This window comes from Actinomycetota bacterium (genome assembly GCA_030776725.1).
GTDB lineage: Bacteria > Actinomycetota > Nitriliruptoria > Nitriliruptorales > JAHWKO01 > JAHWKW01.
This window is the reverse complement of the sequence record JALYHG010000142.1, coordinates 1-48351: the sequence shown is the minus strand read 5'-3', so window position 1 is coordinate 48351 and position 48351 is coordinate 1. Positions and strand designations below refer to the sequence as shown.

The window sequence follows — 48351 nt, the reverse complement described above, 5'->3', positions numbered from 1 at the left end:
GACGGGCGGGGCGCCGCTCGGTGACTTGGTCGGCGACGAGAGAGGGCCGGTGGTCGGCTTGCGCCTCGCCGCAGGCTCCGGCCGCTCGTGGGCCGGTTCCGTGGTGACTTGCGGTGGGACAGGGGTTGCGCCACGCGCCTGGCCGTCGCACCGCGGCTCGTTGAGCAGCGCCGGAGTCGGTCGGGGCGACAGTGAGATGGACTGTTGCACCGCGCTCGCGGCACGGGGCGGCATGGGCGCCTCCGACGTCTCGTGGTGCGGGACGGAGACAGCGGGCGTGCCCGGTGTCAGCGACGTCCGGGGCGACGTCCGGTGTGCTCCCTCGCGCCGGCGCTTCAGCGGACCTCCGCAGGGTGCGCTCGGCCATAGGGGAGGCTACCAGCCGGACCTCCCCGATGCCGGGCAGTGGCACGAGCGGCCGAAGGCACGTTCGGGGGCGAGGACCCTCAGAAGCGACGCATGTGGACGTTGAGCAAGAGCCCCACCAGCAGGAACGAGCTGATCAGCGACGTTCCGCCGTAGCTGACGAACGGCAGCGGGATCCCCGTCACCGGCGTGATCCCGATCGTCATACCGACGTTGACGAACATCTGGATGGACAGCACCGCGACCGCACCGGCCGCCGCAAGACGACCGAACGTGTCCTTGGCCAGAGCGGTGATCCGCACGCCACGCCACAGCAGGATGGCGAACAGGCCGAGGACCACTGTGGCGCCGAGGAACCCGAACTCCTCGCCGACCACGGTGAAGATGAAGTCGTTGTGGTTCTCGGGGACGTAGGACAGGTTGGTCTGGGTGCCCTTGAGGAAGCCCCGCCCGGCGAAGCCCCCCGACCCGACCGCGATCATCGACTGGTTGGTGTTGTACAGCGTGGTCCTGGCCAGCTCGCTGTTGCCGACGTCCAGGAAGGAGGTCAGCCGCGCGATCTGGTAGTCGGCCAGCATCCCGGCCTTGAGGACCAGGGCCACCCCCAGCGCCGCAGTGACCAGCAGCCCAACCAGGTACCGCGCTCGGGTCCCGACGACCAGGAGGATGATGAACGCGATCCATGGGAACACCAGGGCGGTCCCGAAGTCCGGCTGCAGCAGGATCAGTCCCGTGGGGACCGCGACCAGGCCGACGGCCGCCAGGATCGCCGCGAGGTCGGGCTCGGCCTTGCGTTCGTGTAGCAGCGCAGCCAACGCGACGACGAGCGCCACCTTGGCCAACTCGGACGGCTGCAGCTGGAACCCTCCGAGGTCGAGCCAACTCTGGGATCCGTGCACGGCCTTGCCCAACGGCGTCAGGACGACCAACAGGAGGAAGATCGCACCGGCGTACAGCAACGGTGCGTACGCCCGCACGTAGCGGTAGTCGAAGACTGCCGTGGCGATCATCACCGCGACGGCGATCCCCAGCGCCACGGCCTGCTTGTTCGCCAGTGACGCCGGCGGCAGCCCCGCCAACTCCAGCCGGTGGTACGTCGCGCTGTAGATCATCGCGATGCCGATGCTGCTGAGCAGCATCGCCGCCAGGACGAGCACCGCGTCGAGATGGCGGGCCGGGGAGTAGGCGTCCATCCAGCTCGCCTGGATGCGCTCACGCACCAGCCGCTCGTTGCGGTCGGCGCCGTAGTAGCCGACGTCCATCAGGCGAGATCCTCCTCGGGTCCAGCGGCGTCAGCGGCCGTGAACCCAGCTTCGTGTGCGGCGTCGTGACCCACGTGTCAGTCCGTCGCGACGCCAGCGCGGAAGGGGGTCACCGGCAGATCGAAGGCGGCTTCGAGGATGCGTCGGGCGATCGGAGCGGCCGTCTGTGACCCCCCACCGCCCTCCTCGACCGCCACGACGACCACGTACCGGGGGGCGTTGGCCGGTGCGTAGGCGACGAACCACGCCGACGGCAGCTTCCCCCCGACCTCGGCGGTGCCGGTCTTCCCGGCCACGGGGATCTGATCGAGGGGGAACGGGTTGCCGCCGCTGCGGAACGCGTAGTTGGCGGTACCGCGCGGTTCTCGCACGACCATCTCGAGACCTCTCCGGATCGCCTGCAGGTGCCCCGGTGCGAAGGCGACCTCGGACACCGTCTCCGGCTCGTACCGCCACAGCGTCTCTTTCCCGTCGGGCGAGCGGACCTCCAGGCCCAGGTGCGGGCGCCACACCTTCCCACCGTTGGCGACCGCCCCGAACGCGGTGGCGAGCTGCAGCGGGGTGGTCAGCACGTCGCCCTGCCCGATCGACATGTTGACGGCGTCGCCACCGCGCCAGATGTTCCCCTCCTTGCACAGTTCGGAGTACAAGCGGTGCGCGTACTCCCCGGGGGGCAACTCCTGCGCTTTGCGGCAGTAGGTGTCGCGCATCTCCTCCCAGTAACTCTGCTTCCACTCCCGCCCCGGGACCCGACCGGGACGTTCGCCGGGCAGGTCGATGCCGACCCGGTCCCCGAAGCCGAACTGCCGGGCCGTGGCCTGGTAGCGCTCGTCGACGGGTTGACCGGCTTTCTTCTGCTGTTCCTCCGCGCGCCACTGGTCGTACGACAGTTCGTAGAAGAACGTGTCGCAGGAGCGCATCAGCGCCCGGGCGACGTCCATCGTCCCATCGTGCCGCGGGTACCAGTTGCGCTTGCCCCATCCCCACCTCGGTGGGCACGGCAGCGTGGACTGGGGGGTGATCTGACCCGCCTGGAGTGCCGCCTCCGCCGAGACGATCTTCCACGTCGACCCTGGCGGGTACTCGCCCTGGATCGCACGGTTCAGGATCGGCAGGCCGTTGTCCTTGTCGTGGAGACGGTCGAACGCCTGCGCGTCGATCCCGCCGACGAACAGGCCGGGGTCGTACGTCGGCCACGACGCCATGGCGATGACCTCGCCGTTGCGCGGATCGAGGACGACCGCTGACCCGGCGACCGACTTCAGGTGCTGGCCGCTCTGGCGGTGCATCTGAGCGCGGCTCGCAACGATCCCCTCCTCGAGCACGCGCTCGACCTCACGTTGCAGCTCGAGGTCCAGGGTGGTGACCAGCTCGTTACCGGGGATGGGAGCGCGCTGCGCCAGCGTCCCCAGCGTGACCCCTCGCGCGTTCACCTCGAGTTGCTGCAGTCCCTCCACCCCGCGGAGGTGCTCCTCGTAGGCCGCCTCCACGCCCGACTTGCCCACGAGATCACCCAGTCGGTACCCGCTGAAGCGCTCCGCCGCCAGCTGCTCCTCGCTGATCTCGCCCAGGTAGCCCACCACGTGCGCCGCCGTGGTCGCCTGCGGGTACACCCGCACGGGGAGGGTCTCGGCGTCCACCCCCGCGAAGTGCTCCTGGCGCTCCTTGATCTGGAAGATGACTTCCGGGGCGACGTCCTTCTTGATCGGGGTCGGGCGGAACGGCGAGTACTTCCGGTTGGTGATGGCCTCGACGATCTCGTCGGGCGTCATATCCAGCAGGGCGCTCAGGCGTGAGATCACGAGCTCGGCTTCGTGGTCGCGCGGCTCTCCGTCGCCGTCCACGAGTCGGTTGCGGTTGGCGCTGACGGTCAGAGCAGGACGGTTCTTCACCAGAGGCTCGCCATCGCGGTCGAGGACGCGACCGCGCGGCGCAGCGGTGATCACCCAGCGCACCCGGTTACTGTCGGCCAGTTCGACGTAGCGGTCGCCAGCGAGCACCTGCAGGAACCACAGCCGCGAGAACAGCGCCGCGAACATCCCCGCAACCACGAGGGTCAGCAGGGTCAGACGGAGGGTCGCCGACGACGACTCGTGCTGGGCCATGGTGGCTCTTCGGACGGGGCGTCGCGTCACAGAGATCGGTGGAACGCTACCACCGCTCCCCGCCGGCGGCGCCGCACAGCCTCGGGTCGCCGGTCAAAGTGCCACGCGCTCGCGTGGGAAGCGGCTCGACAACGCGCTCACCACCGCCACGACGGGCGGGGTCAACATCGTGTTGTACAGCCCGACCAGCAGCGAGGCCTGCGCGACCAGCGCCACGGTGTAGTGCGGATCGCCGAGGAGCCGCGACAGCAGGCCGTACCCGGCGGTGGCCACGATCGCACTGACGAACGCCACCGCCAGGGGAGCGGTGATCGAGGCCGGCGCCAGGTAGGGCCGGACGACGCCGACCGCGTACCCGACCCCGGTGAACACGACGGCGGACAGGCCCAGTGCCGACTGCACGAGCAGCAGGTCGTTGAGCAGCCCGGCGGCGAAACCGAGGACCACACCGGTGACCGGGCCGTCGCGGAAGGCGAACAGCGCGGTGACCAGCAGCAGCAGGTCCGGGCGGTAGCCGGCGATCGACAGATGCGGCAGGACGGTCGTCTGCAGCAGTGCCGCGGAGAACAGCAGCAGGCCGGTCACGGCGACGCGGATCACGCGGTTGACCCTCCCAGGCGGCCGATCAGGCGGATCACGGTGTGGGCCCCTGGGTCGGGTCGAGCGTGGGCGTTTCGGTCGGCGTGGCCATGGGCGTGGGAGGGCTGGTGGACTGGGTTCCGGGGGTCGGCACGGGCAGCGGGTCGGGCGGTGGCGCTCGCAGGATCACCAGCACCGTGGTCAGGCGGGTGAAGTCCACGTACGGCGTCACGTCGACGGTGAGGGTCAGTGCCGGGATCTCCGGCGGCTCGGACGACACGGCACCGATCACGATGCCGTCCGGGAACGTCGCGTTGCTGTAGCTGGACGTGACGACCTCGTGGCCGACCTCCACCTCGGCCTCGGGGTTGAGCAGCTCCAGCTTCATCGGCTCGGTGTCCCTGCCCTCGACCAACCCGTGCTCCCCGGTGGCTGCGATACGCGCGGCGGCGGAGAAGTTCTGGTCGATCGCCAGCAGGACGCGGGACGCGCTCGGAGCCACCTGCACGACCCGACCGACCAGTCCGTCACCGTTGATGACGGTCATGTCACGGGTGATCCCGTCCCGGCTGCCCACGTCGATCGTGATGGTCCACTCGGCGATGTTCGACGGTGCCAGGGCGATGACCCGGGCGGCGGCGAACCGGAACTCGTCGCTATGAGCCGTCAGCCGGTCGCGCATGTCGAGCAGGTCCTGAAGGGCGCGGTTCTCGCGCGCGACGTCGTCGTACGCCCCGCGCCGGTCACGCAGCTGCTCGACCTCGGCCCGCAGGCGGGCGTTCTCCTGCCGCAGTTCCAGCAGGTCACCGACCCCGGCGACCACTCCGCCGATCGGGCGGACGACGGTCGCCAGTCCATCCTGGACCGGTGCGAACACCGCCGCGAGCCCGTCGCGCACGTGCGCCAGCGGCCCGCTCTGGCCCGCGCGCTCGTCGACCGTGATGAGCACGAGCGAGACGAGCGTCAGGACCGCGAGTAGGATGCGGGCGCGGTGACGATCGAACATTCGAAGGGTCCTACAGGAGTCGGACCACCGGACGGGTCAGTGACGGGAGCTGGAGATCAGGACCTTCTTCAGCGCCTCGAACTCCTCCAGGCACTTCCCGGAGCCGATCGCCACGGACGTGAGCGGGTTGTCGGTGACGTGGATCGGCATGCCGGTCTCGTGCTTGAGCCGCTCGTCGAGGCCCTTCAGCAGCGCGCCGCCGCCCGTCAGCACGATCCCCTTGTCCATGATGTCGGCAGCGAGTTCGGGCGGGGTGCGGTCGAGGGTGTTCTTGACCGCGTCGATCACGGCGTTGACCGGCTCCTCGATGGCCTTCCGGATCTCCTCGGCGGACACGATGATCGTCTTCGGCAGGCCGGACACCAGATCGCGGCCGCGGATCTCGGCATGCGGCTCGTCCGACAGGGGGAAGGCCGAACCGATCGCCATCTTGATCTCCTCGGCGGTCCGCTCGCCGAGCATCAGGGAGTACTCCTTCTTGATGTAGGAGATGATCGCGTCGTCCAGCTCGTCGCCGCCGATGCGGATCGACTGGCTGGTCACGATGCCCCCCAGGGAGATGACCGCCACCTCGCTCGTCCCGCCGCCGATGTCCACCACCATGTTCCCCGCGGGTTCGTGGACGGGGAGCCCAGCCCCGATGGCCGCGGCCATCGGCTCCTCGATGATGTACGCCGAGCGGGCGCCGGCCTGGATGGTGGCCTCCTCCACGGCGCGCTGCTCCACCCCCGTGATACCGGACGGGACGCAGACCACCACCCGTGGCTTGGCGAGGAAACGGCGGCGGTGCACCGCCTGGATGAAGTAACGCAGCATCTTCTCGGTGACGTCGAAGTCGGCGATCACCCCGTCCTTCAGCGGCCGGATCGCCACGATGTGACCGGGCGTGCGGCCGATCATCCGCTTGGCCTCGGAACCCACGGCCAGGATCGCGCCGTTCTTGGTATTGATCGCCACCACCGACGGCTCGTCGAGGACGATGCCGCGCGCGCGGACGTACACCAGCGTGTTGGCGGTCCCCAGATCGACGGCCATGTCACGTCCGAGGACCTGCAAGCTCTGCGGGATGTTGGCCACGGCGGTACCTGAGGGTCGCTGGGATGGACGCCACCGACGGGCGCCACCGACGGGCGCCACCCACCGTCGGCGGGCGGAGCCTACCAGCGACACCGCTGCGCCACCGAACGGTACTCGATGCGGCCGGCGTCGCGGTACGGTCTCGTCGTGGATACCGACCCGACGACCCGGGGGCTGGCCTACCTCGAGCACCTCACGGCACGGGACCTGGCGCTCCTCGCTGCCGCAGCGCCGGGCACGGACGCCAGCGACCTGCGCCGGCGACCCCAGCAGGTCGAGGACCTGCTGGCAAGCGAGCCGGTGTTCGAAGCGGTCCTCGCCCAGCCTGCCGACCCGGTCGACGACGTGCTCCGCGCGTCACCGTTCCTGGTGTTCGGGGTGGCGGTGGCGCGAGCGTGGCGCGACATGGCGACCGTGCGCTACGTCCAGGAGTGGGTCGGCCCGCGGCAACGGCTCCCGGTGTTCGCCAGCGACGAGCTGCGCGCGCTCCTCGACCGCCCCGGGATGCGGCTGTTCCTCACCGAGCTGCTGGCGTCCTACACCCACGTCGCCAGCGGCGCGCTGACCGTCCGCACCCGTCACGGCCTGCGCCGACGCCGGTACAACGAGCTCGACCCGGTGAGGTTGGCGGGACTGCTGGACGTCCTACCCGACGAGACCCACGTGGGGGTGTACCGCAGGCTCGGCGATGTCGCGCTGTTCCTGACCGGGGTGTTCCCCGACCACACCGCGCGCCGCGGCCTGGCCCCGCTGGACATCGAACGACTCGCCCGCTCCGTCGGCCCGACCGGTGACCCCGCGCAGGCCGCTGAGCGGCTGTTCACGGCGCTCGCGGCCCGGGGCGCCGTCGGGCTACTGGAGGACCTCGGCGCGCGCTGGTACCGGCAGGCGGTGCGGACAGCGAGGTCGGCGTCCGCGGCCGTCGCGCTGCTCGAGACGGCCGCTGAACACTTCGGGGACGCTCGTCGCGTCCTCAACCACGTCACCGACCACTACCTGTTCCCGCTTCGCACCCGGTGGTTCCCGTCGGCCAGCTGAGCCCCGATCAGTCACAGCAGCCCCCGCCGCGCCAGGCTGACCCAACGAGCGCCGCCCACCACCAGGTGGTCGAGCACGTCGATCCCGACCACCTCGCCGGCCCGCACGATCCGGCGGGTGACCAGCTCGTCATCACGGCTCGGCTCAGGGTCGCCGGACGGGTGGTTGTGAGCGAGGACCAGGGCGGCAGCGTTGGCCAGGAGCGCGTCGCGCAGGATCTCCCTCGGTCGCATGAAGGTGTGGTCGACGCTGCCGACGCTGACGGTCACGACCGACAGGATCCGGTGCTTGGTGTCCAGCAGCGTCGCGACGCAGTGCTCACGGTCGCGACCGGCCAGCTCGCCGAGGACGATCCGGGCGGCATCCTCGGGTGACGTGACCTGGGTCCGCTCGTCGATATCGGCGAGTCGTGCATGCCGAGACGCCTCCGCCGCGCAACGGAGGCAGTCGCCGTTCGCAGCTGGTCGATCGTCGGCGAGCCTCAGCATCCCGGCGTCGGGCCCGGTGGTCCACGTCATCGAGCGCGGTCTCAGCGAGGTGCTCCTTCCCGGCGTCGCACCGTCGCGGTCGGCTCGGGCCCCGGCAACAGCGGCGGGGGTGACCTGTGGAAACCGCGGGCGGTCCGGCGATGCGACGACCACAGCGTTGGCTGCGCTGTCAGTCGTCAGACGACTCGGGGAAGAACAGAGCCAGCTCGCGTTCTGCGCTCTGCGCCGCGTCCGACCCGTGGACGATGTTCTCCCCGATGCTGGTGGCGAAGTCGCCCCGGATCGATCCGGGTGCCGCCTCCAGGGGGTGTGTCGCGCCCATCAACTGACGCAGCCCCCGGACGGCGTCCTCGCCCTCGACGCACATGGCGACGAGCGGCCCGGACGTGATGAAGGTCACCAGCTCGGAGAAGAACGGCTTGTCGGCATGCTCGGCGTAGTGCTCCTCGGCGGTTCCCCGATCGAGGATGCGCAGCTGCAGCGCCCGGATCGTGTACCCCTTGGCCTCGATCCGGCGTATCACCTCACCGATCAGCCCCCGCTGGACGCCGTCGGGCTTGATCAGGACCAGCGTCTGCTCCACCACGCATGTTTCCTCGTGCCGGCCACCGTTGTGGGGAGGTTCGCAGGCGAGGCCGCTGGGGGCAACCTCGAGCGGGCGTGCGCCGTGTCCGTGGCCGGGCGCGGCCACCGCGCGAGGCACCGACGGTTCCGTCGCTCGGTTCGGTGACCTTGCTACGGTCCCGCGCTCGCGACGCGAAGATGACCGCAGCGACCGGCGCATCGACGCGTCGGACGGTCCGATACGGAGAGCCACTGCTGGCGCTCGCCACGCCCCGCCCGGTGCGTGGCCTGGCCCGAACGGTCGCACTACTCTCCGCGATGCTGGCCCTACTCGTCGGCGTTCCCGCCCCGGCGGTCGCTGACCTCGACGCCGGCGCCGAGGGTGACTTCGTCGGGCGGGTCAACGCCGAGCGCAGCCGGCGGGGGCTGCCTGCGCTGGCGGTCCGTGGGGACCTACGCGACGTGGCCCGCCGACACAGCAAGCGCATGGCTGATCAGGGCAAGGCTTCACACAACGGCGCGATCAGCAGCCAGGTCTGCTGCTGGCGATCCCTGGGCGAGAACGTCGGGCGTGGACCGGACGTGGGCACCGTCCACAACGCCTTCATGGCGTCGTCGAGCCACCGCGCGAACATCCTGTCTCGGGCGTTCCTCGAGGTCGGCGTCGGCGTGGAAAGTCGTGGCGGGACCTTGTGGGTGACGCAGGTCTTCCGCGAGCCCGACAGCGCGCCACCACCACGCGAGACCGCCCCACCGCCACCACCGCGCGAGACCGCTCCACCGCCGCCTCCGCCTCCGCCTCCGCCGCCACCGCCAGCACCACCGCCTCCGCCACCGCCACCGCCCCCTCCAGATGGCAACCTCCAACGACAGCCGGCGACGCAGGCGTCGAAGCCGAAGCCGAAGCCGGCCACCCGGGCTCCCGCTCGGCAGGCCGCGCAGACAGCCCCGTCGCGACCACACACGCCGGCTCCGGAGCAGGCGGTGCCGCGTGCCCACCCGCCTCCGCCTGCGCCTGAACCGCCGTGTCCGGACAGGGCCAGCGTCCACTTGGCGCTGCTACAGGCCCACGTGACCGAAGAGCCGTTCGGGGATGTCCTGAGCAGCTTCTGCGCCGGTCAGACAACGAGCCCGTAGGCGTCGACGCGCGCAGCGCAGTTCAGTCGGCGTCGGCGGGGACGTAGACGTCACGAGCAGCACCGACCAGGTACAGCGAGCCGGTCACCAACACCGCATCGTCGGGGCCGGCCACGCCGGTGGCCTTCTCGAGCGCTCGCACGAGGGTGCCGCCCGTCTCCACTGCGACGGATGTGTCAGCCCACACCGCCTCCGCGGCGGCCACCAGGTCGGCCATCGGGGTGGCCCGGTCAGACGGCGGCGGCGTCACCACCACGTGGCTGGCCAGGCCACGGAACGGGCGCAGGATGCCGTGGGCGTCCTTGTCGCTCAGGCACCCGACCACGAGGATCACGTCTCGGAACGCGAACGCCTCAACGACGGCTTCGGCGGCACGGGCCGCGCCGGCTGGGTTGTGCGCTCCGTCGAGCAGGACGGTGGGCTGTCGGTGCACGATCTCCAGGCGGCCAGGCACCTCCACGGCAGTGAGCGCCTCGCGCACCACGTCGTCGCCGACCGCCTCCAGGTCACCGAGCAGGGCGTGGACCGCGCCCAGCGCCAGCGCTGCGTTGTCGGCCTGGTGCGCACCGTGCAGCGGCAGCATGACGTCGGCGTACCGGCGACTGGGCGTGCGCAGATCCAGGCTCTGTCCCCCCACAGCGCGGCGTCGGTCGTCCACCGCCACGTCCGTGCCGGCCAGCAACAGGCGGGCGTCGTGCTGCTCGGCGGCTCGCCGGATCACGTCGAACACGGCCGGGTCCTGCTCACCGACGACCACCGTGGCGCCCGACTTGATGATCCCGGCCTTCTCCTGGGCGATCTCCGGGAGGGTCTGACCGAGGATGGGATGGTCGTGGTCGATCGGGGTGATCACCGCGACGTCGCCCCTGATCAGGTTGGTGGCGTCCCAGCTGCCACCCATCCCGACCTCGAACACGCCGACGTCGACCGGGTGATCAGCGAACCACCAGTACGCCATGGCCGTCAGCAGCTCGAAGTAGGTGACCCGTCCGGTCTCACGTGCGTCGACCAGCTCGACCAGTGGGGCGATCGCGTGGTGGACGTGGGCGAAGTCGTCCTTGCTGATCGGTTGGCCCCCCACTCGGATGCGTTCACGGATCGTCTGCAGGTGCGGTGAGGTGTACGTCCCGGCTTGGATGCCCAGCGCCCCCAACAGGGCCGTGACCATGCGCGCGGTCGAGGTCTTGCCGTTGGTGCCGGTGATGTGGATCGACGGGTAGGTGGCTTGCGGATCGCCCAGCAGCTCCGCCAGCGCCGTGATCCGGTCCACGTCGGGGACCATGCGGGTGGGCACCCGCTCCTGGAGGTCGCGGAGTGCGTCCTCGTAGCTCACCGTCCGGCTTCGCTCCCCGCGACGGTCTCCAGCTCGCCGATCTCCGCCTCGACCTGGCCCACGACCCGCAGCCAGTCCTCGAGCTTGGTCCGTTCCCGCTCGACCACCTCGCCCGGGGCCCGTTGCACGAACTGCTCGTTGTCGAGCTTGCGCTGCGCGCGTGCCACCTCTCCGCGGGCGTTGTCGAGCTCCCGGCGTAGCCGCGCGAGTTCCCCGTCCACGTCGATCACACCCGCCAGCGGGATGTACGCCTCTCCGGCCGGGAACACCACACGGGTCGTCCCGGCCGTGTCGCCGGGTTCGGCGGTGACCTCGACGTGTGACAGGCCCGCCAGCGACGAGATCAGCGGTGCCAGGAGCGTCAGCAGCTGTGCCTGGTCGGTGGCCACGGTGGCCGGGAACCGTCGGCTGGGCGGGATGTGGTGATCGGAGCGGAACCGCCGCAGCTCGCTGACCACGTCCTGCAGCACGGCGAACCGCTCCTCGGCGGCGAGGTCGCGCGTCATGCGGGGCGCCGGCCACGACGCGACCATCAGCGACTGCCGGCCACCGGCCGCCCCGGTCAGCGATCGCCACAGCGCCTCGGTCACGAACGGCATGAACGGGTGCAGCAACCGCAACAGGTCATCGAGCACGGCAGCCAGGACCTGCTGGGCGGTGCGTCGCGCGTCGCGATCATCGCCGTAGAGACGGACCTTGCTGGCTTCCAGGTACCAGTCGGCGAGTTCGTCCCAAGCGAACGAGTACAGCCGCTGGGCGGCGCGGGACCACTCGAAGGTTCCCACCGCAGTGGCTGCGTCCACCGTGTTCCTGCAGTGTTCGAGGCGGGACAGGATCCAGCGGTCCTCGAGTGCCAGACGATCGCCGGACGGCAGCTCGCCGGGGATGACATCACCGCCGCCCGGCCGGTCCACGTCGATCGTCTGCAGCGCGAAGCGGGCGGCGTTCCACAGCTTGTTGGAGAACCGGCGGGCGCCCTCCACCCACTCCTCGGCGAGCGGGACGTCCTGCCCGGGGGAGCAGTGCTGGAACAGCGCGAAGCGGAGCGCGTCGGCGCCGTAGCGGTCGATGAAGTCGAGTGGGTCGATGACGTTCCCGAACGACTTCGACATCTTCTTGCCGTGCTCGTCGCGGACCATGCCGTGGTTGTGCACGATGTGGAACGGCACCCGCTCGAGGAAGTGCACGCCCATCATCAGCATCCGGCTGACCCAGAACGTGTTGATGTCGTAACCGGTGACCAGGACCGACGTCGGGTACCAGGTGGCGAGCTCGGGCGTGTCGTCCGGCCATCCGAAGACGGTGAACGGCCACAGCGCTGACGAGAACCACGTGTCGAGGACGTCCTGGTCCTGCACGAGGTTGCCCGCCCCGCAGTGCACGCAGGCGTCGGGGTCGTCGCGGGAGACGGTGACGTGCCCGGCCGGGCAGTACCACGCGGGGATGCGGTGACCCCACCAGATCTGTCGGCTGATGCACCAGTCGTGCAGGTTGCGGAGCCACTCCAGGAAGGGCTTCGTGAACCGCCCGGGGACGAACCTGACCTGCCCGTCGTGAACCGCCGCGATCGCGTCGTCCGCCAGTGGCCCCACCTGCACGAACCACTGCAGCGACAGGCGCGGCTCGACGATCGTTGCGCAGCGTGAGCAGTGACCGACGGCGTGCTCGTGACGTTCCAAGCCAACCAGGAGGCCCTCCCGGTCGAGAGCTTCCTTGACGGCCCGGCGCGCCTCGAAGCGGTCGAGCCCGGCGAACGGCCCGCCCGCCGGCGAGATGCGGCCGTCGTCGGTCATGATGTCGATCATGTCGAGGTCGTGGCGCTCGCCGATCTCGAAGTCGGTCGGGTCGTGCGCCGGGGTGACCTTCACGGCGCCGGTGCCGAACTCGGGATCGACGGCGTCGTCGGCGATGACCGCCAGCTCGCGGTCGAGGAACGGGTGGGTCAGCGTCGTGCCGACCAGGTCGCGGTAACGCTCGTCGTCGGGGTGGACCGCCACGCCCGTGTCGCCGAGCATCGTCTCCGCCCGGGTGGTCGCGACGACGACGCCGGGCCCTCCGTCGCTCGCCGGGTAACGCAGGTGAGCGAGCTCACCCTCGACGTCCTCGTGCTCGACCTCGATGTCCGACAGGGCCGTCAGGCACCGGGGACACCAGTTGATCAGGCGGTCCCCCCGGTAGATCAGCCCCTCCTCGTACAGCCTGACGAAGACCTCCCGGACGGCCTTGGAGCGCGGCTCGTCGAAGGTGAACGCCTCACGATCCCAGTCGCAGGACGCTCCCAGCTGACGGAGCTGGCGCAGGATCACCCCGCCCGACTCCTCGCGCCACTCCCAGACCTGCGCGACGAAGGCGTCGCGTCCGACGTCGTGGCGGGTGAGACCCTCGTCCTCCAGCTGCCGCTCGACGACGTTCTGCGTGGCGATACCGGCGTGGTCGGTGCCGGGCATCCACACGGCGTTGGCGCCCTCCATCCGCTTGCGGCGGATGATCGCGTCCTGGATGGTGTTGTCCAGGGCGTGGCCGATGTGCAGCGAACCGGTCACGTTGGGAGGCGGGATCACGATCGAGAACGGCTCGCCGGGGTCGCCTGGTTCAGCATGGAACAGGCCAGCCCGCTCCCAGTCCTCGTACACGGCCGCCTCGACCTCGGCGGGTGCGTAGGCGCGGCTCGCCGTGACGTCTACAGGCGCAGGGGCGGGGCGGTCGCCGTCGAGTCGTTCACTCATCGCGGGGCAGCGTACCGAGCGTGGTAACGGGTCCCGGGCGCCACCCTGTTCACGCGACGGCTGGGCGCACCCGCGTCACACGGGGGGTCCGGTCGCGATCAGGCGGAGCGCTCAGCCGGCTCGTCGAGGTCGGTCCCGCCGTGGGGCACGAGTGTCGGGTTGACGCGGTCGCGGACGGTACCGGCCGTGATGACGCAGCGGCTGATGTCCTCGCGTGAAGGGAGCTCGTACATCGTGTTGAGCAGGACCTCCTCGAGGATCGCCCGAAGCCCTCGCGCCCCGGTCTGGCGCAGGATCGCCAGGTCGGCGATGGCCTGCAGCGCGTCGTCCTCGAACCGCAGCTCCACCCCGTCGAAGTCGAAGAAGCGCTGGTACTGCCTGGTCAGGGCGTTCTTGGGCTCGACGAGGATGCGCACCAGCGCGTCGACGTCGAGCGGATCCACCGACGACACCACGGGCAGGCGGCCGACGAACTCCGGGATCAGCCCGTACTTGACCAGATCCTCGGGCAGGACCTGTGCGAGCACCGCCCCCAGGTCACGATCGCCGGGGCCGCGGACGTCGGCTCCGAAACCGACACCTTTGCGCCCGATGCGTGACTCGATGATGCGTTCGAGCCCAGCGAACGCCCCGCCGCAGATGAACAGGACGTTGCTCGTGTCGATCTGGATGAACTCCTGGTGGGGATGCTTGCGGCCCCCTTGTGGCGGCACCGACGCCACCGTCCCCTCCAGGATCTTCAGCAGCGCCTGCTGGACACCTTCCCCGGACACATCACGAGTGATCGACGGGTTGTCGCTCTTGCGGGCGATCTTGTCCACCTCGTCGATGTAAATGATCCCCGTCTCGGCCTTCTTGAGGTCGAAGTCGGCCGACTGGATCAGTTTCAGCAGGATGTTCTCGACATCCTCGCCGACGTAACCGGCTTCGGTCAGTGCCGTTGCGTCGGCGATCGCGAACGGGACGTTGAGCATCCGCGCCAGGGTCTGCGCCAACAGGGTCTTCCCCGAACCGGTCGGGCCGAGCAGGAGGATGTTGGACTTGGCCAGCTCGACGTCGTCGCCGGTGGCGGCCCCGACCTGGATCCGCTTGTAGTGGTTGTAGACGGCGACCGCGAGGGTGCGCTTCGCGGCGTCCTGGCCGACCACGTAGTCGTCGAGGAAGGAGAAGATCTCCTTGGGCTTGGGCAGCTGGTCGAGCTTGAGCTCGGACGGCTCCGCTAGCTCCTCTTCGATGATCTCGTTGCACAGATCGATGCACTCATCGCAGATGTAGACCCCCGGACCTGCGATCAGCTTCTTGACCTGCTTCTGCGACTTGCCACAGAAGGAGCACTTCAGTAGGTCGCCGCCCTCCCCGAACTTGGCCATCGCGGCTCCTGCTCCTCCGCTTGACGGATCGGCTTCACAGATCGGCCGCGGTCATCGTACCCGCCACCGTTTGCGGTCGCTGGAAGACCGTCGACGCGGGCCGCCCCCAGGGACGGGTTCAGGACGCCTGGATGACTTCCTGGGTGCTGCGGCTGCTGATGACCTCGTCGATGAGGCCGTACTCCTTGGCGGCGTGGGCATCGAGGACGAAGTCGCGGTCGGTATCCTTCGCGATCCGCTCGGCCGGCTGGCCGGTCTTCTCCGCGAGGATGTGGGTGAGGAGGTCCCGCATCCGCAGGATCTCCTTGGCCTGGATCTCGATGTCGACCGCCTGGCCTTCCGTCCCGCCGTGTGGCTGGTGGAGCAAGACCCGCGAGCGCGGGAGCGCGAAGCGCTTCCCCTTCGCGCCGGCTGCCAGGAGCACCGCGGCCGCCGATGCGGCCTGACCCATGCAGATCGTGGTGACGTCGGGCTTGATGTACTCCATCGTGTCGTAGATGGCGAACAGCGACGTGATCGATCCGCCCGGGGAGTTGATGTACAGCGCGATGTCCTTCTCGGGGTCCTCCGACTCCAGGTGCAGCAGCTGGGCCATCACGAGGTTGGCGATCTCGTCGGTGATCGGCGTTCCCAGGAAGATGATGCGCTCCTTGAGTAGCCGCGAGTAGATGTCGAAGGAGCGCTCGCCCCGGTTGGTCTGCTCCACCACGACCGGTACGAGGTAGTTGAGGACCTCGGACGACACGGCGATCTCCTCCTCGGAACTGCCCCGTCTCGGGGCTGGTGGCGAGCGTACCGCTACTGGTCGGCCACGTCCCTGGCGGCGCCCTCGACGACCACGGCGGGCGACTCCGGGTCGACATCGACCGGCTCTCGCTCGATCTCCTCGGGGGCTTGTTCCCCACCGAGTGACGGGGCGTGGGGCACCACCGACGCGCCGGGGTCGGCGGCCGACGCCTCGGCGGGCTCGCCCAGCAGCTCCCGGCGTAGCTCCTCGGAGGGTTGGCCTTCGATGCGGGCAGCATCCACCAGCAGGTCCAGGGCCTTGCGGCGGATCACGTCGCCGACCAGCGCCCCGATCGTTCCCTGCTCCTGCAGCAGCTGGGCGAGCTGGCTCGGCTCGATGCGGTGGCGGCTGGCGTGGCGCATCAGCTCCGTCTCGAGGTCGTCCGAGTCGACGGTGAGGCCCTCCTGCTCGGCGAGCGCCTCGAGCACCAGCTGCGCCTTCACGGCCTGCGCCGCCTGGTCTTCCAGCTGATCACGGTGGTCGTCGAGGTCGGTGCCGTACATCTCGAGCAGCTGCTCGAGCTCCACCCCGTACTGGTCGGCCTGCCGCTGGAGCTGCTCGAGGCGGCCCTCGACCTCCGCCCGGACCATCGCCTCGGGCAGGGGCACGTCGACCAGTGCGAGGTAGGCCTCCAGGACCCGGCCGCGCAGCTCCTGGCTGGCGTTGGCGTACCGGCGCTGGCGCAGGCTGCGGCGGACGTCGTCCTCGAGGTCGGCCAAGGTGTCGAACTCGGACGCTGTGGCCGCGAAGTCGTCGTCCAGTGCAGGCAGAGTCTTGGCACGGACATCCTTGACCAGGACCCGGAACTCGACCTCCTCGCCGCCGTGCTCCGGGTACGTGTCGGGCAGCTGGTCGGTGTAGTTCAGGATGTGGCCGGTCGCCGCTCCGGCGAGCTCCTCGTCGAGTCGGGGGGTGACACCCCCGGAACCGACCTCGTAGAACGCGTCCTCGGCGGCGGCGCCTTCGATCGGCTCGCCGTCCTTGAAGACCGACAGGTCGATCGTGACGTAGTCGCCGACCGCGGCGGGGCGGTCGACCTCCTCGAGTTCGGCGAACCGCTGACGCATGTCGTCGAGCCGGTCGCGGACCTCCTCGTCGGTGACGTCCCACTCGGGGAAGGTGACCTCGATCCCTTCGTGGTCGGGCAGGTCGATCTGGGGGCGGACCTCGACCGTCGCTTCGAAGGCGCATCCCTCGTCTTCGGTGAAGGTCTGCACGTCGATCTCCGGTGGGGCCACCGGGGCGAGGTGCTCCTCGCGGACCGCCTCGGCGTAGAAGGCCGACAGCGACTCCTCCATCGCGTGCTGGGCGATCACGCCCTTGCCGAGGCGCGCCTCGATCAGGCGGCGCGGAGCCTTGCCCTTGCGGAACCCCCTGATCTCCACCTGCTGCGAGATGTCGCGGGCCGCCTCGTCGAACGCCTTGCTCACGCGCTCGGGCTCGACCTCCACCGTGAGCTTCACGGTCGTGTCGCCGAGTCGCTCCAGGGTGGTCTTCATCGGTGTCGGTCCTCGTGTGGTGCGGGGTGTGGTGCGGGGTGTGGTGCGGGCGCGATGTGGCCCGCCGGTGTCAGCGGGGCAACGTCGTGACGGCCAGTGGCGCTGCGCCTGTGCGGATCCGCGCCCTGGCACGGTACCGGGGCCGGTACGCTCGCGTCCGTGCGGGGCGTGGCGCAGCTTGGCAGCGCGCGTGCTTTGGGAGCACGAGGCCGCCGGTTCGAATCCGGCCGCCCCGACCACACGGTCGCCCCACACGGTCACCCCGCACGGTCACCCCACACGGTGACCGTTGGGGCGGCAAGATGACACCCCGTCATCGTGGGCGCTGTTGGGGGATGATCGAGCTCGTTCAGCGTGGAGCGGCGGACGGGAGTCGAACCCGCGTCATCGCCTTGGAAGGGCGAGGCTCTGCCATTGAGCTACCGCCGCAGGTCGCGTAGCCGCGTGGCCGTCGCAGGGTACGCCTCGGCGGTGCTTGGGACCAGTGTGGCCACCTCCAGACACCGACAACGCAGAGCCCGTTGCCGGGGGCACGACCGCGTCACTACAGTTGCCGCCACCACACAGACACCACGCCACCTGGGATGATATGGCGATCCGGCGGACGACCGCCTCTGCAGGCGCCTTCTGGTCGGTGACGCCGGTCGCTTTGGGTCTGACGATCCCGGTCGTGGCGTTCCTCGCCAAGGAGCTCATCGCCTCGGCGTACCAGATCGTCCGGTACGCCGACGACATCCTCGAGGCGACCTACGGCATCGAGGACTCCGTCGGGGAGTTCGGTCGGCTACAGCAGACACGCGACCTGCTCCGTGAGCTCGCCGAACAGCAGAGGGACGCCCAGACACCGCAGCCAGCACCGCGTCGTGGCGGGCCGGGGCGCAGCGCCGAAGCGGGAGAGTGACGGTGAGACAACACGGAGCGCGGGCCACGGCGATCACCGCCGGTCTGCTCGCCGCGAGCGTCGCGGGTGCGCTGGTAACGATCGCTGGTCTACTGTGGCGGATCCGCAGCAGGCTCGAGGACCTCGACGCAGTGCTCAGACGGATCGCAGGCGGCGCAGCCGTGATCGATCCTGGCGTCCGCGGGGTGAACGATGCTCTCGGCGAGTTGGAGGACGCGCTGGCGGGGCGCTGAGCGCGACGGAGGCACAGCATGGAACGCGTTGATGGGTCGGGGGGTCGAAGGGCTGTGGCCTGGTCCGGTGCGGGCGTGGCGATCGTCGCGATCCTCCTCGCGTACGCCTTGAACCTGACCAAGTCCCTGCGTGACCTGGCGAGGACGATCGAGCACGATCTCGACGCGGTGCGCAGCACCACCGAACCGTTGTGGAAGGTCGGCGACACCAACCGGAGGTTGCGGGCCGTCGTGGAGCAGCTGCATGGCCGCTGAGGCGGAGCGGGCAGCGGTGGTCGCAGCATCCGGTGGCTGGCTCGGCGCGCTCGGTGGCTTGGCCGTCGTCGGGACCGTCGGGGGTCTGCTCGGTGCGATATGGCGGCACGCCAAAGAGCTGGACGCCGAGATGACCGATGTCTGGCTGATGGGCAAGCAGGTCGCCAGCAACACGGCGACCGTGTGGATGCTGGAGGAGACGGCCGCCATCGCCGGCCAGCTCCGTGACGCCCTGCGGAGTAGCCATGGCTGACCGCGGGAGACCAGCCGCTCCTGTCGTGGCAGAAGGCGTCGCGCTGCTCGCGACGGTCGCCCTCAGTCTGGCGCTGCTGACCAGGACGCTGCGCAGCATCGCATCGACCGTGGGGAGGATCACGGCCGGCGTCCGGGCCATCGAGACCCAGCTCACCAACGCCGGCGCGGCCCTGCACCGGCTGAACCGGACCCTGGATGAGGCCGTGGACCCGGCCGACCGCGTCGGCTCCTGATCGCGACGGGCATGCAGCGTCCGGACACGACCTGAAGGGACGGGCCCGACCGTCGGGATGAACCGACCGGGATAGGGTACGACCCTCTCGATCGCGTCCGCCGTAGCGCGGACATGATCAGCCGACGTCGGCGCCGCCGGACCGTTCCGAGCCCTCAGGAAACGAGTGTGCATCACCACGAGTCCGCCTGGCGGGCCAGAGGCGGTCGTCAGCTGTGACGAGCGTGCTGCTCGTGCACGCGGCCGTGGCCGCGGTGGCTCCGGTCCTGGGTCGGAGGCTCGGCCGCGGCACCTTCCTCGTCGCCGCCATCGCCCCGCTCAGCGCGCTGGCGTGGTTGGGTGTCCACGCCCGCGACCTGGTCGCGGGCGTCTCGTTGCACGAGCGCTGGGCCTGGGTCACCGGGCTGGACCTGGCCGTCGACCTCCGCGTCGACGCGTTCGGTGCGCTGATGGTGCTGCTGGTCGCGGGCATCGGAACGTTGGTCTTCGTCTACAGCGCGGAGTACTTCCACGGCACGGCCGACGCGGGGCGTGTGGCGGCCGCGCTGACCGGCTTCGCAGCCGCCATGCTCGGCCTGGTCATGGCCGACCACCTCCTGGTCCTGTACGTGTTCTGGGAGCTGACGTCGCTCACGTCGTACGTGCTCATCGCCGGGGACGGGACGGATGCCGACGCGCGGGAAGCGGCGCAGCACGCACTGTTCGTGACGGTCGTCGGCGGCTTCACCATGCTGGCCGGGTTCGTGGTGCTGGGGCAGGCGGCCGGCACGTACCGCCTGAGCGAACTCAGCGCCGGCGCGGCAGGGCCGGCGACCACCGGGGCGGCGCTGCTGATCCTGGTCGGAGCGTTCACGAAGTCGGCGCAGGCGCCGTTCCACGGGTGGCTGCCCGCAGCGATGGTCGCCCCCACGCCGATCTCCGCCTACCTGCACTCTGCCACCATGGTGAAGGCTGGCGTGTACCTGATCGCCAGGCTCGCTCCCGTCCTGGCGGTGGCTGTCGTGTGGCGGTCGCTGACCGTGGGGATCGGGCTGGCCACCGCAGTGTTCGCCGCGGTCCGCGCACTCCGTCAGGACGACCTCAAGCTCCTCCTGGCCTACGGCACCATCAGCCAGCTGGGACTGATGACGGCGCTCCTGGGTCCCGGCATCCCGGCTCTGTCCTACACCGGTGTGGCCGTCCTGGTCGCGCATGCGTTGTACAAGGCCCCGCTGTTCATGGTGGTGGGGAACATCGACCACGCTGCGGGGAGCCGCAACCTGCGGCGGTTGCGTGGCGTCGCCCGTGCGATGCCGCTGACCGCAGGCGGCGCGGTCCTGGTCGGTGCGTCGATGCTCGGGATCCCGCCGCTGCTCGGGTACGTCGCGCACGAAGCCGTCCTCAAGGAGCTGCTGCACGTCGGCGTGGGGTGGGCGAAGTTCGCCGTCGCCGCGGTCGTGGGGACCTTCGCGCTGACGGTCACCTACAGCCTGCGGTTCCTGCTCGGAGGCCTCACCGACCGCGACCTGGAGCGTGGCCCGGTCGGCGAGGTGACCAGTCCTGAGCACGAAGCCGGATGGTTGTCGCTGACCCCCATCCTGCTGCTCACGGTGGTGTCGGTCGTGGCAGGACTGGGAGCACATGCGGCCGGGGAGGTCGTGTCGATCGCCACGGAATCGCTGGGGTTGGACACCGACGCCGAACTGAAGCTCTGGGCGGGGTTCAACCCCGCGTTGGCGCTGTCGGTGATCGCGATCGCGGCTGGTGTCGCCATGTACGCGGCGACCGGCACGGTCACCGCTGCGCTGCGGCGCCTGCCGCGCCTGCCGGAGGCAGGGGCGGTCTTCCGTGCGGTGGTGGCGGCCACCGTGCGATCTGCGACGCGCGTGACCGCGGTGGTCCAGAACGGCTCGCTCCCGGTGTACGTGGCGATGATCGCGGTGACGGCGGTCGCGGTTCCTTCGGCCGGCCTGTTGACCGGTCCGGCGTGGGAACGCTCGGTGTCGGGGACCGCACCCGCCCTGCAGGTCGTGGTGGCCGCCCCGCTCGTCGCTGCAGCCGTGGGGCTGACGCTGACGCACCGCCGGTTCGTCGCGCTGCTGTTCCTCGGCGCCGTCGGGTACGGCATGGCGGTGCTGTTCCTGCTGCAAGGCGCCCCCGACCTGGCGCTGACCCAGGTGCTGATCGAGACGGTCGCCGTGCTGCTGTTCGTCCTCGTCCTGCGGCACCTCCCGGAGACCTTCACCCCGCCGCGGTGGGCGTTCGGGCGGGTCGGACGGTTCGCCATCTCCGCAGCCGTCGGCCTGTTCGTGATGGCGTTGGCCGTCGTGGCGTCCACGGTCGATCATCCCCCGGGCATCGCCTCCGAGTACCTGGCCCGTGCTCTGCCGGAGGCGGAGGGGAAGAACGTCGTCAACGTCATCCTGGTGGACTTCCGAGCGCTCGACACCCTGGGTGAGATCACCGTGCTCGTCGTCGCGGCGCTGGGGATCGCAGGGATCCTGCGTCACCCGTCGACCGACGAGACGCGGCCCCGGATGCGGCCTCTGTTCCCCGACGAGGAACGTTCCCTGATCGCCGAGACAACCATCCGGGCGATCTACCCGGCGGTGCTCCTCGTCTCGATCTACTTCCTGGTCGCCGGGCACAACCATCCGGGGGGAGGCTTCGTCGGAGGGCTGGTCGCGGGGGCGGCGCTGATCCTCCGCTACGTCGCGCGGGGCCCGCTCGCCGTCCGCAACGCCCTCCCGCTCAGCGCGCCGGGTGTCGTGGCGGTCGGGCTCCTGGTCGCGGTCGGGACCGCGGTCGCCGGCTGGTGGTGGGGCGAGACGTTCCTGGACGCGACCACCTGGGCGTTCACGGCCCCCATCGTCCACCACGTCAAGGTCTCGTCCACGCTGGCCTTCGACGCCGGCGTGTACCTGATCGTGGTCGGGTTCATCGCCAACGCGCTGCAGGCGTTCGGACAGGAGCCGGGCGGGTGATCCTCACACACGCGCTGGTGATCGGGGCGCTGTTCGCGGCCGGCACCTACCTGGTGCTGCAGCGGACCCTGACCCGGGTCGTGATCGGGATCGCTGTGCTCAGCCACGGTGCGAACCTGCTCCTGCTCCTGGCCGGTGGCGCCCCCGGCAGCCCTCCGCTGGTCGAGGTCGCACCGGGCTCGTCGCCGCTCGACGACGCCACGGCCGCGACCGCCCAGGTCAGCGACCCGCTCCCCCAGGCGCTGGCGCTCACCGCGATCGTCATCACGTTCGGGGTCACGGCGTTCCTGCTGGCGCTGTCGCGGCGCACCTGGTTGCTGACGCACGACGACCTGGTCCGTGACGACCTCGAGGACCAACGGATCGCCCGCGAGGGCGGCGACGAGGAGGTGGCGTGATGCTGATCGCCATCCCGATCCTCGTCCCGCTGGCAAGCGCCGGGGTCTCCATCGTCCTGCGGCGACGTCCGTTGGCGCAACGGTCGCTGAGCGTCGTGTCCCTGTCGGTCGTGCTCGCGGCGACGGCCCGCCTGCTGGTTCAGGTCCGGGTGGAAGGGACCTCGGTCCTGCAGGTCGGTGCGTGGCCGGCCCCGTTCGGCATCACCTTGGTGGCCGACCCGTTGGCAGCGATCATGCTCACGGTCTCGGCCGTGGTGCTGCTGGTGGTCCTGCTGTACGCGATCGGCCATCCGACCACGCGCGACGAGACCCGCGCCTTCCACGCCGTCTACCTGGTGCTGGCTGCGGGTGTGTCGGCCAGCTTCCTGGCGGGCGACCTGTTCAACCTGTTCGTGGCTTTCGAGGTCACGCTGATCGCCAGCTACGTGCTGATCACCCTGGGCGGGACCCTCGCGCAGGTCCGCAGCGGCATGACCTACATGGTGATCTCGCTCCTGGCGTCGACGCTGTTCATCGCCACGGTCGGGATCGTCTACGCCAGCACCGGCACGGTGAACCTGGCTGATCTGGTCGACCGTGTCGGCGGTCTTCCTCCTGGACTGCGCACGGGGGTGGGGCTGCTGCTCCTGATCGTGTTCGGGGTGAAAGCAGCGATCTTCCCGCTGTTCATGTGGCTCCCCGACGCCTACCCCACCGCGGCGACACCGATCACCGCGGTGTTCGCCGGGTTGCTGACCAAGGTCGGTGTCTACGCGATGATCCGCACCCAGACGCTGCTCTTCGTGGACCTCGGCACCCCGTCGCCGTTGCTGCTGGTGATCGCCGGGGCGACGATGGTGGTCGGGGTGCTCGGCGCCATCGCACAAGACGACATCAAGCGGCTCCTGTCGTTCCAGATCATCAGCCAGATCGGGTACATGGTGATGGGGCTGGGCTTGTTGACGGTGGCGGGCCTGGCTGGAGGGATCTTCTACATCGTCCACAGCATCCTGGTGAAGACGGGGCTGTTCCTGGTCGGAGGGATGGTCGAGCAGCGAACCGGGACGGCTGCCCTGCGCGACCTGGGTGGTCTGAGTCAACGCACCGCCGTCACCGCCGTGCTGTTCGCGGCTCTGGCGCTCAGCCTCGCCGGCTTCCCGCCCTTGTCGGGGTTCGTCGCCAAGCTGTCGCTCGTCCAGGCGGGGCTCGATGTGGACCAAGGAGCGATCGTGGCGGTCAGCCTCGCGGTCAGCGTGCTGACGTTGTTCTCGATGTCGAAGGTGTGGAACAGCGCGTTCTGGGGCCAGGCCCCGGAGGCGACCGACCACCAGGACGTGCCGTGGTCGATGACAGCGACCACCGTCGCGGTCGTCGTCGCCACCGTCGCGGTGGCGGTGTCGGCAGGCCCCCTGGTCGACCTCAGCGTCGAGGCGGCGCACGCTCTGGAACCGGCACGCTACGTCGAAGCCGTGCTCCCGCGATGAACCGGATCGGGATCGTCGCGGTGCTCGCAGTGGCGTGGACGGCGTTGTGGCGCGACGCCAGCCCAGGGACGGTCCTGGCCGGTCTCGCGGTCGGCTCGGCGGTGTCGGTAGCGGCAGGCGACGGGGGGACGCCGGCGTGGCGACCGCTGCTCCGCCCCGTCGCGATGGTCCGTTTCGTGGTGGCGTTCCTCTGGAACCTCACCACCGCGAGCGTCGCCGTGGCCTGGGACGTGGTCACGCCCGAGGAACGCGTCCGCGAGGCGATCGTCCTGGTGCCGCTACGGACCGGCTCCGACGCGATCGTCACGACCGTCGCCAACGCGATATCACTGACGCCGGGCACGGTCACGGTCGACGTCGAACGCGACCCCATCGGCCTCTACATCCACGTGATGCACTTCCGCGACGCCGACCACGCGCGCTCCCAGGTACGACGCTTGGAGGAGCTGGCGATCCGGGCGTTCGGGTCCCGCGACGAGGTCGCCCGGCTCGACGGTGACACGGGAGACGAGCGATGACCGTCGCCATCGTCGTCGCCGCGATCATGGTGTCCGTTGACGGTGTGCTGTGTGTCGCCCGCCTGCTGCGACCCGGGTCGCTGGCCAACCGCGTCGTTGCCCTCGACACCCTGCTGATCGCCATCGTCCACGGCATCGCGATCCACGCGGTCGCGAGGCGCTCCGCGGCCAACTTCGACCTCATGGTGGTGACCGCTTTGCTCGCCTTCGTCGGCACGGTGGCCGTGGCCCGGTTCATCGAGCACGGGCGGTGAGCGGGGTGATCGACGTCCTCGTCGCAGCCTTGCTGCTGGCCAGTTCCGTCTTCGCGATGCTGGCTGGTGTGGGCCTGCACCGCTTCGAGAGCGTCTACGCACGGATGCACGCCGCCACCAAGCCGGCGACGTTCGGCCTGCTGATCGTCCTGACAGCCACCGCCATGCACTTCGGAGAAGCCGGCGTCGCGGCGAAGCTGGCCCTCGTCTTGCTGCTGCAGTTCGCGACCGCGCCGATCGCGGCGCACGCGGTCGCCCGCGCCGCCCACCGTGCCGGCGAGCCCATGGGGTCGGCGGCGGTCATGGACGACCTCGCTGAGGACCAGTCCGACCGCCCGTCGGACGGATCCGGCGAGTGACCGCCCGGCTCGAGGTTGGTCGTGCTGGTGCAGGTGGGCGTGCTGACGTGATCCGGGGTGCGAGGACGTCGGCGTGCTGACGGCGTTCCTGGGTGCGCTCACGGTGGCGGCGTCCGCCGTGGTCGTGCTGTGCGCGACCAGCGCCGTGCGGACGACCCTCGACCCGACGCTGGCCCACTGGTCGTCGACGCTGCCTGTGCTCGGTGGGCCGCATCCGCCGACGCACGCCTGGAGCCGGTTCCACGCCCGCTACTACCCGATGACGCTGGTCCTCATCGCCTTCGAGATGGAGATGATGTTCATGTACCCGTGGGCGGTCGTGTACGTCGAGGAGGGCGTCAAGGCGCTGGTCGAGATGGGCGTGTTCCTGGCGGTGCTCTCGCTGGGGGTGCTCTACGCCTGGCGGGAGGGCGCGTTCCGGTGGCAGTGAGCGTCGGGCGGCGCCTGGCCGCGCGGGCGCCGGTCCCGGTGCTGGCGGTCGCCGGCGCCGGGGCCAGGGACGCCTTGCTCGGGCTACGCGCTGCCGATGGCGTCGACCCGGTCCACTCGCCACGGCACGCGACGGTGCTGCTGGTCGGTGGTGTGATCCCCGGCGAGCTCTTCGACGCCGTTGCGCACGTCCACGACCAGCTGCCCGAACCGCGATCGGTGGTGTGGTGGGGCGGAGACGACGCCGGCACCCTCGGGATCGACGGGACGGTCGCCGTGGCACCCGACGGTGACGTCTTGGGGACGATCCAACGGGTCCACGGTGAGCTGGTCACCGGCGAGCGGCCGTCCACCGCGCCCGTGGGCCCCGCCGCCAACCCCGTCGAGTGGCGCGGGGTGGGACCCCACGGGCACGGCGGTGAGGGGATGATGGGCGGCCAGCCGTACGGCCGTCGGATGGCGATGACCGGACCCGACCGACGCGACGGCCTGCAGCTCGACCGCGTCCCGCTGCAGGTCGGCCCGGCACTGCCGGGCTTCCCGCCTGGTTTGGTGCTGGATGTCGAGCTCCAGGGTGACGTCATCCAGCAGGCACGATCCGCCGCGAACCCCTTCGAGTCCGGGCAACGGGTGGGCTCGCCCCTCCGGTCGGTCGGTGACGTGTTCGACACCGCACGTCGACGCCCCGTCCGCGTCGCCGAGATGGAGCTGGCCCGTGCGCGGTACCACCTGCTGCGGTTGGCAGAGGCGCTTCAGCTGCACGGGCTGGCCTCGGGCGGCCGTCGGGTGGCGCGCTTGGCGGTGCAGCTGCGGCCCTCTGACCGACAGCGGATCGCACGGCTGCGACGCTGGCTGGAGCGGGGCGTTGCCTTATGGGGGGCCACCGCCGGGGTCGGGCGGCTCGACGCCGGCACCGTGGAGGATCTCGGGGTCGGCGGGGTCGTCGCACGTGCCGCCGGGGTCCCGGTTGACGCTCGTGCCGAGGATCGCACCTACCGGGCGCTCGGCTTCCAGACCACCACCCGCCAGGGCGGTGATGCCCGGGCGCGGTGGCTGCAACGCATCGACGAGGCGGTCCAGGCGGTGCAGCTCGCCACCGCCGCTGCCGACGCGACCGTCGGAGCCGACCACGGCGTGGAGGATCCTCGCGCCGGCACCGGCGCCGTGCTCGCCCAGCTGCCGCAGTTGCTGGCGGGGCTCGAATGGGGAGATGCGGTCACGACGATCGCCAGCCTCGACCTCGACCTGGAAGCGGCCGCCGGCGTCCCACCGGTCTCGTCGGTGGAGTGGGGCTGATGCAGGACGTCACCGCCTCCGGCCCGATGCTGTCCGTGCTCCTGGTCGGCGGGGTCCTGGCCGCTGGTGTGCTCGCGCTCACGCTGGTGGACGCCGCGCTGAGCGCTGCGATCTCCGGTCGCGGGTCGTGGCGCTCCGTGGCCGGCGAGACGTTCGGACGGGCCGTGCTCGTGTGGCAGCAGCGCGGCACCGTCACCGAACGTCCCGACGTGACCCTGTGGCTGCTGGCGCCCGGCTTCTACGGCGCGTGCGCCGTGGCGGCGGTCGCGGTCGTGCCCGTCGCCGAGGGGATCGCCGCGGCCGACGTGCGCACCGGCATCGTCGTGTTCGGAGCGGTGGAGGTCCTCACGATGGTCGCGGTGTACCTGCACGGCTGGTCGGCCAACTCCTACCTGTCGCTGATCGGCGGCTACCGCTTCGTCGCGGTGGTGCTCAGCACCCTGCTGATCAGCATGTTCGTCCTGATCGGGGCTGCCTTGCCGGCGGAGTCGCTGTCGTTCGGGGCGATCGTCGACTCGCAGACGACGCTGTGGAACGTGGTCCGTCAGCCGCTGGGGTTGCCGTTGTGGCTCGCGGTCGGCCTGGCCACGGCGTTCTGGGGGCCTTTCCAGCTGGCCGACGCCGCCGACCTCGCCGGTGGCACGTCCGCGGAGACCTCCGGACCCCACCGCCTCGCCTGGGCGGCAGCTCGCCGCGCCATGCTGGTGGCCTACGCCGTGGCGGGCGCCGCCGTGTTCCTCGGTGGCCACCACGGTCCTTGGCTGCCGGGCTGGCTGTGGATGGCCGTCAAGAGCATCGGCGTGCTGACGCTGCTGCTGGCGCTGGGCCACCTCGTGGGGCGGTGGCGCCCCGAGCGGGTGGTGACCGTCGCGTGGACCGTGCTGCTTCCCGCGTCGTTCGTGCACCTGGTCGTGGCCGGCTCGGTCGCGCTGCTGGCGAGCGGCGGCTGATGGGTGTCGACATCGCCTTCTGGGTGTTCGCCGCTGCCGCCGTGTGGTTCGGTTGGCGGGTGTTCCGGACCGACTCGATGGTCCGGGCGTCGTTCGCGCTGCTGGCCTCGCTGCTGAACGCCGGGGCGATCATGGTGCTGCTCGCCGGCGAGTACCTGGGCATGGCGGTGTGGTTCATGATGGCGGTCGAGATGACCGTCATGGCGATCTTCATGGTCGCGTTCATGATGAACCCGGCCGGCCTCAACCCGATGCAGATGGTCCACCAGCACCGCACCGCGATCGCGGCCGGCGTCAGCGTCTTCGCCGCCCTGGTCGTGGCGGTGCTGAGCGCCGACCTGCCCGACCGGCCGCTGAGGGACGCGGCCGGGGCGATCCGCGCGTTGGGTCACGAGGTCATGGGCTCCTCGATGCTGGTGATGCAGAGCGTCGCGGTGACGTTGCTTGCGACCATGGTCGGCGCCACGGTCCTCACCTCACGTCGGGGCCGCTACGGCCCGTCGGACGAGGGTTCCCTGCCGCCGTCGCTGGATCCCGACGCTCCGCCGGACGCGCCCGTGCTCCCCACCGGGCACGCCCCAGGATCGGTCGCCGGTGGTGGGCATGGCGGCCATGGAGGCGACGGAGGCGGCGGCGGTCACGGCGGGCACGGATGACCCTCACGACCGTGCTCATCGTGGCTGCGGCGCTGGTCGCGATCGGTCTCTACGGGGTCTTGTCGCAGCAGTCGTTCGTGATGATCATGATGGGCTACGAGTTGATCATCAACGGGGTGATGCTGGCTGGCGTCGGCGGCTGGGCGCTCTCCGCCGGTGGCGAACCCAAAGGGCAGGTCCTGGTGATCGTGGCCATGCTGCTCATGGCGATCGAGGCGGCGATCGGGTTCGCCGTGGTCGTCAACGTCTACCGGGCACGGCAGGCCGACACCACCGAGGCCGTCCAGACGATGCGACGATGACCCTGTCTGGGCTGGTCGTGTTCCCGCTCGTCGCTGGCGCGGCCATCTGGGGGTTGGGCCCCCGCACGGGTCACCGGGCCAGGATCGTGGTGGCTCTCGCGTCCGCCGCTGCCCTGATCGCGACGTGCGCGTTGGCGGTCGTCGCGGGGGCCACGGGCGCCTCCACCAGCTGGGCGTGGGGTGCCGGCCTGCGGCTCGGGCTCGAGGTCCCGCCCGTGGCGGCTGCCGTCGCGATCACCGTCCCGACCGTGGCCCTGGCCACGGCGGTGTACGCCGCGGCGCACGAGCCTGCCCGCGGGCTCGCCCGCCAGCTCGGGCTGCTCGTAGGGTTCACCGGGGCCATGGAATTGGTGGTGGTCGCCGCCGACCTGCTGACGGTCCTGATCGGATGGGAGCTCGTCGCGGCGATCTCGTGGGCGCTCATCGGACACCAGTGGCGGGACCCGACCCGTCCGGCACGGGCCGCGCACGCGTTCAACGTCACCCGCGCCGGAGCGCTCGGGCTGCTCCTCGCCGCGGGCGCCGCCTTCGCGGCGACCGGAGGGCTGGCCTACACCGACCTCGCCGCCGTCGACGGCCCGGCGTTGCACGCGGTCGCCGCAGGGGTGCTGGTGGCTGCGCTGACCAAGTCGGCGCAGCTGCCGTTCTCGCCGTGGCTGTTCTCGGCCATGGCCGGTCCCACCCCGGTGTCGGCGCTGCTGCACTCGGCCACCATGGTCGCCGCCGGCGCGTACCTGCTCGTCCGCCTGCAGCCGGCGCTGGCGCCGGTCGGCTGGTTCGGGCCGGTCACCCTCACGATCGGGCTGCTCACCGCCCTGGCCGGCGGGGTCGTCGCGGTCGTGCAACACCGCGCCAAGCACCTGCTCGCAGCTTCGACGTCGGCGCAGTACGGGCTGATGCTGGTCGCCATCGGTGCCGGCTACCCCGTCATCGCCACCGCACACCTGGTGGCACACGCGGCGTTCAAGGCGCTGCTGTTCCTGGCCGCCGGGGTGGCGATCTCCGCGGTTGGCAGCGACGTCCTGCGGGGCATGCGGCTGGGGTCCCACCGGCCGGCCACCGCGGTGCTCACCGCGGTCGGCGGCCTGGCGTTGGCCGCTGTCCCCCCGCTCGGGGCCGCCTGGAGCAAGGAGCAGATCGTCGCCGCCGCGACGCGGGCGCACCTGCTGGCCGGGATCGCGGCGATCGTCGCCGGCGGCCTGTCTGCGCTGTACATCACCCGCTTCCAGCTGCTGGCGTTCGGCCCGAGGCGCGACGACGGCACCTCGCCACGCGACCGGAGAGATCGGCCCGGTCGGGTGGAGCTGGGCGCGATGGCCGGCCTGGCGCTCGCCACGATCGGGCTGAGCGTGCTGTGGCTGCCGCCGGTCGAGCACACGCTGGGCCGCATCGGGCAGCTGCCGTCCAGCCAGCCGTGGGAGCTCGTCGCGTCGCTGAGCGTCGTAGCCGTGGCCGTGTACGCAGCGGTGCTCGGTGACCGCGCCGGCTGGTTGGCGTCGCTGGGCACGACCGGGGCATCCCGCCGAGTGGGCCAGTGGCTCGCGCTGTCGGAGCTGTCGCGCCGGGCGATCGCCGATCCCGTCCTGCAGTTGGCGGCGGGTACGAGTCGGTTCGACGACCGCGTCGTCGACGCGGGGGTGCGCGGCGTCGCACGGCTGGCTTCAGCCACCGCGACGCGCGCCGGCGACGCCGACGTCCGGGTGGTGGATGCCGGCGTGCGCGGCGTCGCAGCGCTGGCGCGGGTCGCGGCCGAACGGTGGACCCGGCTCGCAGAGCTCGGTGTCGACGGTGCCGTGCGCGGCGTCGCCGGCGGGTTCTCGTGGAGCGCCCGGGATCTGCGCCGGCTGCAGACAGGGGCGGCCCACCACTACCTCACCATCGTCACCGTCGGCGCGGCCCTGGCCGTGGTCGTCGCCGCCGCCTGGAGGTGACCGTGCTGACTGCCGCCATCCTCGTCCCGCTCGCCGGTGCCGTCGCGCTGCTGGTGCCGCGCTGGTCGGAACGCACCGCGCGGTTCTTCGCGGTCGCGGTCGCAGCTGTCCCGCTGATGCTGCTGGTGGCGGCGTGGCTGCGGTTCGATATCGGCAGCGAGGCACCGTTCCAACTCGTCGAGGAGGTCACGTGGATCCCCACTCTGGGTGTCGCGTACCGCGTCGGCGTGGACGGCATCGCGCTCGCCGTCGCGGCCACGTCGGCGCTGCTGTTCACGGCAGCGGTGGCGTACCCGGTCGATACCGACGGTCGCCCGCGCGGCTACTACGCGTGGCTGCTGTTCCTGGAAGGGGTCTCGCTGGGGCTGTTCCTGTCCCTCGACCTGCTGGTGTTCTACGTCTTCTTCGACCTGTCGCTGGTCGGGATGTACTTCCTGATCGCCCGCTGGGGCCATGAAGGCGCACGGGCTGCGGCGCTGAAGTTCTTCCTCTACACCCTCGCCGGATCGCTGGTCATGCTGCTCGCGATCCTGGGGTTGGTGCTCGCCACCGACCCGATCACCTTCTCGATGCCGGAGCTGATCGCTCGCCAGCCACTTGCCGGGCAGGGCGCCCGCGCCGGGCTGGTCCTCCTCGGGCTGCTGTTGGGGCTGGGGGTGAAGACCCCGGTTGTGCCGCTGCACACCTGGCTGCCGCCCGCCCACGTCGACGCCCCGGCACCGGCATCCACCATCCTGGCGGGAGTGCTGCTGAAGATGGGCTCGTTCGGGATGATCCGCATCCCTTTCTCGATGATGCGCGCCACCTTCAGCCGCTACGCGTTGGTGCTGGCGATCGTCGCGGTGGTCAGCATCGTGTACGGCGCGCTCGTCGCCCTCGGCCAGCAGCACCTCAAGCGGCGCATCGCGTACACGTCGGTCAACCACATGGGCTACACGGTGCTCGGCATCGCCGCCGCCGGAGGGCTGCTGTCCGGCAGCGAGCAGGCGCGCCAGCTCGCGCTCACCGGCGCGACCGTCGAGATGGTCGCACACGGGCTGATCACCGGTGCGCTGTTCCTGATCACCGGGTCGTTCTGGCAGCGCGGCGGCACCTTCGACCTCGACGCCTACGGCGGGCTGGCCGGCCGCGCCCGCGCGCTGACCGGCGCGACGATGCTGGCCGCGTTCGCCAGCCTCGGCCTGCCCGGGCTGGCCGGCTTCGTCGCCGAGTTCCAGATCTTCGTCGGGACCTTCGCCGTGTACCCCGTCCTGGCCGGCATCGGGCTGCTCGGCGTGTTGATCACCGCCGCGCTGTTCCTGCAGATGCTCCAGCGGCTGTTCTTCGGTGAGCTGCCCGAACGCTGGTCGGCGTTCCCTGACCTGCGGCCGTCCGAGGCGGCGACCCTCGGCGTGATGCTGGCCTTGGTCGTCGCGATCGGCATCTACCCCCGCTGGCTGCTCGATGTCGTCCACGCCGCCAGCGGCGTGCTGATCGGCAGCTGACCGTGCCCATCGGTGACCTGGCCCCCCAGATCACCCTGCTCGTCGGCGCAGCAGCGGCTGTGATCGTCTCTCTGTTCACTGCCCATCACCGCCAGTGGCTTGCAGCGCCGCTGGCGCTGGCCGCCCTCACCGTCGCCGCGGCAACGCAGCTGACGATCCAGCCAGATCCGGACACCCTGACGTTCGACGGGCAGTGGGCCCTGGACAGCCTCACCACCTGGGGTGCCGTCATCATCGGCGCGACCACGGCCCTCACCGTGGGCCTGTCACCACGCTGGATGCGAACCGACCGCCGCCACGGCGAGTACTACGCCATGCTGCTGCTCGCAGCGCTCGGCGCGCAGGTCATGGCGGGGGCCGCCGACATGATGGAGCTCATCGTCGGGATCCTGCTGTCGTCGGTGACCGGGTACGTGCTGGCCTCCTACCACCGGCGTTCTCCGCTGTCGGCCGAAGCGGGCATCAAGTTCTTCCTGATCGGCGGGCTGACGAACTCGCTGCTGATGGTCGGGGCCGTGCTGCTGTTCACCCTGAGCGGCACCACCGTCTACAGCGACATCGCCGCCCCGGTCGCCACCACCGACGCGAGCCTGCTGCTGGTCATCGCCGTCGCCCTGATCGTGATCGGTATCGCGTTCGAGCTCGGCGCCGTCCCCGCCCACGCCTGGGTCCCAGACGTCTCCCAAGGCGCCCCCGCCCCCGCCGCCGCGTTCCTCACCGTCGCCCCGAAGATCGGTGCGCTGATCGCCCTCGCCCGGCTCCTGCAGATCCTGCCGTCAGACGGTGTGGGCTGGCGTCCTCTGGTGGCCGTCGTCGCTGCCGCCACGATGACGCTCGGCAACCTGGCTGCCTTCTGGCAGGACGACGTCCGTCGGCTGCTCGGCTGGTCGAGCGTGTCCCAATCCGGCTACGGGATCATGGCAGCCGTCGCCGTGGGCGCCTCCCCACACGCCACGCCCGCGCTGCTGACCTTCGCCCTCGCCTACGCGCTGGCGAACCTCGCCGCCTTCGGCGTGGTCGTCGCCCTCCGCGGGCGCACGGACATCAGCGACTACACCGGCCTCGCGCGTACCCGCCCGTGGCTGACCGCTGCGCTGACCCTGGCCATGCTGTCGCTCGTCGGGATCCCGCCCCTGATCGGCTTCACCGCCAAGCTGCAGCTGTTCACCGCCACGATCGACGCCGGCTACAGCTGGCTCGCCGTCCTCGCCGTCGCCAACACCGTCGCATCCGTCTTCTACTACCTGCGGGTGATCGGCCCGGCCTACCTGGGGGAGCGCGGCGCACGCCCGGCCACGCTGGGGCCATGGTCGGCTGCCACCGTGGCCGCTGCCACGATCGGTCTCGTGGCGACCGGCGTGCTCGCAGGCCCGACCGTCGGCGCCTTCACCGGCGGCTGACCCGCCGCCTGAACGGCTTCGATGGCCGCCGCGCTCGTCTCTGCGGCTGGGGCATCACCGCGCAGCCGCCCGGCCACCGACGATCAGCGACCGCCCGTGCGCCCACCACGTAGGGTGGGCTGTCGGGGTCTTCCGGAGGGTCGTCGTTGCGCCGCTCACTTGTCGCCATCGTCGCCGTGCTGGCCGCTGCGCTCGTCGTCGGCTGCCGCCCCGCCCCGCCCGAGGACCCCTTCGGGGCGCAGGGGCCTGAGGGTGTCGAACCGACCGCTGGCGACCCGGCGCAGAGCCCGGATGTGGACGTCACGGTGCGCGTCATCGATCCCGCCCGGTTCGAACCCCGGGAGGCCACCGCCCAGGCGGGCCAGGTGACGATCCGACTGGAGAACAACGCCGGCGACGAGCACACCCTCACGATCGAGGGGTACGAGGAACAGTTGGCCCTGCGCGCTGCGCCCGGTGAGGCGGATCAGGGCACCGTCGCACTCCCACCGGGGGAGTACACCTACTACTGCCATCTGTCCGGCCACCGTCAGGCGGGGGAGGACGGGGTCCTGGTGGTGGAGGAGGAGTAGGTCAGCGGAAGGCTTCCAGCGGCGCGAGCGAGCGCCGCTCGTGCAGGCGCTGCACCGCCTCGGCCAGGCGCCCCGCGACGCCGACGACCTCCGCGGACGCCAGCCGACCCGGTGGGACGGTGTCGGTGACGATCAGGCGGTCCACCTGTAGCTCGCCGAACCGTTGCGGGGCGTCGCCGACGAACAGACCGTGGGTGGCGACGACCGTGATGGGGCGCTGTGCGCCCGCGTCCATCAGCGCGCGCGCCGCCGCCTCGATCGTGCCTCCCGTGCTGATCATGTCGTCGACGATCACGGGCGCCTGACCGCGGACGTCGCCGACCACCTGATCGGCCCGGACGGTGTCGCCCGACACCCGGGTCTTGCGCACCACCGCGACGGGGCGGCGCAGATGTCCCGCGTACTCCTCGGCGAGCTCGACCGCCCCGAGATCGGGCGCCACGACCACCGCGTTGTCGGGGAGGTCGCGGGCCACGGCGTCGGCCAGCACGGGCACCGCGGTCACGGGTTCGGTCGGTAAGCCGACGATCGCCTCGAGGTCGGGGCTGTGGGGATCGACCACCACGATCCGTTCGAGGTCGACCGAGGCCAGGAGGTGGCCGATCACCCGGACGCTGACCGGCTCTCCTGCTTCGCCTCTACGGTCCTGGCGGGCGTAGCCGAAGTAGGGGATCACGGCGCTGAGGCGATCGGCTCCGGCGCGGCGGCAGGCATCGACCAGGAGGAACAGCTCCAGCAGGTGCCGGTCCACCGGCGGACTCGTGGGCTGCACGATGTAGCAGTCGCCGCCGGCCACGTCGGGGTCCACCGCGACGTCCAACTCTCCGTCGGGGAACCGGTCCACCCGGCAACCGGTGGGTTCCAGCCCGAGCGTGGCTGCGATGTCGTGGGCCAGCGGGGCGTTGGCGTTGCCGGCCAAGATCCTCAGCATCCTCGCCTCCCTCACGTCTTGGAGTTGCGAGCATGCCTCGCCACCCGCCAGGCCTGCACAACCAGGAGCGGGACCGGTGCGAGGAGTGCCGCAACGAGCCACGCGGCGGGCGGGAGCACGGTCAGCCCGAGCAGGTCGCGCAGCGGCGGCACGCCGAGCGCCGCGGCCTCCAACGCGATGGTCGCCGCCAGCGCCGCCCACAGCCACACGTTCCGCCCGGCACCCGCGAAGCCCAGACCATGCTCGCTGCGCGCGTTGAACACCGCTAGCACCTGGGCGGCGGTCAACGTCACGAACGTCAGCGTCTGGGCCCCGGCTACCTCTAGCCGCAGACCCCACAGTCCCACGGCGTACCCGGCGAGACCGACCGCAGCGACCAGCAGGCCGTGGGCCACGAGCCTGCGGACAACGTCACGCGTCATCACCGGCTCGCCAGGCGGCCGCGGCGGTTGCCGCATCACCTCCGCACCACGCGGCTCGAGGGCGAGCGCGAACGACGGCAACACGTCGATGATGAGGTTGTTCCACAGGATCATCAGGCCGACGAGCGGCGGATCGAGGCCGGCCAGCAGGGCGGCGGACACGACGGTGACCTCGGCCACGTGCCACGAGAACAGGAACTGGCCGAAGCGTCGGATGTTGGTGAAGATCCTCCGCCCCTCCTCCACGGCCGACTCGATCGTGTTGAAGTCGTCGTCGGTCAACACCATGTCGGACGCCTCGTGGGCGACATCCGTCCCCGACCCCATCGACACCCCGACGTCGGCCTGACTCAGCGCGGGCGCGTCGTTCACGCCGTCCCCGGTGACCGCCACGACCTCGCCCCGCCCCTGCAGCGCCCGGATGATGCGCAGCTTGTGTTCCGCGTCGACCCGGGCGAAGACATCCACTTCACCGACGAGCGCGACGAGGTCGTCGTCGTCGGCGTCGTCGAGCTGTGGCCCGGTGATCACCTGGTGGCTGGCCAGCTGAAGCTGGTCGGCGAGCGCACGCGCCATCTCCGGCTGGTCGCCGGTGATCATCACGACGCGGATCCCGGCACGGTGGAAGCGGTCGACCGTCTCGACCGCAGCGTCGCGGGGCGGGTCGCGTAGACCGACCACCCCGAGTGCGTCGAGGCCTTCGAACAGCGCGCTGTCGGCAGCGTCCCGGTCGGGAGCGTCGCGGCGCGCGAACGCCAGCGTACGCATCGCGTCTTCCGCCATGCGTTGGGCGGCGTCGGCGAGCTGGCGGTGCTGAACAGGATCCAGGATGGCCTCTGCGGCGCCCTTGACGTGCACGGTCCCGTCGTTGATGGTCGCCATCCGCATCGTCTCTGAGTCGAACGGGACCTCGCGCTGGCGCGGTCGGTCGTCGCGTAGACGACGCCAGTCGAGGTCCGCCGAGCTCGCGCCGGTCAGCAGCGCCACCTCGGTCGGGTCACCAACCGGATCCCCGTCGGGATCGATGTCGGCGTCGTTGCAGAGCACCGCCGTCTCCCACAGCCGCCGTTCGTCGGCGCCGTCGGCCGTGACGACCTCCGCGACGTCCATGCGGTTGACCGTCAACGTCCCGGTCTTGTCGGAGCACACCACGGTGGTGGACCCCAGCGTCTCGACTGCCGGCAGGTTGCGGACCAGCGCGTGCCGGCGCGCCATGCGTCGCATCCCCACGGCCAGGGTGAGCGTCGCGACCGCAGGTAGCCCCTCGGGGACGACCGCGATGGCGAGCGCGATGGCGACCTCGGCGACCTCGGTGGGGGGACGCCCCCGCAGCACGCCGATCCCGGCGAGCGCACCCGCGCCGATCACCACCGTCAGCGCCAGGCGACGACTCAGCCGTGCCAGGCCCGCCTGCAGGGGGACGGGTGGCTGATCGGCTGCCTCGGCGAGCTCCGCAACCCGCCCCATGTGCGTCGCTCGGCCGGTGGAGACCACGACACCGCGCCCCCGCCCGGCCCGTGCGGTCGTGCCCATGAACAGCATGCAGGTGCGCTCAGCCAGCGGCGCGTCCGCGGCCACCGCGGCCACCCCCTTGGTGACCGGTTCGGACTCGCCGGTGATCGCCGACTCGTCGACGGTGAGGTCCTCGGTCTCCAGGAGGCGAACGTCGGCCGGAACCCGCTCACCGGCCTCCACCGTGACGATGTCGCCAGGGACGAGCTCACGCGCATCGATCTCGTCGCGGCGGTCGTCACGCTCGACCTCCGCGATCGTGCGCATCATCTCCCGCAGCGACGCGATGGACCGCGCCGCCTGGTACTCGGTCAGGAACCCCACGACGGTGTTCGCCACGAGGACGACCCCGATCGCGGCGGCCTCCTCGACGTGGCCGACCGCCAGCCCGACGAGTCCCGCGGCCGCCAGCAGGACGACCACAGCGCTCTTGATCTGGCTCCACAGGATCCGCCACCACTGCCGGGTCCGCCGGGGACGGACGGTGTTCGGCCCAACCGCGCGACGGCGGCGCTCGACGTCGCCGGAACTCAGGCCGCGTTCGGGATCGACGCTGAGCTCACCGGCGATCTCCTCGCCGTCGCGCGCATGCGGGTCCGTCACGGTCGGAACGGAGCCCCCGGCGTCGGACATGGCCCGACGATACGCCCGGTGCTGCGGCCAGCCGTCGGGGCGCCGCTGTACCCCGGGACGGTCGCTGGCAGCCTCGGGTCGTCCACCGCGGAGCGCAACAACGCCGTGTGCCGGCAGGCTGTCACCGTGTCGCTCCGGGTTGGTTCTGAGATCGCCGGGAGAACACACGTGGATCGATGGCTGTTGGCAGCGGCGGACGGGTCGCGCTCTGGCAGGCTCGGGCTAGCGTCCGCGCTGTCCGACGCGCCGTGGGCAGCGTCGACGCGGCCCGGCGGTGAGCGGAGGCAGCACGGTGTGATCGACCAGGAGCCGGAACGCGAAGCCGAGGTCGCGCTCGTCTACCGCCCACTGGGACTGGGAGACCTGCTGACCGCCGTCCCGGCCCTCCGCGGCCTGCGACGTGCGCTGCCCGACCACCAGATCGTGCTGGCCACCCAGGGGTGGCTGCGGCCCATCGTGGACCTGATCGCAGCGGTCGACCGGCTGCTGCCAACCGAGGAGCTCGGCCCCGTCAACGGGCCGTTCGACATCGCCGTGAACCTGCACGGCCGCGGCCCCGAGAGCGCGAGCATCGTCGCCGCAACGCGACCACGACGGCTGATCGCCTTCGCCGGCAGTCACGTCGACTGGCGCCCCGACGAGCACGAGGTCAAGCGGTGGTGCCGCCTCCTGCACGAGCACGACATCCCCTGCGACCCGACCGACCTCGACCTCGTGGCCCCCGGGAACGTGCGCGTCCGCCATGGTGCCACGGTCGTTCACGTCGGAGCCAAGGACCCCGCGCGTCGCTGGCCCCCGCAACGTTTCTCGGCGGTCGCCCGGGCACTTCCCGACGTGGTCGTCACCGGCTCGACGAACGAGAGACCGATCGCTGAACGTGTCGCCGCCGGTGCCGACCTCCCACCGGAACGCGTCCTGGCCGGCCGCATCGATCTCCGGCAGCTCGCCGCCCTCACCGCGACGGCCAACGCGGTCATCTCGGGTGACACCGGCATCCAGCACCTGGCCACCGCCTTCGCCACCCCCTCGGTCGTCCTCTTCGGCCCCGTCCCGCCCAGCGAATGGGGACCACCCCCCCAACGCCGTCAGCACGTCGCCCTCTGGGCGGGCCGTCGAGGCGACCCCCACGGCCGTCGGGTCGACCCCGGACTCCTGCAGATCGGCGTCGACCACGTGCTCGCGGCCTACGCCGGCCTCGCCGATCGCGGCCTCGTACGACCCACCACCCGGCGGTGACCGCCGCCAACGCCGCTCCCGGCAGCTCAGTCGTCGTCTTCGTCTCCGTCCTTGCCCTTCTTCTCGCCCTTGTCCTCGCCTTTCTTCTCCCCCTCGTCTTGGTCCTTGCCTCGGTCATCGTCTTTCCCGCGGTCCTCGCCGCGGTCGTTGTCCCCGGCGGTCTCGTCCGGCGGGGGCGGAGGAGGCGGTGCCGGCTCCGGGAGGAGGCCCAGGTTCACCTCGACCTGTTCCACCGCCGCCAGGATGTCGCTCGCCTTCTCGGCGCTGATGCGCCCTTCCGCCCGGGCCTGCTCGACGACGGCGCGGATCTCGGCCAACCCCTGCTGCGCCGCCGGCCGGTCCTGGGCGACGGCCGCCTGACGCACCTCGGCGACTCGCCGCTGCAGGTCCTGGGCGAGCGGTTCTGGGAGACCGCCGCCACCGCACCCGGTCACGACCACGGCGGCCGCAACGGCCAGGGCAACCAAGCGTCCGGTCATCCGCTGACCTCCTGATCCAAGCGGTTGAGGGAATCCTCGAGCGGCTGCGGCAGCTCCGCGGTCGGGGACGTCGTGGGCGGTTCCTGCGGGGAAGGTTGGGTCCGGTCGGGCGGCAGCGCCCACAGCAGCACCGCCACGGCGACCACGGCGATCACGGCCAGCACCAGGCCCGGCATGACCCGGCGGACGCGATCGGGCCGCTGCGGTGTCGTCGGCGTCGGGATCTCGGTCGTTGTGTCGCCGTCGGCTGGGCGGAGCGCAACCGTGTCCAGCGCCGCAGCGCTCGGCTCCTGTTCCAGCAGGCTGGCGACCTCCTCGGCGGTCGGCCGGGCCTGTGGGTCGCGGGCCGTGAGGCGGCGCAGCAGCTGCCGCCAGCCGTCCTCGAGTCGGTCTGGCATGGGCGGGTCGCGCGACAGCCGCGCCACGGCGGCCTCGGTCGGGGTCCCGCTGAACGCTTTCTCGCCGGTCAGTGCTTCGAGGAGGATCAGGCCGAGGGCGTAGACGTCGGCGGGCGGGCCGACGCCGCCGCCGCGGGCCTGCTCGGGCGCCAGGTACGCGGCCGTGCCCATGGTGACGCCGGTGGTGGTGACCCCAGTGACATCCGCCAGTCGAGCGATCCCGAAGTCAGCCAGCTGAGCGGAACCGTCCTCACCGATCAGGACGTTGCCCGGCTTCACGTCGCGGTGGACGACACCGTGGCGATGTGCGTACGCCAGCGCAGCGGCGACATCCCGGCCGATACGGCGGGCCTGATCGGGATGCAGCGGGCCGTCGCGGAGCTCGTCAGCGAGCGAGCGGCCCCGGATGAGCTGCATCACCAGGTACGGGATGTCGCCGTGCTGGCCCGCGCCCAACATCTTGACGATCGCGTGGTGATCGAGCTGGGCGAGCACCTCCGATTCGGACGCGAAACGACGCACGTCGCGGGGTTCGGCGGTCCCCAGCACCTTGATCGCGACCCGCTCGTCGCGCTCGAGGTCCACGGCTTCGTAGACCCGACCCATCCCGCCACGGCCGAGCACCGACACGATCCTGTACCGGTCCGACAGGACCGTGTCCTCGGCGATCATGCGTGCCCTCACGTGCGCTGTCCCCGCCAGCCTACGGACCGGCGTGTGGACACCCCCCTTGGCGCTAGCGCGGTGAGCGCAACGCGTCGCCGACCGCGAGCAGGACCTCGGCGGCGTGGTCCTCGTCCAGCGCCGACCCGTCTGCGGTGAGGAGTCGGAAGGCGTCGATCGCTTCGTTCCCGACCGTGTCCACGGCGGCGACGACCTGCAGCTTGAGTTCCGCGAGAGCGGACGCGATGTCGAACAGGAGACCGACCCGGTCGGGGGCGCGGACCTCGAGGATGCTCTCGGATCCGGCAGGATCGCGCCGGATCGCCACGTCAACCGGGAACCGCTCGCCGGCCGCCGGCGCCGCCTGCGCGGCGCGACGGACCCGGGCGGTCAACGCGAGACGGCCGACGGCGGCCTCAGCGAGATCGCCTTCGACCGCCACCCACCACGCCGCACTGGAACCGACCGGCCGGTACACCTGGAAGGTCTCCACCGCGACGCGGTCGTTGCGTGTGAACGCCCTCGCGGAGCGCACCGAGCCACCGTGGATGGCGAGGATCCCGGCGACGGTCGCGAGGATCTCGGGACGCTGCCGCGCCACCACGTCGAGTACGTCGACGGGCTCGTCGTCCGGCGGCGCACATGACACCCGTGTCCGCAGCTCGTCTGCACTCAGCGGTCGAGCGGCCATGCCGGCGTGGCGTACCACGGCTCGGGCGGGGACCCACTCGACGTAGGAGGCCGGCAGTGCGGCGATGTGGGCTCGGACCGTCTCGGTGTCGACGCCCAGATCACCCGCGAGCTCGAGGGCGTCGGTGACGGTGTGCTCGGCGTCACCGGCAGTCGGGGCGGAGGTCACGTCCACGACAGCAGTCCTCTCCACCCGGCCTCCGGTCTGAGCGCTCACGCCGTCACTGGTCGGCCGCCACGCGCCGCAGCATAGACGCCGTCCGCAGCGATATCACTACGTTGCGTCACTGCCTGGGTTCGGCGACGTGTCGCGTCGACCAGCCACACGTCGCGGCCCTCGGCGCGGAGGCGCGACGCGACGTGTGCCGCGCCCGCACCGGTGAGGGCGACCGCATCGGCCTCCGGGATGTCGGTTTCGGTCACATCGAACAGCGGTGCTCCAACCGGCGGCTCGGCCACCACCGGCACCGCGTCCACGCCCGGGAACCAGTGCTCCAGCGCGACGACCCGCAGGGTCGCGAGCGCACGATCCACCAGCCCGGCCGGCAGGGTCCCGCGGGCGCGAACCAGCTCCGGTTCCCGCGCGGCCACGGCCACGCGGTGCCCATCGGACAGGTCACAGACCTCCTGGGCTCGGACGGACAGCTCGTGGGTCCCGATCGTCCGCGCGCGGGCGATGATCTCCTGCTTGTCCAGCCCGGCCAGGGGCCGCAGCACCAGGCGCGAACAGCAGCGATCGATCTCCTGCAGGTGGCGCAGCGTCTGGCTGGACACCTGACCCACCGACTCGCCGGTGACGATCGCCGGGGCTCCGATGCGGTCGGCCAGCCGGTCGGCCGCCTCGACCATCAGCTGCTTCAAGATCACCTGGCGGAGCGCCGGGGCGATCTCGCGCTGGATCGCCGCCTGCGCTTCAGCGAAGTCGACGATCCACGCCAGCGGGCTGGTGCCTCCGCCCCAGCGGTGCCACAGCTCGCGGCTCACCGCCAGCGCGTGGTCGGTCTGCGCGCAACGCAGCTGGACGTGGAACACGTGCATGGGGCTGCCTTTGCGCATCAGCATCCATGCAGCCACCGGAGAGTCGAACCCGCCCGAGACCATCGCCAGGCACGGCTCTTGCGTTCCCAAGGGCAGGCCTCCGGGGCCCTCACAGCTGCTCTCGACCAGCCAGGCTCGGTCGTGCACGGCGAGGACCTCGACGACCTCCTGGGGGTCGTCGAGGTTGACTCCCGCCGAGTCGTGCAGGAGCGCCGAGCCGATCGCGCGTTCCGCGTCCATCGAGGACCAGCCGTGCTCGCCGTGGCGGCGGACGCGGACGGCGAAGACCCGGTCGCGGATGCGGTCGCGGACCCGGTCGGCGACAGCGGACACCAGGTCATCCAGCGACCTGGCACCGGGCAGGGGCCGGGCCCGCTCGACCCGGTGCACACCGAACGTGCTGCACGCCGCCGCCGTGACCGCCTCCGGGTCGTCCGCAGTCAGAAGCACACGTCCGGCGTCGAGCGGATCGGCGAGGAACGTCGCTCCACGGCGGCCAGCGGCCGCACGCAGGTTGTCCTCCAGGACGGTGCGGAACCGCCGCCGCGTCCGCGGTGACTTGGTGTAGACCTCACCGGCGAGCGTGACGATCAGCGCGTCGGCATGCGGCATCGGCGGTCTCCTGCAGGTGGTTCCAGGTCAGGGTACGGCCCGGACCGGTTCGTTCGGGGCCCGAGGCGCAACGCGTGCCTGTACCTGGGCCTTCCCGACCGCGTGCCTGTGTCGGGTCGCGGTGCTGTACTGGCGCTCATGAGCCAGACCGCGGTGCCGTCGACGCGCGACCTGCTTCTGGGCCTCGCGCGTGCCGGCGGTGGGGCGGTGCTGTTCTCGCTCCCGATGCTGATGACCATGGAACTGTGGGAGTTCGGCGGGACGCTACGGCCGTGGCGGATCGCGACGTTCGTGGCGCTGACCCTGCCGTTGCTCGTGGCTCTCGCCCGCTACCTGGGGTTCCGCGACACGACCGGACTCGGGTGGGCCGATCATCTGGCCGACGGCTTGGTGGCCTACGCGGTCGGGGTGATCGCCTCGGCGGCGATCCTCACCATGATCGGTGTGCTGCACGCCGATCGGTCGCTGGGGGAGGTGGTCGGGATCGTCGCGATCGAGTCCGTCCCGGCATCGATCGGCGCAGCGATCGGACGCAGCCAGATCACCGCTGGTGTGGACCGCGCACGACGCGAGATCGAAGGCTACGGCGACGAGATCCTGCTGATGGGGGTCGGGGCGATCGTGCTCGCGTTCAACATCGCCCCCACCGACGAGATCCCTCTCCTGGCGCTCCAGGTCGGAACCGTCCGGGCGCTCACGCTGTTCGCGGTCTCGGTCGTGTTGATGCACGCGATCGTGTACGGGGTGGGCTTCCGCGGCCAGCACCGCTCGGACGCCCCGGTGTGGTCGGTCTTCTTCGGGTTCACGGTCGCCGGGTACGGGCTGGCCCTGCTGATCTCGGCGTACCTGCTGTGGCTGTTCGGACGTTTCGACGACGTGCCGCTGATCGTCGCCGCGACCCAGACCGTGGTGCTGGCGCTCCCCGCGGCGCTCGGGGCGGCCGCCGCACGGCTCTTGCTGTGACCCTCGGGGGCGGCGACGCCGGCAGTGATCGCGACCCGATCGTGTTGGGATCGGGTACCCCGCTGCTGGAGTGGGTCATCGCTCTGATCGGTGCGGGTGCGGCCGTTGCGATCTTGGTCATCCTGGTGCTGTCGGCCGTCAACCGCTCGGACGGGCCACCGCAGCTGCAGGCCACACCACGTGCCACGGTCGTGCAGCCGGACAGCTACCTGGTCACCGTCGATGTGACCAACCGCGGCGGGACGCCCGCCACGGAGGTCCAGGTCGGAGGTGAGCTCCACGCCGGCGGGGCGGTCGTCGAGCGCACCGAGGCCGTGGTCGATGTGCTCCCCCCGTCGAGCAGTCGCCGGGTCGGGCTGGTGTTCGAACGTGACCCCGCAGCCCACGAGGTCCGCGTCCGGGTGATCGGCTTCCAGCAGCCGTAGCTCGCCGACCGTGGACTGGACATCGTCCGAACGTCCAGGTCCGGTGCGAGGCCCGCCGTTCGACCGCACGGCGCGGTCGCCGTACCGGTCGGTCGGCGCTGGGCTGGGATCGACTGTTACACGCCACGGCGACGAACGGAAAGACACCCGTGAAGCACGACGAGTTCATCGGCTACGTCCAGGCACGTGCCCGGCTCGACTCGCGCGGCGCCGCGGAGCAGGCCACGCGGGCGACGCTGGAGACGTTGGCGACCCGGCTCGGTGGCGGCCTGCCCAGCAACATCGCGGCCCAGCTCCCACCCGAGCTCGGACTGCACCTGGAGCGCAGCGAGGACGAGACGGACCGGTTCGGGATCACGGAGTTCTACGAACGGGTCGCACAGGCCGAGTCCGCTGGCACCGACCTGCCGCAGGGGGCCTTCCACGCTCGCGCGGTTGTCTCGGTGCTCCGCGACGCCGTCACCCAGGGGACGGTCGACAACCTCCGCGACGCGCTGCCGGCGGAGTTCTCCGAGCTGTTCACGTGGGAAGGCGGCCAGGCGGGCGCCTGACGGCCGCGGCCCGGCCAGCTCCGCGCGATACCGAGGAGGCCGCGTGCAGGCCGACCCGCAGCACGCTCTGGCCCAGAGGCAACGCGCGAGACGCACGCAGCGACGTCGCCTGCTGGAGGTCCGAGGCCTGGTGGGCGGGCACCGCTCCCCGCACCGTGACATCCGTCTGACGGCGGCGGACGGCACCCGGTTGGTCGCTTCGTTCCTACCGGGGCCGTCCCGCGACGCGCCGGCGGTCGTGATCGCCCACGGGTTCGCCGCGCACCGACGCAAGCCGGCGTACGCCCTCCTCGGCGACGTGCTCGCCGGGACGATGTCCGTCCTCGCGCTCGACCTGCGGGGTCACGGCGGCTCCGGCGGCTGGTGCACGCTCGGTGGCGACGAGCGGCTCGACGTCGCCGCAGCCCTCCGCGTCCTCCGTGACGCCGGCCACCGCCGGGTCGTCGCGGTGGGCCTGTCGATGGGTGGGACCGCCGTGCTGCACGCCCTGGCGCATGGTGCACCCGCCGACGCCGCTGTGGTGATCTCGACGCCGTCGGTGGTCGGCATCGTGGAGACCCGGGCCCTGGCCGGCCTCGACGACGTGTGGCGAACCACCTGGAAGCGGGTCGGCTTGCGGCTGCTGACCGGGGTGCGCCTGGCGGCGCCCCGAGCGTTCGACGCGCTCCCGGACCCACGCGAGCTGGCGGCCAAGGTCGATCTGCCGCTGCTGGTCGTCCACGGCGAGGACGACCACTTCTTCCCGTTCCGCCACGGGGCGGAGCTCCACGCCGCAGCGAGGGGACCAGCGACGCTGTGGCGTGAGCCCCCCGCGTTCGGACACGCCGAGGACGGCATCACCCCGGCGTTCGCGGTGGCGCTGGGCCAGGCGGTCCACGCCGCGCTCTCGACCGGTCGGTTCCCCGACCGTGGTCAGGCGCGCAGCGTCTGGTGAGCGACCGGCCGACCCGTTGGGGCAGAGGTACCATGCCGGGGAAACCCGTCGCTGACGTCCGGTCAGCGGTGAACCACGAGATCGAGGAACGACGATGGAGAACACGCCACGCACCGAGCCCATCACCGGACGCGACCTGCTGGGGTCCTCCGGTGGGTGCTCGTGCGGGTGCTGTGGGGACACGGCGCCGGCTCAGAGCCGCGACGAGGAGATCGCCGAGCTGCGGCAGCTGCACTCCTCCGTCGAGGAGCGGCTCGCCGAGCTCGAGGGCCGCTGACCACGCGGGCTGGCGCGGTCGCCGCTTCCCGCCTGTCACGAGCGGTGGTGCCACGGCTCGCGCAGCTCGTAGGTCCGTAGGTCCGAGATCGGCCCCGACAGCTCGTCGACCAGGGTCAGGCCCTGGTCGCGGATCTGATCGGGGTCGCGTCCGGAAGCAGCACCGCCAGGCGGGTAGTAGACCACCTCGGTGAACCCGTTGTCGCCGTGGTCGGCGATCAACCCACCGACGACGTCCAGGTCGTGCTCGTACATGTGGTGTTGGGCGGTCTCGGCGACCCGTTCCATCGCGTCGCGCAGCCCGGTCGTGCGGCCCTGGAAGATCTGGACGAAGCCGGAGGCGTCGGGGCGGTCGTCACCGAACGTCGCGACCGCGACGCAGTCGATCACACGAGTGTCGGACAGGTGCTGTTGCAGGTCCCGCCACCACGCCTCCTGCTCCGGCCGCTGGCTGTTCAACCGCGCCGCGAACGGGGACGCGAACCGCATGACCGAGATGAACTGCCCGTCGTCGCTGATCCCCGCGGTCGACGCCAGCCAGCCGTCGGCGCCCGGCGCCAGGTCACGCACCCAGCGGTCGTAGGCCTGTTGGACGGCTCGTGGATCCTCGACGCCCGCCTGGACGATCTGGACGAAGATGTCGGTCAGTGCGACGAACCCAGCCATGTGGGCCCCTCAACCGTCGCAGGCGCAGGTGTTGATCTCCCGCACGATCGTCCCGTGGCCGGTGTGCAGGTGCGTCGTGCACGGCATGCACGGGTCGAAACTACGCACGGCCCGGACCATGTCGATCCCCGTGTAGTCGTTGGGCTCGGCGATCCGTTCGAGGATGGGGGTGTTGAGCACCGACTCCTCGTACGCGCCGGGCTGGTCGAACGGGTCGCGCGGTGAGGCGTTGATCGTCGACGGGGTGCAGATCTGGTAGTTGACGATCTTGCCCTGGTCGAGCACGCAGTGGTGGGTCAACCAGCCCCGCCCCGCGCCCCACCAGCCCACGCCGAGGCGCTCGTCCCGGGGGATACGGCGCTCGAGCTCCTTGTCGTCGACCGCGGCGACCCTGTCCTCGCCCTTCTTCAGCAGCCGGTGCGCGGCGACCACGTTGTCCAGCGACACGAGCTGCGAGAACAGGTAGTGGTAGGCACGGCCGCGGTTGCGCTCGAAGGCGTTCCAGACGTCCGGCACCTCCCACTCGAACTCGGCCTCGGCCTGCATGCCCTTGGGCACCCGCATCCGCAGGCTGCGGCCCGTCGCCTCGTAGAAGTCGCTCGGCGGGTGCTTCTGCGCCAGGGCGGTCATCAACAGGCGCGCGTACGCGCCTGCCTCGACCGTCTGGCGGTCCCACCGCGGGGTGCACGCCCAGGTGTACTTGCCGCGGAAGTCCTTCGCGCCTGGCCGGGGCAGCGTCCGCTTGTTCCACGGATGGTACGGGCTGAGCGGGTTGCCGAGCGGATCGGTGTCGTAACGCTGCTCGCCGTCGGCCCACTCGTCGTACCACGAGTGCTCGACGAACTCCTCGAACCCCATGTTCATGTCGGTCAGGCGCGTGGTCACAAGCTCACCGTCGATGACCACCCCCGGCGTGGACGGTCGCCGTTCACCCCACTCGTTGCAGTTGGCGTAGGTGGCGTCGTACGCGTACGGGTCGTCCCAGTAGCCCGGATCGATCAGGTTGGCGCGGCGGGCCCCGACCTGCTTGTAGCGCTCGTCCGCCTCGTAGAAGAACTCCGCGATGTCGTCCCACACCGCGACCATCCGCTGGGCGTAATCGAACGTCGCGGACAGGCGTGACTGGAACTCGTTGAGCGTCTGCAGCGTGAACGTCGTCGACACCCCTCCGGGCACGATCGTCTGCGGATGCGGGTACTTGCCGTGCAAGAGCGAGAACTGCTCACGGGCCACACGGGTGAATTGCAGACCCTCGCGGTACAGCTCACCGGTCAGCGGGTTCAACGCCGCCATCAGGTCGGCCATGGTGTCGAACCCGTGGAAGTTCTTCCCCGGACAGCTCCACTTCTCCGCCTTGGGCCACAGCTCGGGGTTCGTGCGCTTGACCACGGCCTCGGAGTAGTCGGGCCCGGCCAGCAGGTACAGGTGCAGCGGGTTGTCGTAGCCCATCTCGGCCGCTTCGCCGAGGTTGCGGATCACCGTCCCCAACGGTGGGGGCTGCAGCCCCCAAGCCATCTCGACGGCGTACGCGGCGGCGTGCGAGTGCACGCCACCGCATACCCCGCACGCCCGGGAGGCGACGAAGATCGCATCACGGGGATCTCGGTCCATCAGGATGACCTCGTACCCGCGGAACAGGGGCGCCTGCGAGTGGACGTTGAGGTGGCGGCCTTCAGACAGGTCGGCGGTCACATGCAGGGCCAGCGCCCCCGCGATGCGGGTCACCGGATCCAT

At 71.0% G+C, this 48351-nt stretch carries 46 protein-coding genes, 2 tRNA genes and 1 pseudogene; 28 read left to right on the top strand and 21 right to left on the bottom strand.

Translation table 11 applies throughout. From position 1 onward, the window contains the following. Positions 1–446: 446 nt before the first annotated feature. The 5 genes from rodA to M3N57_06815 form a co-directional block, all read right to left on the bottom strand. Positions 447–1628 (bottom strand): rod shape-determining protein RodA, encoded by a 1182-nt coding sequence (gene rodA / locus M3N57_06835; GenBank protein ID MDP9022403.1) that lies wholly within the window; start codon positions 1626–1628, stop codon positions 447–449. A gap of 77 nt (positions 1629–1705) precedes the next feature. Continuing rightward, on the bottom strand, positions 1706–3733 hold the full coding sequence (gene mrdA / locus M3N57_06830; protein MDP9022402.1) for a penicillin-binding protein 2: 2028 nt from the start codon (positions 3731–3733) through the stop codon (positions 1706–1708). Positions 3734–3826: 93 nt separating this feature from the next. Further along, positions 3827–4333 carry a rod shape-determining protein MreD gene (gene mreD, locus M3N57_06825; GenBank protein MDP9022401.1) on the bottom strand — a complete coding sequence of 169 codons (507 nt, stop codon included), beginning with the start codon at positions 4331–4333 and terminating at the stop codon, positions 3827–3829. A gap of 34 nt (positions 4334–4367) precedes the next feature. Continuing rightward, entirely contained in the window at positions 4368–5318 is a 951-nt protein-coding gene (mreC, locus tag M3N57_06820; GenBank protein ID MDP9022400.1) for a rod shape-determining protein MreC, read from the bottom strand. 36 nt (positions 5319–5354) lie between these two features. Further along, positions 5355–6353, bottom strand: a complete 999-nt coding sequence (locus M3N57_06815; protein ID MDP9022399.1) for a rod shape-determining protein — start codon at positions 6351–6353, stop codon at positions 5355–5357. Positions 6354–6542: 189 nt separating this feature from the next. Between M3N57_06815 and M3N57_06810 the strand changes: the two genes are divergently transcribed. Further along, positions 6543–7433, top strand: coding sequence for a hypothetical protein (locus M3N57_06810; GenBank protein ID MDP9022398.1), 891 nt, complete (start codon positions 6543–6545; stop codon positions 7431–7433). Positions 7434–7444: 11 nt separating this feature from the next. On the opposite strand, the gene radC is transcribed toward M3N57_06810, so the two are convergent. The 7 genes from radC to tig all read right to left on the bottom strand — a co-directional run bounded on the left by radC (position 7445) and on the right by tig (position 17337). Further along, positions 7445–7951 carry a DNA repair protein RadC gene (gene radC, locus M3N57_06805; GenBank protein MDP9022397.1) on the bottom strand — a complete coding sequence of 169 codons (507 nt, stop codon included), beginning with the start codon at positions 7949–7951 and terminating at the stop codon, positions 7445–7447. A 139-nt stretch (positions 7952–8090) separates the two neighbouring features. Next, entirely contained in the window at positions 8091–8507 is a 417-nt protein-coding gene (gene ndk / locus M3N57_06800; GenBank protein ID MDP9022396.1) for a nucleoside-diphosphate kinase, read from the bottom strand. A 1137-nt stretch (positions 8508–9644) separates the two neighbouring features. After that, on the bottom strand, positions 9645–10955 hold the full coding sequence (locus tag M3N57_06795) for a bifunctional folylpolyglutamate synthase/dihydrofolate synthase (protein ID MDP9022395.1): 1311 nt from the start codon (positions 10953–10955) through the stop codon (positions 9645–9647). After that, complete coding sequence (locus tag M3N57_06790; protein ID MDP9022394.1) at positions 10952–13681, bottom strand: valine--tRNA ligase; 2730 nt, start codon at positions 13679–13681, stop codon at positions 10952–10954. Before M3N57_06790 ends, M3N57_06795 begins: the two co-directional genes overlap by 4 nt. 98 nt (positions 13682–13779) lie before the next feature. Further along, a complete protein-coding gene (clpX, locus tag M3N57_06785; protein ID MDP9022393.1) occupies positions 13780–15051 on the bottom strand; it encodes an ATP-dependent Clp protease ATP-binding subunit ClpX in 1272 nt (423 codons plus the stop codon). A 118-nt stretch (positions 15052–15169) separates the two neighbouring features. Continuing rightward, the gene (locus M3N57_06780) at positions 15170–15760 is read right to left on the bottom strand and encodes an ATP-dependent Clp protease proteolytic subunit (protein MDP9022392.1); all 591 of its coding nucleotides are present in this window, start codon (positions 15758–15760) and stop codon (positions 15170–15172) included. An 89-nt stretch (positions 15761–15849) separates the two neighbouring features. Then, positions 15850–17337, bottom strand: a complete 1488-nt coding sequence (tig, locus tag M3N57_06775; protein MDP9022391.1) for a trigger factor — start codon at positions 17335–17337, stop codon at positions 15850–15852. Between the two features lie 162 nt (positions 17338–17499). Between tig and M3N57_06770 the strand changes: the two genes are divergently transcribed. Next, a tRNA-Pro gene (locus M3N57_06770) sits at positions 17500–17576 on the top strand. A 116-nt stretch (positions 17577–17692) separates the two neighbouring features. On the opposite strand, the gene M3N57_06765 is transcribed toward M3N57_06770, so the two are convergent. After that, positions 17693–17766: transfer RNA gene (locus tag M3N57_06765), tRNA-Gly, on the bottom strand. Positions 17767–17926: 160 nt separating this feature from the next. Between M3N57_06765 and M3N57_06760 the strand changes: the two genes are divergently transcribed. The 20 genes from M3N57_06760 (at position 17927) to M3N57_06665 (ending at position 34188) form a co-directional block, all read left to right on the top strand. After that, the gene (locus M3N57_06760; GenBank protein MDP9022390.1) at positions 17927–18238 is read left to right on the top strand and encodes a hypothetical protein; all 312 of its coding nucleotides are present in this window, start codon (positions 17927–17929) and stop codon (positions 18236–18238) included. Between the two features lie 2 nt (positions 18239–18240). Next, entirely contained in the window at positions 18241–18471 is a 231-nt protein-coding gene (locus M3N57_06755) for a hypothetical protein (protein ID MDP9022389.1), read from the top strand. Between the two features lie 75 nt (positions 18472–18546). Continuing rightward, positions 18547–18726: a hypothetical protein gene (locus M3N57_06750; protein ID MDP9022388.1), complete on the top strand. Its 180-nt coding sequence runs from the start codon at positions 18547–18549 to the stop codon at positions 18724–18726. After that, complete coding sequence (locus M3N57_06745) at positions 18716–18979, top strand: hypothetical protein (protein ID MDP9022387.1); 264 nt, start codon at positions 18716–18718, stop codon at positions 18977–18979. Before M3N57_06750 ends, M3N57_06745 begins: the two co-directional genes overlap by 11 nt. Continuing rightward, a complete protein-coding gene (locus M3N57_06740; GenBank protein MDP9022386.1) occupies positions 18972–19214 on the top strand; it encodes a hypothetical protein in 243 nt (80 codons plus the stop codon). Before M3N57_06745 ends, M3N57_06740 begins: the two co-directional genes overlap by 8 nt. Before the next feature lie 214 nt (positions 19215–19428). Next, a complete protein-coding gene (locus M3N57_06735; protein MDP9022385.1) occupies positions 19429–22176 on the top strand; it encodes a DUF4040 domain-containing protein in 2748 nt (915 codons plus the stop codon). After that, the gene (locus tag M3N57_06730; protein MDP9022384.1) at positions 22173–22574 is read left to right on the top strand and encodes an NADH-quinone oxidoreductase subunit K; all 402 of its coding nucleotides are present in this window, start codon (positions 22173–22175) and stop codon (positions 22572–22574) included. Before M3N57_06735 ends, M3N57_06730 begins: the two co-directional genes overlap by 4 nt. Then, entirely contained in the window at positions 22574–24037 is a 1464-nt protein-coding gene (locus M3N57_06725) for a Na+/H+ antiporter subunit D (protein MDP9022383.1), read from the top strand. Before M3N57_06730 ends, M3N57_06725 begins: the two co-directional genes overlap by 1 nt. Continuing rightward, positions 24034–24555, top strand: a complete 522-nt coding sequence (locus M3N57_06720; protein MDP9022382.1) for a Na+/H+ antiporter subunit E — start codon at positions 24034–24036, stop codon at positions 24553–24555. The genes M3N57_06725 and M3N57_06720 overlap by 4 nt, the downstream gene beginning before the upstream one ends. Then, a complete protein-coding gene (locus M3N57_06715) occupies positions 24552–24809 on the top strand; it encodes a monovalent cation/H+ antiporter complex subunit F (protein MDP9022381.1) in 258 nt (85 codons plus the stop codon). The genes M3N57_06720 and M3N57_06715 overlap by 4 nt, the downstream gene beginning before the upstream one ends. Next, complete coding sequence (mnhG, locus tag M3N57_06710) at positions 24806–25168, top strand: monovalent cation/H(+) antiporter subunit G (protein ID MDP9022380.1); 363 nt, start codon at positions 24806–24808, stop codon at positions 25166–25168. Before M3N57_06715 ends, mnhG begins: the two co-directional genes overlap by 4 nt. 145 nt (positions 25169–25313) lie before the next feature. Next, complete coding sequence (locus M3N57_06705) at positions 25314–25598, top strand: NADH-quinone oxidoreductase subunit A (protein ID MDP9022379.1); 285 nt, start codon at positions 25314–25316, stop codon at positions 25596–25598. Next, positions 25589–26893: a hypothetical protein gene (locus tag M3N57_06700; GenBank protein MDP9022378.1), complete on the top strand. Its 1305-nt coding sequence runs from the start codon at positions 25589–25591 to the stop codon at positions 26891–26893. Before M3N57_06705 ends, M3N57_06700 begins: the two co-directional genes overlap by 10 nt. After that, positions 26893–27843 (top strand): NADH-quinone oxidoreductase subunit H, encoded by a 951-nt coding sequence (locus M3N57_06695; protein MDP9022377.1) that lies wholly within the window; start codon positions 26893–26895, stop codon positions 27841–27843. The genes M3N57_06700 and M3N57_06695 overlap by 1 nt, the downstream gene beginning before the upstream one ends. Continuing rightward, a complete protein-coding gene (locus M3N57_06690) occupies positions 27843–28499 on the top strand; it encodes an NADH-quinone oxidoreductase subunit J (GenBank protein MDP9022376.1) in 657 nt (218 codons plus the stop codon). The genes M3N57_06695 and M3N57_06690 overlap by 1 nt, the downstream gene beginning before the upstream one ends. Then, positions 28496–28801 carry an NADH-quinone oxidoreductase subunit K gene (locus M3N57_06685; GenBank protein MDP9022375.1) on the top strand — a complete coding sequence of 102 codons (306 nt, stop codon included), beginning with the start codon at positions 28496–28498 and terminating at the stop codon, positions 28799–28801. Before M3N57_06690 ends, M3N57_06685 begins: the two co-directional genes overlap by 4 nt. After that, positions 28798–30732 (top strand): NADH-quinone oxidoreductase subunit L, encoded by a 1935-nt coding sequence (locus M3N57_06680; GenBank protein ID MDP9022374.1) that lies wholly within the window; start codon positions 28798–28800, stop codon positions 30730–30732. The genes M3N57_06685 and M3N57_06680 overlap by 4 nt, the downstream gene beginning before the upstream one ends. Before the next feature lie 2 nt (positions 30733–30734). Further along, positions 30735–32216 carry an NADH-quinone oxidoreductase subunit M gene (locus M3N57_06675; GenBank protein ID MDP9022373.1) on the top strand — a complete coding sequence of 494 codons (1482 nt, stop codon included), beginning with the start codon at positions 30735–30737 and terminating at the stop codon, positions 32214–32216. Between the two features lie 2 nt (positions 32217–32218). Further along, complete coding sequence (locus M3N57_06670) at positions 32219–33616, top strand: NADH-quinone oxidoreductase subunit N (protein MDP9022372.1); 1398 nt, start codon at positions 32219–32221, stop codon at positions 33614–33616. A 146-nt stretch (positions 33617–33762) separates the two neighbouring features. Then, complete coding sequence (locus tag M3N57_06665) at positions 33763–34188, top strand: cupredoxin domain-containing protein (protein MDP9022371.1); 426 nt, start codon at positions 33763–33765, stop codon at positions 34186–34188. Between the two features lies 1 nt (position 34189). On the opposite strand, the gene M3N57_06660 is transcribed toward M3N57_06665, so the two are convergent. Then, complete coding sequence (locus M3N57_06660; GenBank protein MDP9022370.1) at positions 34190–35119, bottom strand: ribose-phosphate pyrophosphokinase; 930 nt, start codon at positions 35117–35119, stop codon at positions 34190–34192. Positions 35120–35130: 11 nt separating this feature from the next. Continuing rightward, positions 35131–37656: an HAD-IC family P-type ATPase gene (locus tag M3N57_06655; GenBank protein MDP9022369.1), complete on the bottom strand. Its 2526-nt coding sequence runs from the start codon at positions 37654–37656 to the stop codon at positions 35131–35133. 324 nt (positions 37657–37980) lie between these two features. Here M3N57_06655 and M3N57_06650 point away from each other — a divergent pair, with 324 nt between their 5' ends. Beyond that, positions 37981–38922 (top strand): glycosyltransferase family 9 protein, encoded by a 942-nt coding sequence (locus M3N57_06650; GenBank protein MDP9022368.1) that lies wholly within the window; start codon positions 37981–37983, stop codon positions 38920–38922. Positions 38923–38948: 26 nt separating this feature from the next. Here the strand turns inward: M3N57_06650 and M3N57_06645 are convergent, their stop codons facing one another. From M3N57_06645 to M3N57_06630, 4 genes and pseudogenes are all read right to left on the bottom strand, one after another. After that, the gene (locus tag M3N57_06645; protein MDP9022367.1) at positions 38949–39401 is read right to left on the bottom strand and encodes a hypothetical protein; all 453 of its coding nucleotides are present in this window, start codon (positions 39399–39401) and stop codon (positions 38949–38951) included. Continuing rightward, positions 39398–40483, bottom strand: coding sequence for a serine/threonine protein kinase (locus tag M3N57_06640; GenBank protein ID MDP9022366.1), 1086 nt, complete (start codon positions 40481–40483; stop codon positions 39398–39400). The genes M3N57_06645 and M3N57_06640 overlap by 4 nt, the downstream gene beginning before the upstream one ends. Positions 40484–40535: 52 nt before the next feature. Continuing rightward, the gene (locus M3N57_06635) at positions 40536–41327 is read right to left on the bottom strand and encodes a hypothetical protein (GenBank protein MDP9022365.1); all 792 of its coding nucleotides are present in this window, start codon (positions 41325–41327) and stop codon (positions 40536–40538) included. 485 nt (positions 41328–41812) lie between these two features. Continuing rightward, a pseudogene (locus tag M3N57_06630) lies at positions 41813–42802 on the bottom strand (THUMP domain-containing protein). A 138-nt stretch (positions 42803–42940) separates the two neighbouring features. Between M3N57_06630 and M3N57_06625 the strand changes: the two are divergent. From M3N57_06625 to M3N57_06605, 5 genes are all read left to right on the top strand, one after another. Continuing rightward, positions 42941–43765, top strand: a complete 825-nt coding sequence (locus M3N57_06625) for a TIGR02587 family membrane protein (protein ID MDP9022364.1) — start codon at positions 42941–42943, stop codon at positions 43763–43765. Beyond that, the gene (locus tag M3N57_06620; protein MDP9022363.1) at positions 43762–44190 is read left to right on the top strand and encodes a hypothetical protein; all 429 of its coding nucleotides are present in this window, start codon (positions 43762–43764) and stop codon (positions 44188–44190) included. The genes M3N57_06625 and M3N57_06620 overlap by 4 nt, the downstream gene beginning before the upstream one ends. A 149-nt stretch (positions 44191–44339) precedes the next feature. Continuing rightward, positions 44340–44741 carry a DUF2267 domain-containing protein gene (locus tag M3N57_06615; GenBank protein ID MDP9022362.1) on the top strand — a complete coding sequence of 134 codons (402 nt, stop codon included), beginning with the start codon at positions 44340–44342 and terminating at the stop codon, positions 44739–44741. 43 nt (positions 44742–44784) lie between these two features. Continuing rightward, on the top strand, positions 44785–45675 hold the full coding sequence (locus tag M3N57_06610) for an alpha/beta fold hydrolase (GenBank protein MDP9022361.1): 891 nt from the start codon (positions 44785–44787) through the stop codon (positions 45673–45675). Positions 45676–45769: 94 nt separating this feature from the next. After that, positions 45770–45952: a hypothetical protein gene (locus M3N57_06605; GenBank protein ID MDP9022360.1), complete on the top strand. Its 183-nt coding sequence runs from the start codon at positions 45770–45772 to the stop codon at positions 45950–45952. Positions 45953–45987: 35 nt separating this feature from the next. Here M3N57_06605 and M3N57_06600 read toward each other — a convergent pair whose 3' ends face one another. Both M3N57_06600 and M3N57_06595 read right to left on the bottom strand, forming a co-directional pair. Beyond that, positions 45988–46617, bottom strand: coding sequence for a hypothetical protein (locus tag M3N57_06600; GenBank protein MDP9022359.1), 630 nt, complete (start codon positions 46615–46617; stop codon positions 45988–45990). Positions 46618–46626: 9 nt separating this feature from the next. Further along, entirely contained in the window at positions 46627–48351 is a 1725-nt protein-coding gene (locus tag M3N57_06595; GenBank protein ID MDP9022358.1) for a nickel-dependent hydrogenase large subunit, read from the bottom strand.

Excerpts from the sequence above, each read along its gene's own strand:
- clpX (MDP9022393.1), bottom strand. The coding sequence starts at position 15,051 with ATGGCCAAGTTCGGGGAGGGCGGCGACCTACTGAAGTGCTCCTTCTGT.
- M3N57_06740 (MDP9022386.1), top strand. The coding sequence starts at position 18,972 with ATGGCTGACCGCGGGAGACCAGCCGCTCCTGTCGTGGCAGAAGGCGTC.
- tig (MDP9022391.1), bottom strand. The coding sequence starts at position 17,337 with ATGAAGACCACCCTGGAGCGACTCGGCGACACGACCGTGAAGCTCACG.
- M3N57_06605 (MDP9022360.1), top strand. The coding sequence starts at position 45,770 with ATGGAGAACACGCCACGCACCGAGCCCATCACCGGACGCGACCTGCTG.
- M3N57_06595 (MDP9022358.1), bottom strand. The coding sequence starts at position 48,351 with ATGGATCCGGTGACCCGCATCGCGGGGGCGCTGGCCCTGCATGTGACC.
- M3N57_06690 (MDP9022376.1), top strand. The coding sequence starts at position 27,843 with ATGGGTGTCGACATCGCCTTCTGGGTGTTCGCCGCTGCCGCCGTGTGG.
- M3N57_06760 (MDP9022390.1), top strand. The coding sequence starts at position 17,927 with ATGGCGATCCGGCGGACGACCGCCTCTGCAGGCGCCTTCTGGTCGGTG.
- mreC (MDP9022400.1), bottom strand. The coding sequence starts at position 5,318 with ATGTTCGATCGTCACCGCGCCCGCATCCTACTCGCGGTCCTGACGCTC.
- rodA (MDP9022403.1), bottom strand. The coding sequence starts at position 1,628 with ATGGACGTCGGCTACTACGGCGCCGACCGCAACGAGCGGCTGGTGCGT.
- M3N57_06790 (MDP9022394.1), bottom strand. The coding sequence starts at position 13,681 with ATGAGTGAACGACTCGACGGCGACCGCCCCGCCCCTGCGCCTGTAGAC.
- M3N57_06815 (MDP9022399.1), bottom strand. The coding sequence starts at position 6,353 with ATGGCCGTCGATCTGGGGACCGCCAACACGCTGGTGTACGTCCGCGCG.
- M3N57_06600 (MDP9022359.1), bottom strand. The coding sequence starts at position 46,617 with ATGGCTGGGTTCGTCGCACTGACCGACATCTTCGTCCAGATCGTCCAG.
- M3N57_06685 (MDP9022375.1), top strand. The coding sequence starts at position 28,496 with ATGACCCTCACGACCGTGCTCATCGTGGCTGCGGCGCTGGTCGCGATC.
- M3N57_06745 (MDP9022387.1), top strand. The coding sequence starts at position 18,716 with ATGGCCGCTGAGGCGGAGCGGGCAGCGGTGGTCGCAGCATCCGGTGGC.
- M3N57_06715 (MDP9022381.1), top strand. The coding sequence starts at position 24,552 with ATGACCGTCGCCATCGTCGTCGCCGCGATCATGGTGTCCGTTGACGGT.
- M3N57_06660 (MDP9022370.1), bottom strand. The coding sequence starts at position 35,119 with ATGCTGAGGATCTTGGCCGGCAACGCCAACGCCCCGCTGGCCCACGAC.
- M3N57_06695 (MDP9022377.1), top strand. The coding sequence starts at position 26,893 with ATGCAGGACGTCACCGCCTCCGGCCCGATGCTGTCCGTGCTCCTGGTC.
- M3N57_06625 (MDP9022364.1), top strand. The coding sequence starts at position 42,941 with ATGAGCCAGACCGCGGTGCCGTCGACGCGCGACCTGCTTCTGGGCCTC.
- radC (MDP9022397.1), bottom strand. The coding sequence starts at position 7,951 with ATGACGTGGACCACCGGGCCCGACGCCGGGATGCTGAGGCTCGCCGAC.
- M3N57_06680 (MDP9022374.1), top strand. The coding sequence starts at position 28,798 with ATGACCCTGTCTGGGCTGGTCGTGTTCCCGCTCGTCGCTGGCGCGGCC.
- M3N57_06725 (MDP9022383.1), top strand. The coding sequence starts at position 22,574 with ATGCTGATCGCCATCCCGATCCTCGTCCCGCTGGCAAGCGCCGGGGTC.
- M3N57_06720 (MDP9022382.1), top strand. The coding sequence starts at position 24,034 with ATGAACCGGATCGGGATCGTCGCGGTGCTCGCAGTGGCGTGGACGGCG.
- M3N57_06645 (MDP9022367.1), bottom strand. The coding sequence starts at position 39,401 with ATGACCGGACGCTTGGTTGCCCTGGCCGTTGCGGCCGCCGTGGTCGTG.
- mrdA (MDP9022402.1), bottom strand. The coding sequence starts at position 3,733 with ATGGCCCAGCACGAGTCGTCGTCGGCGACCCTCCGTCTGACCCTGCTG.